This window comes from Acetobacter conturbans (assembly GCF_011516755.1).
GTDB lineage: Bacteria > Pseudomonadota > Alphaproteobacteria > Acetobacterales > Acetobacteraceae > Acetobacter > Acetobacter conturbans.
In genome coordinates this window covers 1-57,671 of record NZ_WOSY01000014.1, presented here as the reverse complement: position 1 = coordinate 57,671, position 57,671 = coordinate 1, and the positions used below count along the sequence as shown (strand labels likewise).

The window sequence follows — 57,671 nt, the reverse complement described above, 5'->3', positions numbered from 1 at the left end:
GAATCAGCGTATTCTTGCTGCCCATCTCTCCATCATGACGGGCAGGTCGAAAATAGCTCCCCGACCGTGCCGATGAAAACCGCCTGCGTTGAGTGCCACACCTATGGGCTGGTGGAACTGGCCGTTGTTTCCATCAGCCGGCGTGTCAGCAATCCGTCTGGAGCGCGGAGCGCATCAAGAATACGGAAATGATCCGCCTGCCTGACAGGGAGTAGTGTCGTCGGGCACTGGCGACTGGCCCGTAAGGCATGGAGGGCTGTAGCATCCTTGCCGAATACCGGCAGTTCGTGCGTGCCGAACGCAATGCAGAGTGATTTGGGCGAGGGGTCGTTCCGTAGTGGGGAAAAGCGTTCGATTTCCTGTTCGCTCAAATTCAGGGCAGCGTTCAGGTATGTCCTCTGCAAGGGGGCGAGGTCATAAATGCCTGAGATACACAGGCCAGCGGTAATCAAAGGATGATCGAGTAAAAGCGCTGCGAGTGTGCCGCCCGCCGACCAGCCGGACACTACATGAGGGCCGACCAAGCCATACGTGCCGCCATGCCGGGCCAGCCAGTCCAGCGCGCCTTCAAGTTCACCGACGATCCGGGTTAGGCTGGCCGTCGGGGCCAGCGTATGGGCGGGCATGGCAACCGACCAGCCATGTGCCAGCAGGCCTCCGGCCAAGCAGGCGAAGTCTTCAGGGCGGTTCCATTGCCAGTAACCCCCATGAATGAAAATCAGGCAGGGGGCACCTGTCTGGCCAGACGGATATAACGTCCAGCGATGGGCAGCACTGGAGCCCCATTGAATATCATAGCTTCTGTTCGCCAAGTTTACACGAAATGCTGCGGAATCCACACGCAGCCGGGCCATCCACTCCCGGCTGCCCGGCACGGCGGCGACATTGTCATAGGCCGCGTCCAGTGCTTTCTGGTCGGACCTGTTGCCGCCTGCTGGGGTCATGGACCGTATTCTCCTGCTTTACTGAACCCGGATGAGAGGGGGGACGAGCGGACTATCCGCCTCGAAAAGCTGTCCTGCCCGCAACGTAAAGGACGGAACCAGCATGGTATCGACGACCTCACGGCCACCGCTATTGTCCGTCATTTCAAAACGTCCGCTTTCAAGGCTGAGAACACTGATATCGGCTTCACGTCCGACCTGCAGAGAACCGATTGTGTCCGACATGCCGATCATTTTTGCCGGATTGGAGGTGACGGTGGCCATTACCTCATCAAGCGGCATGCCAAGGAAAAGCATTTTTGACATGGCGTTTGTCAGGCTGAAGGGCGCGCGCCCTGCGAAGGGATTGGCCTGACGGTCTTCGCTGTCCGTGATATCGGGCGCCGCGACGTTGTATCCGTGCAGGTCGGCCCCCAGCGTGTAGGGGCGGATTCCCGCGCGCATGACCTGTCTGGCCATCTCGAAGGAAAAATGCGAGCCGTGGCCGACATCAACCGTCACCCCCCGTTCAAGCGCGGCCCAGACAACGGGGTGGACTTCTCCTGTGTCCATGGAGATGAAACCGCCTGGATGGCGCGTGAAGGGGTGGGCCAGGATATCGCCTTCTTCCAGCAGGGGAACAAGTTCACGCACGACGTCGTCCGCGTTGATGTCCGGCGCGTCGTTGCGTGTCGGCCAAAGCTGGCCCAGATGGACATACAGCGGAATACCAGCCTGCCGGGCGATTTCCTTGCCGATCTTGACGACATCCAGGCCCCAGCGGGAAATGCCGCCGATTTCGGCATGACCCTTGATTCCGCGCACGATATCCGCGTTATCACGGGCAACGCGCACGCTATGTTCGATATTGGTTTGGCCCGGGCCGTAAAGTTCAGGGTAGAGATGCCCCTCAAGCCCCCCCACGAGATAGGCGGACAGAAAACACAGGACACGCGTGTTGGCTGGTTCGGCCACGAAATGACGGAACCCTCCCAGTGTCATGCAGCTTGGGCCGCCCTGATCGATAATAGTTGTGACGCCCGAGCGTACACCCACGAGATCGGGGTTGAGACCAAAACGCCCCGTGACATGCTGATAAATATGGCCGTGTGTATCGATAAGTCCCGGCGCAACGATCTGCCCGCGGACGTCTATTTCTTTTTGTGCTTTGATTTCCGGACCGAGGATCGGTGTCATATGCGAGATATGGCCGTTCACGACGGCGACATCCATCACTTCATTTCGTTTTGTAAGCGGATCAATAACTCGACCACCACGCAAGATCAGGTCAACATCCATTATGATGGTATCCTCTATGAAATTATTGATCAGCATACTGACTTATTGTTGCTGTGAGCAAGTGGAAAGGCATGTGCGAACACGGAAAAATCACACAACGCTCCGTGCGTTTGGCAGGGGGAACAAAGTTTGTTAATGTAACGGTATGAAAAACAAGTCGCCCCCTGATGTCGTCGCTGAGGATGCGGAACTGGACCCGATCTGGAGCAAGGCGATTCTGGAACGGCCAGGTTTTCTTATTCGCCGGTTGCACCAGATCCATGTTTCGCTTTTCATGGAAGAATGCAGCGGGTTTGACATTACTCCCGTGCAGTACAGCATTATGAGCATGGTCAGCCTGTACCCCGGCAAGGACCAGCATGAGCTTGGACAGGCCATCGGTGTTGACCGCGCGACCTTGGCCAACGTGGTGGCGCGTCTTGAAAAACGCGATGTCCTGCGGCGCGAGAACGCCACTCATGACCGACGTGTCAAACAGGTTTTTCTCACGCAGGTTGGACACGATATCCTGGAGCAGATGAGTGAACCGGCCCGCCGCGCACATGTCCGCACGATAGAGGCGCTCTCCGTGAAAAGCCGCGCAGAGTTTCTCTCCGCCATGAAAATTCTGACTGCTGCGGGCAATGTTCATAGCCGCGCGCCCGTAAAGTCCTGACGAAATCAGGATTTTACGGGCCATTGTGCTGCAGCTCGGCCCAGAAATCCTTCTTTTTCCAATGTGATGGCCAGTGAAAGAAGGTGCTCTTCCTGACCGGGGGCGGCAATCAACTGAACGCCAAGCGGCATCCCCGCCGTGTCGTCGTTCCCACTGTCATCGGCGCAGGAAGACGGCAATGGCGCGCTGAGGACTGGCACCCCTGCAAGGCTGAGCGGCTGGGTGAAGAGGCCCAAATTGGCGCGCGCGGGCACTTGCTGATTATCTATTGTCAGTATGGGATTGGCCTGTAACGGAGCCGGGCCGGGCGTTGCCGGTGCAATGAGAATATCATATGTCTTGAAAATATCGTGTATTTTCTCACGGAACCACGCGCGGAACCGATGGGCCTGCAGGACAGCGCCTGAAGGCAGCAGCGCGCCGGCCAACAGGCGGTCGCGTGTGGCCGGGTCGTAGGCGTGTGAGTGCGTACGCAGGCGCGGCAGGTGGAGGTTGCCTCCTTCGGCCGCAGTAATAAGAAAGGCCGCCGCCCGGGCGCGCGCGACTTCAGGCAGGTCGACAACGTCTTGTGACCCCAGACGATCCATAAGACGGCGGATGCCGACTTCAAGGTGTAAATCAAGGTTTTTCGCAAACCATCCACCCAGGCGCGCGACCCGCGGCCTGTCGATTTCAGCGCCAGAATTGGCCCCTGGATCGGGTGGCTGTTGTGTAGCGTCCATGGCGGTGAAGACAAGGCGCAGGTCCACGGCGCTTCGGGTGAACGGCCCGATCGTGTCGAGACTGGTGGAGAAAGGATAAACCCCGTCGAGGGGAAGGCGTCCATAGGTGGGCCGTAGCCCCCATACGCCACAAAGCGAGGCGGGAACCCGGATAGAGCCGTTTGTGTCTGACCCCAGGGAGAAGGGAAGTAATCCGGCTGCGACACTCGCGGCGGACCCGCCTGAAGATCCACCCGCCAGCCTGTCGGGGGCATGAGGGTTGGCGGTTCGTCCGTAATGGGCGTTTTCGGTCACAAAACCGTAGGCGAATTCGTCCATGTTCAGGGTTGCGACGGGTATAGCGCCAGCCTGGATCAGTCGGGTGACAATAGCCGCATCCTGCATGGCAGGTGCCGTATCCACCAGCGCCATAGACCCCGCGGTGGTGACCAGCCCTTCGAGATCGAAAAGATCCTTGACCCCGAACGGCACACCCGCGAGTAGCCCCGGTGTGCAGCCCTCATCAAGACGCGCGTCCTCGGCGGCAGCGGCGTCCAGGGCGCGTGTTTCAAGAACGCGCGTGACGGCGTTCAGTCCCTGGTCGCGCTGTGTGAGATCGTCCACGGTTGCACGTATGATGTCGTCTGCCCGAGCGCGCCCGGAAGCAACACTTTCGGCCAGTGCCTGCACGCCCAGCCTCATGGCACGTATCCGAACGCCGGAACGCAATGATCCGAAAGAGGAAAGGCATAAACGAGGTCGGAATACTGCTTTAGAATCCGCATATTTTCTATAATTCCAGGCAGGTGCTCCGGCGCGACGTCAAGATTGAGCTGACGGGCGAGACCCTGCACGTCCTCATGGGTTGGAAAGGGCTGGGGCGCGGTCATGAATCATGCTTCCAGATTGTGGCGGAGGTGGGAGTATTTACTGCGGTCTGCCGGGCTGATGTTGCTACGGATTTAGGCTGGCTGCGCCCTCGATTTTCTACAGGTCAAGCACCAACGTGTCCGAGGAGCGCACGCGGCTGACGCACAGCATGATGGTGCGGCGTTTGTTATGTTCGAGGGGTGTACGTACGCTGTCGCGGTGCAAAGGATCACCTTCGATTACGCGTGCTTCGCATGCGCCGCACAGACCTTCCTCGCATGAATATTCGAGGTTAATTCCTGCCTGTATCAGCGCTTCAAGTATCGACTGGTTTTTGCTTACGGCAATGGTCGTGCCTGTGCGTGCGAGCTTGACTGTAAAACCGTGGTCTGTTTGGGGGAACGCCCCAGTGCTGTCCGCTTCAAACCGTTCGATGTGTACTCTTTGCGGATCCCTGTCCCGGGTGAGGATTGCGAATTCTGTCAGCATGCGCTCGGGGCCGCAGCAGTAAAGATCTGCTGCGGGACCATGTCCGGCCATAACTGCGGCCATGGAGGTTGCGCGTCCGCCGCAGGAATGGATATGAATCCCTTCCTTGCCTGACAGTTCCGCATGCAGGAACGTTTCTTCCTGTGAGCGTGCCCAGTAATGCAGGCTGACGGTGCGCCCGATGGCCGAGAGCGTGTCGTACATGCACAGAAGGGCCGTAACCCCTATGCCCCCTGCCAGCAATACGGTGTCGGTGGCGCCTTCGCGTAAGCTGAAATTGTTCCTGGGTGCGCTGATTCGCACCAGATCGTCTACCGCAAGGTTGTCATACAACCACTGCGATGCCCCGCGGCCGTCCCGTAAGGCTTTAATCGCAATCCTGTAAGGGGCTGATGACAGCAGGGAATATTGCCTGCTTCGTCCGTCGGGCAGATGAACATCGATATGGGCGCCGGGCGTTGCTGGCGGTAGCGGCGCACCGTCTTCTGCCTGCAATGTCAACAGGCAGATATTCAGCCCGGCGTCCTGCCGGGCGGTGACGACGGCTAGCCGGGAGGAGACCGCAGATCCTTCAGAAGACACCGTACGTAATTCCCATGGTCTGGAGCCACTTACGGTATTTTTGACCCAGAAGGTCGCTGCGATGATGAAGTTCCTGGCGTAGATCTACGGGAATACGCTCGGGTCGTTGAGTGTCGACTATGCCCGCGTCCTGTTCATAGACGATGTCCTGCCTGCGCCGTACGTCCTCCACCGTGGGCTGCGGGTTGAAGTTCATGGCGCAGCAGATACGGACGATACTGGTCTGCTGATCGACCATCTGCGTAGTCAGGAACGTGCAGAATCTGTCATCTTCATTACCCTTGTGCTGATCCTCAGGGTTCTGGATGACAAGTCGTTTCTTGAAATAGGCCACAAGGGGGCGCAAGCATTTATAGGCGTAATAGGCAATGACAGGAATCTCGCGCGGATCGCCGTAAGGTTGCGTGACGCGAACCTCACTGGTTACCAGCCCTTCCTCGGTCAGTTCGACATCGTAAGGGGCGATGGGATCGGGATTATCGTAAATGCCGTTCACACCGGCATGAACGAATGGAAAATGGCTGGGGTCCATGAAGTTTTCGACCGCACGATAGCCGGAACGGAACGTGTAAGGGCCGCAATGGACCTTCTGGTAGCTAGTGTCCTCCCACTCCGGGAAAACGGGGATATCCTTTTCCGGAGTGCCAGTACTGACCCAGACAAAACCATATCGTTCCCGCACCGGATGAGTGATGGTGCGGGCCTTTTTCATCGGCTGCTCGTTGGGGGCCGCCGGAATGAGTACACAGTTGCCTTGATCATTGTAGCGCCAGCCATGATAAGGACAGACTACGGTATCGCGGTCGATGCAACCTTTGGAAAGGCGCGCTCCGCGATGGATACACAGGTCGTCCCAAGCGTGTACTTCCCCGGAGTCCGAGCGCCAGAGCACAAGGTCGCGTTCCATAAGAGTAACAGGGAGCAACCTGCCCTGTTCGAGCTCTGTTGAATAGGCAACCACGTGCCAGTCATTCAGCAGGGCGGAATCCGTGCATCCTTCCAATTCGTGCAGGATGGTTTTGACAGACATGAGATGTCTCCATGGCAGAGAGAGCAGCGGCGCACCGTTTCTATGTCAGTATACTGATTAGTTTTGTCTCGCAAGGCCATTCTGATACCGGAATGGATGGAGCGGAATTTTTCTCATGTCTTGTTCACAAAGGCTTTAAGACGCTGTTTCAAAAGCTCGCTGCTGGCGATCTGACGCGCGTTTTACGCACTCGGATGCTCACCATCCGCCTAGCCGCTTCGCTTCAGTGCTGAAAAACATACGCCAGTCGTGCGCACCCACATGGGTGGTCACACTCAGAAGAGAGCTTTTGAAACCGTTTCTTATCGATATCCAGCACGCCCTTGTCGCACCCACAGAGATGCTTACCTCAGGCCATTGGCGAGAATAAGGATGGCAAGAGATTGTTCATAAGACATGATATCTCTCATCCGGCCATCTCGCGTGTAAACCAGCCCAGTCGTTCAAGAGTGATGGCGTCGTCAGTGGATATCCAGCCGAGGTTGTGCATATCCGACACCATCCAGTCGAGTGCGTCATTCTTCTGTCTGCCTGTTCTAAAGACCATCGCATCGGGGGATGACGCGCCGGGCATGACGGCACGTGTGGCATCGAAGGACAGAGCAAGGCCACCTTCTGCCACAGGTGCGGCAAGCTGGTGGGCGATGTCATCGGCATTGGATGGGTCCATGCACATGGCTTGAGCCTCGCTGAGGGCTGCTCTGACAGCGTCGGAATCTATCGGCATTCCATTGTGTGTCCTGTCGTTCATAACCAGAATTTTTTCGACATGCTCAGGGCATATCGAAGACGAGCCCGCTACGATGAAGCCCAGTCCTTTGAGGAAAGCCTCTTCACCCCACGGAGGCCCAGCGCAGAAACCATCGATACTGCCGGCGGAGAGTGCATCAATGATACGGTCGGGTGGCATGATGGTCAGTTCGATATCATCTCGGACAGAAACCCCGATGGATGACAGATAGCGTGTGAGAATCAGGAGATGTGTGGAGTAGGCATGAACGACCGCCAGTCGGGGAGCACGACCGATCCGGGTGCGCCAGGTTCTGAAGGATTGCTGACCTGCCGGTCCGGCGCTCCAGTCATTGCCGAGTAAAGGGGCCCCACGCAGAACAATCATATTGCCGCCAAAGCTGACAGTCTGGACGGGTTTCAGGCCATTGCCTTTTCCTCGGCGTCCCAGGGCCGTCATCATGGCTAGGGGTGGAAAGATCAGTGCTGCATCAAGACCGTTCCACACAAGGCCATCCGCGACATTGGCCCATGAGGGGGAGGCGATGATTTCCACAGAGACGCCATGTCGTTCAAACAAACCGGCATTTCGTGCCACAACAACCGGGGCACTGTCGGCCAGTCTGAGAAGGCCGACACGAAGGAGGTGGCTCATCGGGAAGTACCCTTGCTGTGTGTGCGAATATATTCTGCGGCAATGTCCGGAATTCTGCGGGCGGTTTTCATGGCGCGTTTCCGAAGCCAGCGATAAGCTTCGCCTTCGCCGCAGCCTTCATTCTGCATGAATAGTCTTTTCGCCTGATTGATCGCCTGCTGTTCCGAGATCGTTCTTTGGGCGGCCCGGAGTTCGCTCTGCGTCTTCTGGAAACGCGCGTAGAGCGAGATTGCCGAGCGGAGAAGAGGTTTTACATCCCGGGGCGGTGTATCGACGACGTTGTAGGAGCAGATCCCGGCTTCGAAGGCTGCCTCCATGAGATGTTCGTCATCCTCATCGACGAATAAGGCCACGGGGTGTTCGAGGCCTGCGCCGGAAAGGGCGCGGACGCTGTCGAGGGCATCGCGGTCGGCGCGGGACATGTCGACGAGCACGATGTCGGGCATGTGCAGGCGGACAGCATCGATGAGAGGCAGGTCCGGGCCAGTGGTGATGACGATGAGGGATGCATCTGCGCGCAGCGTGGCTGACAGCGCCCCGGCCCGGTGAGGATTTTCATCGGCCAGAAGAACCCTGATCAGACCTTTTCGCTGCATAGGGGCGGGAGGCGCCGTTGTCATTGTCAGTAGACGTCACGCAGATAACGACCGGATCGCACCAGACTGGTCACGTATTCATCTGCATCTGTGATGGCCATATTGCCGTGGCGGCCCACGATGCGGCGCAAGGCAGCGTCAACATCACGGGCCATGCGCTGAGCATCTCCGCAGACATACAGGGCCGCTCCATCCTGAAGCCAGTTCCATAATTCCGCACCGGCTTCCTCCATTCTGTCCTGCACATAAATACGCTCAGGCTGGTCCCGTGAGAATGCTGTGTCGAGGCGCGTGAGGCAACCGGAAGCGCGAAGAGCTTCAAGTTCCTCACGATAATAATAGCCTTCCCGTTCATGCCGCTCTCCAAAAAATAGCCAGTTGAGACCAGCGGCTTTACTGGTCGCACGCTCCTGCAGAAAGGCTCGGAAAGGTGCAATCCCCGTGCCGGGCCCGATCATGATGACCGGAGTGGCGTTATTTTCAGGCAGATGGAAATGGGATGTCGGCTGGAGAAAGAGAGGAACCGCGCTTCCGGTTTCCAAACCGGCCAGCCAGCCGGAACAGACACCGGGCCATGGCTCTCGATTGACGCCCACTGTCAATTCCACCACGTCGGGACAGTGGCGGGGTGACGAAGCGATGGAGTAGAGCCGGGGCTGCATGCGACGGAAGAGGCCGGGGATTTCATCTGGCGAAACGTCAAGGCGGACATTCTTCAGGAGTTCGGGCAGAAAGCCACTTTCCTGTCGCCCAAGACGGGTCAGCATGGCGGGGAGGGGACGTGAGAGATCGAGATGACGCCTGAGTGCGTCTGCCAGCGACACCACGCCGTGTCCGCGTAGCGATACGGAAACGTCCGGCCCATGTTGCAAGGCCGTCAGCACCATCGCGACCACGGCTTCGTCGTTGCAAGGCCAGATCCCCAGCGCATCTCCAGGTCGCCATGTCAGGCCGGTTCCCGAAAGATCTAAGCCAATCTGTCGGGTATCCTTATCCGCCCCCATCGCAGAGAGCGATCTGTTAAGGCACAACCTCGCTATGGCGGGCGTGTCACGGGTGATGCCTGTTGTTTCTGGTGTGGCTACTTCGGCGGGTTGTGAGGCGGATGTGTCCTGACTGCCAAGAACCGTAAGCAGCCGGTGGCGCCAGACTTCGACGGTGTCTTCGTAATCAGGCTCGCATTCTGTCCGTTCAAGGAGTGCCGTCGCGCCCAGCTCTGCCAGACGGCTATCCAGAGCGCGCCCGAAACCACAGAAACTGGCATAGGAGGAGTCGCCCAGAGCGAGAACGACATACGAGCAGCCGGTGAGAAGCGAAGTGCGGGTGCGCAGAGCATCCCAGAAAGGCACGGCGCAATCCGGAGCATCACCATCGCCGAAAGTGGAGACTACAAAAATGGTCGGGCCGGTCCAGTGCTCGTCGCCTTTACACTGATCCAGACAAGCGCCTTCCACATCATGACCGGCTTCCCGGAGTTGCTTGGTAATGTCTCCGGCGAGTTCTTCGGCGCGACCCGTCTGGGAAGCCCAGAACAGTTTCAGTGGTGGCGCGGTTGCAGCATCGGTCCGAGCAGACTCTGGGTCGTGGTCTGAGGTCCGATTACGGGAGTAAAGACCAGCAAGAAGACCGTTGACGCGAGCCCTGACAAGGTCAGGTAAAGGAGCAGCGGCCGGGATGACCGGAACTTCGTGATTCGGCGGAGACAGGCGTAGCCCTTCCAGAAAACCGCTTAGCCACGAATGGGTTTCTTCCGAAAGAGGCTGTGGCTCCGGCTCGGCGAGACCCAGACAGGCGGCAATATGTGATGGCTTCATATCGTGGATATCCTCTCCTGTTGCCGGATCTCTTTCGACGGTTTGCGGCCCATCAACGCGTTCCATGGAGATGGCACAGAGCTTGAAACCTGGCTGAAGCGATATCGGATCGATTTCGTCGGAGGTGAGGGCGTTGACGGCGAGAAGTTCGCCGAAGCGGTCATTCCAGTGGAAGGGCGCGAAGCAGGTTCCCGGTAATATTCTGTTGGACAGGGTAGCCGGAAGAATGGCTTCTCCTCGACGCGACGTGAGCCGGACCCGGTCACCTGCGGCGATCCCCAGACGCGCGGCGTCGTCGGGGGCGATTTCGACGAACGGGCCGGGATTGAGGCGATTAAGACCCGGAACACGTCCTGTTTTGGTGAGGGTATGCCACTGGTGTTGCAGGCGACCACTGTTCAGGACGAACGGGAATTTATCGTCCGGCCACTCACGCGGACGCATCCACGGTCTGGGGAAGAAGATGCCGCGTCCGGTTTTTGTTGGAAAGATGGGTAGCCCACCCCGCTCCGGAAGATAGCGTATGGGATGACGCGCTGCGGTATCGCCCGGCGCACAGGGCCATTGCACCGGACCCTCGCGCAGGCGGGCGTGGCTGATCCCAGAAATATCGTAGCCTGTCACGGGGTTGGTAAATAGACTGATTTCTTCAAAGACTTCCGCAGCGGAGGAAAAAGAGAAGCCGCTCTCAAATCCCATGGCCCGGGCGACACGCGCAATGATCTCCCAGTCGGCCAGAGCCTCTCCGGGCGGAGGCACGGCCTGACGGGCCAGTGTCATGGTCCGGTCTGAGTTGACCTGCACTCCATCCGCTTCGGCCCAGAGTGCCCCCGGTAACAGGATGTCGGCTTTCGTCGCGGTTTCAGTGTCAGCATACGCATCCTGAACGATGACCAGTTCAGCAGTATTCAGTCCGGAAACGGCATTGGATCGATTGGCGATTGTTGCAACCGGATTGGAGCAGATGATCCAGCAGGCCCGGATTTCCTTCCGTGTCATTGCTTCGAACATCGCGATGGCTCCCGCGCCACCAGCCTCGCGAAGCGTTCCCGGAGGCAGGTTCCATTGCGTTTCGACGAAGGCACGGTCAGTTGCAACCATGGCGCTACGCTGTCCGGGGAGACCGGGGCCCATATAGCCCATCTCCCGACCGCCCATGGCATTGGGCTGGCCTGTCAGCGAGAACGGACCGCTTCCCGGACGACAGATCGCACCTGTGGCAAGATGAAGATTGCACAGGGTGTTCGTATTCCATGTGCCGGCGACACTTTGATTCAGGCCCATCGTCCACAGGCTCATCCAGTCGCCAGCCTCTGCGATCCAGAGCGCCGTTGTGAGAATGTCTTCCTCGCGCAGGGCGGTGATTTCAGCAACGCGGGCTGGCGTATAGTCCGCGAGGAAGGTTTCCATTTCCTTCCAGCCCGAAGTGGCCTGCTCGATAAAGCTTCTATCAATAGCGCCGTTCCGAACAAGCAGATGCAAAAGTCCGTTGAGCAGAGCGATATCCGTGCCGGGACGAATCTGTAGAAAAAGATCAGCTTTGTCGGCTGTGGCCGTCCGCCTCGGGTCGACGACGATAAGTCGTGCTCCTGTCTTTTTCCTGTCGAGTAAACGGAGAAAAAGAATCGGATGGCAGTCGGCCATATTGGCGCCGATAACGAAAAACAGATTTGTGCAGTCAAGATCTTCGTAACTTCCGGGTGGCGCATCCGCCCCAAGAGACAGTTTGTAGCCGGTGCCCGCTGCCGCCATGCAGAGGCGGGAATTGGACTCAATGTGCTGGGTGCGAATAAATCCCTTTGCCAGCTTGTTGGCGAGATACTGGGCCTCCAGCGACATCTGACCGGATACATAAAAAGAAATCGAATCCGGCCCGTGTGTGTCGAGGAGTGTGCGCAGGTGATTGGCGGTTTCCTGTATGGCCTGCTCAATGGTCGTCGGCATCGGCGCAACGTCACGCTTGGGTCGCAGGAAAGCACGACTCAGCCTTTCCGGGGCGGTGATCGGCTTGTCGCAGGAACTGCCTTTTGTGCACAGGCGTCCGGCATTCACCGGATGCGTAGTATCGCCGCGGACACGGGTAATGTGTCCGTTCGTGACCTCCATCACGATGCCGCATCCGACACCGCAATAAGGACAGACCGAACGGATTTCCTCACCTGCCATTGTCGAGGTTTACGCGGGGGTGAGAACCGGCACCGTTTCGCGGGCCCGGATCTCGACCTTGCCGTCTTTCAGGCGAGCATCCCACGTTCGCAGGCATTTGCCGTCATCCTCCAGGCAGACCCCGTCTGTCAGGCGAAAATGCTGTTTATAGAGAGGGGAGGCGACCACCAGTTGGCCTTTCAGATCACCCATCATGCCGCGCCCGATGACATTGGCGTTGGAAAAAGGATCATGATTATCAATGGCGAAAACCTGATCTGGCATGTTGGAATGGGCCGGGAGATAGAACAGGGCAATCTGGGCTCCATCGTGCCAGGCTACGACACCTGATTTTTCAACGAGGTCTCCGTGACTGCAAAGCGTCGTCCAGTCTTTTGGGCCAGCAGAAAGGGGGACTTCCGGCATGTTATCGGCCGGGCGGACCTGATCGCGTTCGGCGATGCTGCGGACGTTCGGATCAGGCCGGCTGTCGTTGACGAAAGTGCGGAAACGCTTGAGTTTATCGTGGTCGGAAAGGGCATCACGCCATTCGCAGTGATAAACATCGACGACATCCTGCATCTGGCGCTCCAGTTCCGCGCAGAGGCCCAGACTGTCATTGATGATGACGTCCTTCAGATAATCGAGGCCCCCATCAAGATTTTCCCGCCAGACGGATGTGCGCTGCAGGCGGTCAGCCGTGCGGATATAAAACATCAGGAAACGATCGATGTATTTTATGAGCGTTTCGGAATCGATATCGGTCGCGAAGAGTTCCGCGTGGCGGGGGCGCATACCACCATTCCCACAGACATACAGGTTCCAGCCGTTTTCCGTGGCGATGACGCCTACATCCTTACTCTGGGCCTCGGCGCATTCTCGTGTGCAGCCTGAGACAGCGAATTTCAGCTTGTGGGGAGAGCGTAGTCCCTTGTAGCGGTTCTCGAGATCGAGCGCCTTACGAACGCTGTCCTGAACGCCATAACGACACCACGTGCTGCCAACACAGGATTTCACGGTGCGGGTCGATTTTCCATAGGCGTGGCCGGTTTCGAACCCGGCGTCGAGCAGTTCGGTCCAGATACCGGGAAGCTGGTGGAGTTGCGCGCCGAACAGATCAATGCGCTGGCCACCGGTGATTTTTGTGTATAGATCGTATTTCTTTGCTACCTGACCAAGGACAATCAGTTTCTCCGGAGTGATTTCACCGCCTGCGATTCTGGGTACGACCGAATAGGTGCCGTTCTTCTGCATATTGGCCATGAACGTATCGTTCGTGTCCTGAAGCGGAATGTAGGCGGGGTCGGTAATGGGCTTGTTCCATGCCGAGGCCAGAATGGAGCCGACGGCGGGTTTGCAGATATCGCATCCGAGGCCGCTATTACCATAGCTGTCCATCAGCTTCTCAAAGGTCTTGATCCCGTGGACGCGCACGAGAGAGTAAAGTTCCTGTCTGGTATAGGAAAAATGCTCACAGAGACTGCGATCGACAGTAATGCCGCGGGCTTCAAGCTCGCTTTCAAAGACACTTTTCAGCAGGGCGGAGCACCCCCCGCAGCCGGTACTGGCTTTGGTGAGTGATTTAAGCGCACCAAGATCGCCGCAGCCGTCATCGATGGCGCAGCAGATCGCTCCTTTGGTCACGTTATGGCAGGAGCAGACTGTCGCGGTGTCTGGGAGTGAGTCCGCTCCGAGCAGTTCTGTGCCTTCACCACGTGGCAAGATGAGTGCTGCCGGGTCGGCAGGGGGGCGGATGGCATTCTGTACGTATTGCAGGATAGTGTCGTAGTAGGAATTGTCGCCGACCAGAACAGCACCTGTCACGCGCGTGCCATCGGCGGAGAGGACGAGGCGTCTGTAGGAGCCTTCAGCTTCGCCAATGAAACGGTAGCTCGTGGAGCCGGGAGCGGCACCGTGGGCATCGCCGATCGAGCCGACATCGACGCCGAGCAGTTTGAGCCGGGTGGACATGTCCGCGCCCGTAAAAGCAGCGTCCTCTCCTGCGAGAACGGCGGCGATCGTGCGTGCCATGGTATAGCCGGGTGCGACGAGACCGAACACGCGGTCGCACCACGCTGCACATTCACCGATGGCGAAGATATCCGGATCGGACGTGCGGCACTGATCGTCAATCGCGATACCGCCACGTGCACCGAGAGCGAGGCCGCAATCGCGCGCCAGACGATCATGCGGACGGATGCCAGCCGAGAAAACGACAAGGTCGGTTTCAAGCGAGGTGCCGTCAGCGAAGTTCAGGCGATGGCGGTGTGTCTCGCCCGGCACGATTTCCTGTGTCGCGTGGGAGGTCAGCACAGTAATGCCCAGATCCTCGATGCGTCGGCGCAAAGCGTTTCCGCCTTCATCATCAAGTTGCACGGGCATGAGGCGCGGGGCGAATTCAACCACGCTGACATTCAGACCGAGAACGCGGAGAGCATTGGCAGCTTCTAGTCCGAGCAGGCCGCCACCGATCACCACCCCATCGGACACTCCTTCCGCTGCACTACGGATCATGTCGAGATCATCAAGCGTGCGGTAGACAAGACCTGCGCTGCCGGTATTGCCCGGGACGGGAGGAACGAATGGCGTCGATCCGGTTGCGATAATCAGTGATTCATACGGAAACTCTCCGGCTTCACTATTGATCATTCGGTTTTCACGGTCGATTTTCGTGATGCGGTCGCCCAGATGCAGGGTCATGCCGTGAGCGGTATGGAAATCTTCTTCATGCAGACGCAGAGCCAGCGCGTCCTGCCCGGTCATGTATTCTGTAAGATGGACGCGGTCGTAGGCGTGATGCAGTTCATCGCCAAATACATGGATACGGTGCGTCTCATGCAGCCCCTGCGTCACCAGTTGCTCGGCGCAGTAATGGCCAACCATGCCATTCCCGACGATGATGATGTTTTTTTCGGTGGTCATGGTGTGCATCTCCGTTTCCGAGCCGGTCTCAGAACTTAAATTCCATAGTCTGCATGTAGAAAACACCGCCACGGGCACCTGCACGGCGCATTCCCTGTGATGCCGCGAAACCGGCGATATCATGGGTCCATGTCCAGTGCGGTGCAAAGTTCCACGCTATCTGGGTTTGCGGAATGGTTCCGATATAACCACCGGAAAGGCCGTTTCGCCATGAGTAAATCTTGCCGGTTCCGTAAACGGCATCCTGAGTGCTCTGGCGCCAGAAGAACGGAACATGCAGTTTCATGTGCAAGTTTGCCAGAGGCGATGCTTCGATCACCGGTCCGATGCCCACCAGATTTTGCGACGTCAGCTGGAGCGTAACATCATTATAGTATGGCAGTGGGAAATATGGTGTGGCGAATGTCCCGACTGCGCCGTCCTTGCTCTTGTAGGAGCCGCCAGAGAACATATCAGCCTGAATGCCGATGGACGGCTTTCCCGGCATATTGGCAGGATTCCAGGAGGCGACGCCGTTGACGGCATAGGCTCTTACGGCGCGTGTGGGACCGGCATTTTTCGCGGGACGGAATTCACCGCCCTGAAAGACGCCTGTCAGGCTCATATTGAATGGACCGGCGTTTCCCCAGATCCGGGAGCCGATATTGTCCCGGCGGGTCGATCCGGCTTCCGTGCCCCCGGTTTTTGTTGTGGGGATAGCTGCGGGAGAGCCGTTGAAAAGATAACCGATGAAGAAAAGGTCAGCAAAAATCTGACTTTTCTTGCCCATGAATGTAAAGGCCGGAAGTGCTGTTGAACTGTAGGCGCCATACATGCGGGCGTTATAATTCGTGCCGTCGGAAAAAACGTCTGTTGGCAGCTTGTTGGTCTGCATGAAGTCGAACAGGTCGAGGCGAAACGATTTCCAGACGGCGTATCCGCGAAAACCGTCCCATGTCTGCTGAACATTTGGTATATCACGGGCGGACTGCATGGAAACGGGGGCGTCGAGAAAGACCTGCCGACCGCCTATAACGCCCATTTTTGCGCCAAGGAGATGTCCTTTGACTTCGAGGATACCCTGCTGGAGATCAAGACGCTCACGCTGCACGCCCGTCTGGTAGCCGTAATAATTACTGCCGCCGGCATTGCCATAGAGAAATTCGGCATAGGCGCGGACATGCTGCCCAATATGCAGGTCTGCACCATACTGATTACGCAGGAGCACGCGATTGGCGTTGGTCTTGCCCGCCGTGCCCATCATCGGTTTGTTTTCGAAGATATAGCGCAGGCGTTCTTCACCGCTGATCGAAAGCCAGATATCGCCTTTGTCGGTCAGACGAATATATTTGAGCCGATTGAACCAGTCATTCCGGCGCATTTCCGGCGGTGTATTGACGATGTCGCTCCAGTCTTCAGCCCATCGGGCCTGACCAAAGCCGCCGACCGTGCCGAATCCGGCGGCCGCACCTTTGCCTGCATTGAAGACACCCCAGTCCGTGGCGTGCGGCGGTGTGCTTTTAATGGGGCCGTGAATAACTGCCACATGTTTGATCGTCGCCCGTTCCGGTGGTGTCACCGCCTGTTGGGGATAAGTCTGGGCAGCACAGGCAAACCTTGGGAGCAGAACACTGGCAACCACACCACTGGCAATGGCGGTTGTGCGGGGTAACCGACGTGCCGGGTGGCGTGGGAGAGAGCGTGAGCGGAGAGCGGTCATCGGGCATGGCTTTCGGAAAAACGACAGCAGGATCGAACGGGTTTGCATCGGGGGATACGGTTCAGATGATTGCTGAGGTTTGGCCCGTAAGGTGAGGTGGGCGTTCGGCATGTGTCCAGCGGCGACGGCAGAGCAGCACACAGCCGAGGGCGGCGAAGGAAATCAGGGAGAAGGCGAGAAATCCCGGGCCATAGGAGCCGGTGGTCTGTCTGGCGGCACCGAGGGACGAGGCGAGATAGAAGCCGCCGACACCCCCGCTCATGCCGACAAGTCCGGTCAGGATACCAACTTGTTCAGGAAATCGGGTCGGTACGAGCTGGAACACGGCTCCGTTGCCCAGTCCGAGGACAAGCATCCCGAAAAAGAAAGCGGGAAAAGCGAGCCATATTGTGGGAAGTCCGAGACCGATCAGGGCGAAAAGGAGTCCTGCCAGTGCGTAGAGCACTGTGAGGGCGCGAGCGCCTCCAATCCGGTCGGCGAGTGCGCCGCCGAGGGGCCGAACGAAGGAGCCGACAAAGACCACGAAGGCGGTGCAGGTTCCGGCAATGGCGGGAGCGAGGCCGTACTGGTCGTTGAAATAGATGGTCAGGAACGAGGCGAGGCCAACAAATCCTCCAAAGGTGACGCCGTAGAAGAACATCAGCGCCCAGCAATCGGTGGAGCGAAGTAACGGCAGCCAGGAGGCGAGACCTGCGCTGGCAGGACGGTTTGCGGGTTCGCGCGCCAGAAACAGAAAGGCGATCAGCACGCAGGTGAGCGGAATGGTTGCGAGACCAAGGACGTTGAGCCAGCCGAACAGCACGGCGAGGCCGGGCGCGAAGAGGGCTGCGAGGGCCGTTCCGGAGTTGCCCGCCCCCGCAATACCCAGAGCCGTGCCCTGATATTGTGGCGGATACCAGGCCGATGCGAGAGGGAGGGCTATGGCAAAGGAAGCGCCTGCAACGCCTAGAACAAGCGCGACGCCAAACATGGCTGCGTAAGTATGCGGGGCGAGGAGCCAGGTCAGGGCCAGTCCGGCGATAACCAGAATCTGGGCGCCGATCGCGACACGGCGGGGACCAAACCGGTCGACCAGCGCCCCCGCGACGACGCGGAAGGCTGCGCCGGCAAGGACCGGTGTTGCGACGAGCAGCCCTTTCTGGCCAGCATTCAGATGCAGGGCATGCGAAATGGAGATGCCGAGCGGTCCCAGCAATACCCAGACCATGAATGAGACATCAAAATACAGGAATGCGGCGAGAAGTGTCGGCGCGTGTCCAGCCTTGAGAAAACCCTTGTCCACAGTACGATCCCTAATGACGCAGGCTGTGACCGTGCATCATTGCCCTCCAAGGGCTGGCGGATCACCGTTGATCCACCCAGTGTCATGCTGCCTTTTTCCAGGCGTCTTAATGTTCCGTCAGCGCTGGCGGATACATCTTTTCATATCGGATATTCTTTACACTCAGGAATGGTCCGGTGTCAAAACGAAAATCGAGAGATGCTTCTCCTGGCCTGTAACAGGTTCCCTTGCGCTCAGATGCTTATGTGATTGCAAAGCTTCACGGAGAATTCAGGATTTCAGCCTGATCGAGAACTGTCTACATATTCCTCTCGGAGCGCGCGATCCGGGATCGGCTGGACGATTCAGGCGAGAGCGGTCAACGACATTCGACGTAGTTAATGTCCGCAGACCGTGATGTTTTTCCCCAAACAATTTTATACCATCGAGTTGGTATTCGTTTTATCGGTTTCGTCACAAACACAGTGGCACGGAAGTCTCTATCTTCAGTCATTATCGAACTGGGCGCCCCATTTGGTGTAAAGTACGACCAGCTTGTTCAGGCCGTCATCCGCACCTGTGACAGCAGCCTTCACCGCCGTATTGAACACCGCGATCCTGCCCCGGTCAGCCACGCAGTCAATCGCGGACATGGCACCGAAAGTATTCAGAAAAGCACGGTGGTTCAGAGGTCGCAGATCACTGTTGGTGGCAGCAGTGATGTCTCGCGGGACGTGCTGTTCAAGTCTGGCATATCATCGCGTATTGGCGCTTTGTGCCGGATGAGTGGCTGGGTCGGGCGCAATTGTAAGATCAATAATGGTGTGGACCTTCTCGTTGCTTCGGATGGATCTGTGAGAAACGGTCCATGCGGCATGAGGAACGAGACAGTAGCGCACGTCAGGATGTGGGGTTGTGCCATCCTCCTCCGAGAGCCCGCACGAGGTCGATCGCGGCCACGAGGCGGCGTGTGTTCACTGTGATCATATCCTCGCGTGCCTGTAGTTCAGCTGTCTGGGCGATGACTACCTGAAGGTAGTCAACCGCTCCTTCGCGATACTGGATGGTGGCCAGATGATCGGTTCGTTCAGCGGCCGATACCGCTTCTTCCTGCCGGGAGGAGGCATCCGCCAGATGGTTCAGCAGCGAGAGCTGATCTTCGACTTCACGAAATGCGTTGAGCGCGGTCTGCTGGTAATTCGCGGCAGATTCGGCATACTGGCCATGCATGACTGCCAGATCGGCAAATCTCCGCCCACCGTCAAAAACGGCCAGTGTGGCCAAAGCCGGTCCCAGGGCCCAGACACCTGTGCCTGCCGATAACAGGGCACCGGTTGTGGTTGCGGATCCTCCCGTCGCGCTGAGCGTGATATTCGGGAAAAAAGCTGCTCTTGCCACACCGATGCGTGCATTTGCCGCCATCATATGCCGTTCGGCCGCCGCAACATCCGGCCGACGCTCCAGAAGATGGGAGGGCGTCATGATGGGAATGACCGGGGCCGATGGAAAATCCCCTGATGGTTCGATGGAGAATACAGAGGGTTGCTCACCAATCAGCACCGCGATAGCGTTTTCGAGCAGGGCCCGGTTCGCCACCTGCTGCTCCAGCCGGGACTGCGTTGAGGCGAGTTGCGTCTTCGCGCGCCCTACATCCAGTTCGTTTGCCGCACCGCCAGTGAAGCGTTTCGTCGTCAGATCAAGAGCCGCGGCATAAGCCTCGACAGTCTTTCTCAGGAGGCTGATGCTGGCATCCAGCCCTCGCAACTGGAAATAATCCTCCCCGAGTTCAGCCTCGAGGCTGAGACGGACCGCGCCGAGATCGGCTGCGCTCGCCTGCGCATCGGCTCGTGCTGCCGCCACGAGATTACGAATGCGTCCCCATAGATCGGGTTCCCATGAAACGATACCGCCTGCCGCATAATCCCGATAATTGTAGTAGGTTCCAGCTGTTGTAAATAAAGTCCGTTCCCGCTGCACACTCGCGGTGGTGTCGATTTCAGGGAAAAACTCGGCGCGCGCACGCCGGACGAGCGCCCGGGCCTGATCGTATCGTGCGACAGCAGCGGCCAGTTGCGGGCTGCCATGCTCGATCCGTTCTTCCAGACGGTCCAGCCCGGCATCAGCCATGACCGACCACCAGGCGCCGCGCCCGGTGGCGTCATCAGGTTTCACCGGTGTCCAGGGACCGGCTTCTTTGAACGTAGCCGGTAAGGGAGGCAACGTCGGTTTCCGATAGTCGGGGGCCAGATTACATCCGCACAGTAAAAATAAGGAAAATATAGAAATATACACTATGGAAACAGATGATTTTAGAAACGTGACTAATGGTGGGCCGACACCTGTTTTCCATGCCTGAATGTTTGAAAACCCGCGCCGCCCCCCATCTTGCGGGGCGGGTTCGCCAACGGGGAGGCGGCTAGGAAGCATGCCCGTTCTCCCGGGGCTTGACCTCGTCCCCGTCACGGATGTCATCCATAGGATTGTTGATGACCAGACTTTGCGGTGTCAGGCCGGTTACTTCCAGTTCCGTGCCGAAATCGGTCAGGATCGAAACATGCTGGATTCTGACATGATTGCTGCCGTCCACCATCGCCACGGTTGTTCCATCCTGCCGAAACAGGAGGCTGCTGGCCGGAATACGTACGGATGGCGCAGCCATCTCTCCATGACCATGAAATGTAAACGAGATCTGTGCGTAAGCTCCGGGTTTGAGAAGATTGTCCGTATTGTCATAGATCAGTTGCACCAGCATGGAGCCCGACTGTGAATCGACAGCATCCGAAGAGTGAAACAGGCGGGCTTCAAACGTCCGCCCCTGATAGTCGGGGACCGTGAAATGAGTGACCAGTCCGTCACGCATTCGTGCTGCGTAAGCCTGAGGTATCCTGACATACAGACGAAGCCGCGTTACATCCGATACGGTGAAAAGCGGCTGGGTGGTCGACGTGCCAGCGACGATCAGCGCGCCAATATCAGTGGCACGGCTGGTCACGACCCCCGAAAACGGTGCCACGATGTGTTTGAAGCCGGAGAGTGTCTCCAGCCGCCCGACCTCCGCCGCCGCTTCATGGCGTGTCGCCTCGCCAGCGGCCAGATTTCCGCGCCGCTCGTCCGTCTCCTGCTGTGATACAGCGTTCTGCGCATTAAGACGGTCCCATCGTCTGGATGTAATGCGCGCCAGATCGCGCTGGGCCGTCCGCGTCCCAAGCGCTGCTCTTGCGGCAGCCAGTTGCAGGTCGACATCGGGTGTATCGATTTCCGCCAGAAGCTGACCTTCCTGCACCTTTTCCCCAATATCGACGTACCAGCGTTTCAGGTAACCACTGGTCCGCGCATAGACGGGCGCGCTGTACCACGCCTGGAGCATGCCCGGCAGAATCAGGGTATCAACCGCACTGCCTCCCGGATGCACAACAGTGACCGTGGGAACCGAAGCGGCGACGTTGCCGGAATGAAGCTGATGACGGCTGTGAATGCGGGAGATCGTTCCCGCCACGAGAATCGTCCCAAAAACGATGATCGCGGCAATGATGATCCACCCGGATCCGGGTCTGTGTCCGGCATGCGATGGATGGGGATCAGGCATGGACATGAGCTTCCCCCGCTGCACGACGACCCCGCCGGTCGTAGATGACGGCGAACAGGGTGGGTACGAAGAACAGGGAGGCGCAGGTTGCGAACATCAGCCCACCGATGACGGCGCGTCCGAGCGGTGCGTTCTGTTCCCCGCCCTCCCCAAGACCGAGCGCCATCGGCAGCATGCCGATAATCATTGCCAGAGCCGTCATCAGGACGGGCCGCAGTCGGGTGCTGCCCGCGACCAGAGCCGCCCGGGTCGCGTCGCCATGCTCCGCGAGCTGTTCCCGGCAGAAACTGATGACAAGAATGGAATTCGCTGTTGCGACCCCCATGCACATGATCGCACCCGTCAGGGCCGGAACGGAGAGCGGGGTCTCCGTTGCAAACAGCATCCAGCATATTCCTGCCAGCGCCGCTGGCAGAGCAAGGATGATGATGCACGGATCTGTCCAGCTCTGGAAATTGATGACGATTAGCAGATAGATCAGCACGATTGCCCCCAGCAGGCCAAAACCCAGACCTGAAAAGGCGGTCGTCATGGCCTCATACTGACCACGGAGAGCGACGGTGACCGTCTCCGGGCGTTCGTGCTCCAGCCGTCGTAGGGCGGTCTGCACATCTGCCGCAATCGCTCCGAGATCGCGCCCGTCTCCTGCTGCGAAGATGTCGATCAGCGGACGGATATTGTATTGCGTTTCGACAGGCGAGGTCGTGCCCCGCGTAATCGTGCCAAGCGCGCCCAGCACCTGAAGCTGCGTGGTCGACAGGCCCGTCACTGGCAGGCCGGTGATATCCTGGAGAGAACTGATCCGGTATTCCGGCATCTGCACTGCAATCGGATACGTGACCATGCTCTGCGGATCCAGCCAGTAGAGCGGAGCGGTCTGCGAGGTGCCCGCGATTGCGGTCGCAATGCTGGCCGTAACGTCATTCTCCAGCAGTCCGAGCTGATTAATCCGGGTTCGGTCCGCGTCGAAGCGGAATTCGGGATAGTGAGCCGGCTGCTGGATGCGGGCATCGACGAGACCGTCGATCCTGCGTATCTCGCGTAATATCCGTTCCGCAAACTGCCGCGTTTCACCCGGACGTGATCCACTGACCTGAATGTCGATAGGGGCGGGTGCCCCAAAGTTGAGAATCTGGCTGGTGATGTCCGAGGGAAGGAAGGCAAAGGCCGCTTCCGGGAACAGTCTCGGCAACGTGGTCCGGAGGGCGTGAATGTAGCGCTCCGTCGGATGATGATTTTCCCTGAGTGCGACGATGATGTCGCCGTCCTGCGGCCCGATCGTGCCGGACGCGTTGTAGGCCGTGTTGATCGCGCTTGTCGGCAGGCCGATATTATCGGCGACCGATTCAAGCTCTTCCGGCGGAATCCGCAGGCGGATCTGCTTTTCAATCCGCTGGAATAACGCCGAGGTTTCCTCAATCCGCATGCCGATCGGGCCGCGCACATGGAGCGTCATCGCGCCCGCATCCACCTGTGGGAAGAAATTCTGGCCAAGAAAGGGAAGAAGTCCAAGGCTTAGGAAAGCGAAGCCCGTAAAGCAGCAGACGAACAGGATGCGATGTTGCAGCACGGCTTCCAGCAAGGTGCCATAGCGGGTCCGCATGGCCTCAAAGTGTCGTTCGAAATTCTGCTGGAAAATTATAAAGATATTCCTCTTGCGTTCGTCTTCCTGATCGGAATTCTTCCGTAGGAGGAACATAGCCATGGTCGGGACAAGCGTGCGCGACAGGACGAAGGACATGACCATCGCAAAAATCACGGACAGCGCCATGGGCACAAAGAGGAAGCCCGATACGCCGGGCAGATAGAACATCGGGATGAACACGACGCAGATACACACCAGCGAGAGAAAAGCCGGAACGATGATCTCGCCTGAGCCGTCTATGATCGCGGCATCGACGTTCTTGCCCAGTTCCAGATGACGTTCGATATTCTCGATTGTGACCGTCGCCTCGTCCACCAGGATACCGACGGCCAGTGCAAGACCGCCCAGCGTCATGACGTTCAGCGTTTCGCCGAGCGTTGAAAGGGCGGCGATCGCACCTAGAACCGACAGCGGGATGGAGGTCGCCACGATAAGGGTGGAGCGCCAGGAGCCTAGAAACAGTAGGATCATCAGACTGGTCAGGGCGGCCGCGATCGCGCCTTCCCGCAACACGCCGTTCACGGCGGCTTTCACGAAAAGCGACTGATCGTTCACCGGTTTGATCTGGAGTTGTTTCGGCAATCCTCGTGTTGCGTCGGGCAGCATTGCCTTGATCCCCGCGACAATGGAGATGGTGGACGTTGCGCCGGATTTGAGGACGGTCAGAAGGGCTGACCGCTGGCCATCGACATGAACGACATTCTGCTGTGGCGCCGAACCATCCCGCACATGAGCGACATCACGAACGCGGACCACCGCGCCGTTCACCGTGCGAACGGGCAGCATGTTCAGTTGTTCGACCGAAACGGGAGCATTGTTCAGCCTGAAATCATACTGGTATTCACCGATTTTCACGAAACCGGCTGGCGTGATCTGTGTCTGGCTGGTCAGGGCATTCCCGACGTCGAGCGCCGATACGCCGCGTGACTGAAGCTGTCGCGGGTCAAGATCCAGCTGGATTTGTCGCACGCGACCACCATAAGGATACGGGATCGCGGCTCCGGGGACCGTCACCAGCCGATTACGGATGAAATTGAAGCCATAATCGTAAAGCTGCTGTTCGGTCAGTCCGTTTCCCGACAGAGCGAGCTGAATGATGGGTACGGTCGAAGCACTGTAATTCAGGATAAGCGGTGGTGTCGTGCCGATCGGAAGCTGGCGAAGGATTGTCTGGGCGATGGCCGTGACCTGCGCATTGGCAATGCGGACATCGGTGCCGGGCTGGAAGAAAATTTTCGTGACCCCAATTCCTGTCAGCGATTGCCCTTCGATATGCTCGATATCGTTCACTGTTGTTGTCAGCACCCGCTGGAACGGAAGTTCGATGCGTCCCGACATGTCTTGCGGTGACAGGTTGGTATAGGTCCAGGCCACGGCAATCACGGGAATGCCGATATTCGGAAAAATATCCTTCGGCGTCCGGATCGCTGACAGCACTCCGGCAATGGCGATCAGGATCGCCATCACGACGAATGTATAGGGACGCGCAAGCGCCAGACGGACAATCGCGTTCATGTCGGCCGACTACGACACGGAATATCGGAGATGAGGGTGATCGCGTGGACCAGCCCATCTTGCGCCGGTATCTTTTCAATGGCTGACGCCATGAAGCCACGAGAGCCCCCGATGACAAGCCCTACCGTCATGCTCACATTCTCTCACCCCGCTTCTGGTCGACCCGGTATCGTCGTCAGCGTTTGATGCTCAACGCACCATGGGGCCAATTGGTCAGTGTCTTTTTGCTCAAACAGATTGTTGAGCAGGTAACTCCGTTGGCTAGGCTGAGTTGATTTCCGAATAAAACCGGATTCACTGTGGTGGGTCAGGATCAGGTAATTCATTGAGTTGAAACGAAATCGGTGATTCACAGCCCTTTGTCTGGAGAAGAGTCTGGCTCAGGCATGGGCTTTTTCCCGTCATATGATCGGAGAACTAAAAAGCGGACTGAACTCGAAGCTCCACGCTCTTTGCGATGATCGGGGACGGTCTGCCCGCTTTCATCTGACGGTTGGACAGATCATTGATTTCAAGGGAAGTTCTGTCCGGCTGACCGACCTTTGAGCCGAAACACGCGAAATCCTTCGGTGTCGGGGTTATGGCGGCGAGAGGATCAGGGAACTCCTTTCCCAACGGCACATCACAGCCTTTTTACAGCAGGCATCTGTATCAAAAGTGCCCTCACGTCGAAAACAGGTTTGCAGAACTGAAATACTGGGGACGTGGCGTAACCCGTTACGACTTAAGCGCTCACACGTTCATGTTTGTGATCCAGCTCATAGTAAACGGCCTTTATCTATCGTAAGGGATGGCTGCCTTTCGCAGGCATAGGCTGTCATTGAGCAGGAACGGGCAGGCCCTGCATCTGGCGGACACGATCAGCGGGGAAGTGGAGAGCCACGAAGGCGATCTGGGTAAGAGAAACCGTGACAGCGAGATTCTGATCCTTGGTTCTGTTCTCGCGGTCTATCTGACTCTGGGCGGGCTCTATGAAAGCGTTTTCCATCTGCTGAGTATTTCCTTTGCGGGGATTGGTGCTGTGAGGGCACTCGATCTGTCCGGACTGCCGTTCTCGGACATGGCTGTGAGCGCCATGTTGCGGCTGACCGGGTCTCGCTGAAGAACGCCATCCTGCTGGTGGATTTTGCCATCCATGCCGAGCGGGAGCGGGGACTGTCCTCGAAGGATGCCATCTGCGAAGCCTGTCTGCTGCGGCTGCGACCTATCGTCATAACCACCTTTGCTGCCGCCATCGGTGTGCTGCCGCTCGTGCTGATGGGCGGTTACGGCATGGAACTGCATCAGCCGCTCGGCATAGCCCTGATTGGAGGGCTGTCAGTCAGTCAGGGCCAGACCATGTTCACAACACCCGCACTTTATCTGCTCGTGGCGTCAATGGCAGGACGGTTGCGTAAGCTACGCAGAACTGCGCAACGGGAAGCACAAAAAACAGATCCCGATATATCTTGACATACGATATATCGGGACTTATATCGGCAATCATGAAACACAGAAACAGACACGAAGGCGGTCACGACCGTCAGGTTTTCTCTCCCGAAGGTCTCTCAGGCTTCTCTGGGTCCGACCATCACCATGGTCGGGGCGGCGGACGACGCGGGGGCCGCAACAGGCTCTTCGACTATGGCGAGATGCGCCTCCTGGTCCTCAGCCTGATTTCCGAAAAGCCAACCTATGGCTATGAACTGATCAAGACCATCGAGGAAAAATTTGGTGGCAGTTACACGCCAAGCCCCGGCGTGATCTATCCGACGCTCACCTGGCTGGATGAGGCGGGTTATATCCGACCGGCTGAGGAAGAAGGCCGCAAGAGCTATCACATGACGCCCGAAGGCGAGGTATTCCTGACCACGAACCGTGCTGGGCTGGATGAGATCCTCTCCCGTGCCGCGACGTCTCAACCCGAAGGACGGGGCGGACGTCGGAATATCCCGGTGCCTGTGATGCGCGCGATGGAAAATCTCAAGACCTCGCTGCGCCTCCGCCTGCGCAATGGCGGTCTTGACGCACAGGCCGAAGAGAAGATTGCAGCCCTGCTGGACGAGGCGGCCCGCGCGGTCGGGCAGGTCTGAATCCGGCAACCGAACAGGTGCCTGCAAGCATAGTTCCGTGCTGGATGACAAAATCTCGGCTGCTCCCGACCTTCAGGAGGAATTCCGCATGAAAACTCTCAGTTCTTTCTTTGGTCGCAGTGACGCGCCCGAAATCCGTCGTGTCCGCCACGAACTGCACCGACGCAGTCTGGATGTAGCGGCGGTGGAGCGCCTGACGCCACATATGATCCGCGTGACCCTTACGGGCGCGGAACTGTCCGGTTTTGTCAGCGCCTCCCCTGATGATCACATCAAGATTTTCATTCCCGGTCTGGACGGCTCACTGGTGCGCCGGGACTACACGCCTCGTCGCTATGATCCGAAGACGGGAACGCTGGTTCTGGATTTCGTGAACCACCATGGCGGTCCTGCTGCTGCATGGGCGCGGGCTGCCAAAGTGGGCGACCGGCTGGATATAGGCGGCCCCAAGGGCTCCCAGATCATCTCCGGTGAGGTGGCTCACTGGCTATTGATCGGTGACGAAACTGCCCTGCCAGCCATCGGACGCCGTGTGGAAGAACTTCCCGCACAGGCGCTCGTCACAACCGTGGTGGCCGTGCCGGGTGCAGGGGACGAACAGGTGTTCGCGACGTCCGCGAAGCATGACGCGCACTGGGTCCATCGTTCCATGAATGAGGCCGATCAGGCGCAGGGCATTATTGGCACGCTCGCCGGTCTGGAGATACCGGAGCATACGTTCGTCTGGGTGGGCGCCGAGGCCCGCGTGGCGAAGGCGGTGCGTCAATATCTGCTTGATGAACGCAGCGTTCCAGCCCCGTGGATCAAGGCGTCCGGTTACTGGGTCAAGGGGCAGGCGGACGCGTCCGTCAAGGACGTCGACGCGCAGCATTGACCGGAGGCGTGAGCAGCGGGGATACCGTCTGTTCTTCCTTCTCGTCAGTGATGACGTGACCCGTTTCTGACAGTGTAGGACACCCCTAGTGCAGCCTTCCTCCACGGCAGAGATCGTTTCTGCCTATTCTCCGACGACCCGCCTTCTCGTTTTCATCGGCCTCATCCTGACCATGATCATGGGGGCGCTCGATCAGAGCATTGTCTCGACCGCGCTGCCTACCATCGTGAGCGATCTTGGCGGTCTGGCGCACATGTCTTGGGTGGTCACAGCATTCATGCTGACCTCGACCATCGCCACCCCCCTGTATGGCAAGCTGTCCGATATGTTCGGCAGGAGGCCGCTGCTTGCATTCAGCATCGGTGCTTTCCTGTTCGCCTCGCTCCTGTGCGGGATGGCCCAGAGCATGTGGGAACTGATCCTCTTTCGGGGGCTTCAGGGTATCGGGGCAGGCGGGCTGATGACGCTGTCGCAGACAGTGATCGGCGATATGGTGACACCGCAGCAGCGGGGGCGTTATCAGGGCCTTTTCACGGGTGCTTTTGCGGTCAGCAGCGTGACGGGACCGTTCCTGGGCGGTGTGCTGACAAGTGCCCTGTCATGGCGGTGGGTGTTTCTCGTCAATCTGCCGGTCGGGCTTTTTGCCCTTGCGTTGATCATGCTGAGTCTGCCAGCAGGCGGGGCCGAGGCGAAACCCCGGATCGACTACTGGGGCGCAGCGCTTCTCAGCGTGGCGACGGCCGGTTTCCTGCTTCTGTTCAATTCGGTCGGCACATCCCTGGCCTGGACATCCCCGCTGACGTTCCTTCTGCTTGGCGCCAGTATGGCCGTTTTCCTGCTGTTCATCCGGCAGGAGCGGCACGCGCCGGAGCCTCTGATCAGTCTTGGCCTTTTGCGGATTGCGGATTTTTCCGTGTGCGTTGCAGCAACGGGCATCATGTCGTTTGCCATGATGGGGTCGATGATTTTCCTGCCTCTGTATTACCAGCTTGTTCTTGAAGAGACCCCGGCGACTTCTGGTCTGATGATGCTGCCGCAGGTTGGCACGATGATGATCAGCTCGGTGCTGGGCGGGTATATCTCGTCAAAAACGCAGCGTTATGAGCTTCTGCTGGTCATAGGCGTGGGCATCGAGTTTTCGGCGCTGACAATGATCGCGCTCTGCGCGCATCACGGCGCACCCGCCTTGTACTTTCTTGTCAGTCTGGGGTGCCTCGGGATGGGAATGGGTATCGCCATGCCCAACGCCACAGTGATCATCCAGAACTCTGTGCCGGCGCACATGCTGGGCATCGCCACGGCGATGATGTCCTTCATCCGCTCGCTGGGCGGGTCGCTCGGGGTGGCGCTCTCCGGGGGCGTGATGGCGCTGACATTGCAGAACGGCCTGCGTGCGCTGCCGGAGAAGATCGACGTGTCCACGTTGCTGGAACAGGGAATGATTGCCGTGCAGAGACTTTCGCCTACCATGCACGGAGAGGTCACCGAGGCTTACAAGGGCGCGATCAGCGCCAGCCTGAGTGTGAGCAGTAGTTTCATGTTCCTCGCCTTCCTGATGATCGTGGGCCTGATGATACGAAAGTCACGCTCAGGAAAGGCAGGGTGAAGGGTCTTCGCCGGGGAAAGTTTGAATACTCATTATTCAGAATTTCTCTGGAGTATTCTCCTATGCACATCAAACGTGTTGCATGACTTCTCTCTGTGAATACGGGAGGGTCCCATTGCGACCTGCATGCTGGTGATTCACTGGTATGGCATGGGATTTTTGCCAAGGGCATATCAAGTTTTAATGGGTTTTTCTGCCTTACCGCAGGTTTGAGGCCACCGTATAGTATTTGTTGGTCGGATTGGACGTGCTGAACTGTGCTCAAAGTTCTTTCCAAACCAATTATATAAGCACTCGGAAGCAGATGAGGGAGCATACGATCACAGGGTAAATGCGAGATGGATGTCATCTCTACGTTCGTAGCGGACGGTGAGACGCCGGAAACGTGAGATCCATGCGAAGGTGCATTCGACGACCCAGCGATGCTTTCCGAGATGAGTGCTGCTTTCGATGCCTTTTCAGGCGATCCTGTGCCTGATCCCGCGACTGGAAGCATGCCAGCCAGCAGCGTCGATAGTCATGGCCCTTGTCGGCGTGGAGCTTTCCGGGAACGGTGGCGCGGTCGTCCTTTCTTCTCCCGGATGGAAGGCCGCGCATCCAGGAGGGGCTCAAACATCCGGCTGTCATGGACATTGGCACCGGACAGAAGGGCAGTCAGCGGAATACCCTGTCGCTCCGTGACGCTTCGTGCCCGGTCTTCCACGATATGTGGGGTTTGGGTCTATCGTTCACTCCCCTTTTGGCCTGAGTGGACGCGCTGTCCATGCAGGCCCGGCTTCAGTCCAGTCAACCGCCCTTGATGCAGGCGGGGCAGTCACTCACGATGCAAACCGTCCAACACTCCGGTCCTCTGGCAGTCCCGCAGACGCCGCCAGTAATCCACGCCCGAGCCGCATCCCTTTTCGCGCGGCAGCATCTCCCTTGGAATGCCCGTCAGAAGAACGAATAGTATCCCCGTCAACGTCGAGCGGTCGGAAACACGCGGGCGCCTGCCTTTCAGGCGCACAGGAATCGCAAGCAGGTGCGGTTCAATAACCGCCCATAATTCAGCGGAAATAAGAGGTGAGGCCATGAAGCCTCATCCTTCCTTCAAGACCAGAGTCCAACGGAGGGCAAAGGCGTTTTAAACCGCCAGAGCTGTTCTCTAGAACCGCAACCATCCCTGATGGCCCGGGAGGAGGGTGTGAGTGCCGGCAGGTCGCAGCTCTGTTGAGCCCGCGCCTTCCTCCGAAGTGCAACGCGCAACAGACTGCAACCAGAGGTTACTCAATAACTCAGCGTTTTCCTTGACAAAAGGAGCCCGTCAGGCAACAGCAAGGCCTCCCATGCCTGCTTGGCAGTCCTTACTCTGTATCCCCCCGGCAGGGATGGCCGCCACTCGAAATACCCGGTGATCAGAAAGCCTGTATGTCCGGCAACCGCTCCGTCTTTCGCTCCATATTCCATAATGTCGGTGTACTGACGCTCGGACGTATCCTCAGCGCGCTGTGCAGCTTCGTGCATGTGGCTTTTGCCGTGCGGGCTCTGGGGCTGGCGGATTTCGGCCTGCTTATCCTCATCCATTCTCTCGCCATGACAGGCTCGACCCTGTCCCGGTTGCAGACCTGGCAGACACTGATCCGTTTCGGCAGTGACGCCTTCTTCAGCCGGAACGTAACGCAACTGAGGAACGTCGCATCCTTTTGCATCCGGCTGGATGCTCTGTCGGCGGTGGCGGCGTTGGTGTTCAGTCTTGTCGCGGTGCAGATCTACGCAGCCAGCACGCACTGGTCAGCGCATGAACGCATGCTGGCCGATCTTTATGCGTGTATTGCCCCGTTCATGTACACGGGCTGGTGCCACGGTATTCTCCGCATGGCCGGACGGTTTCATCTCGTGCCCATCACGGACGGTTTCACCGCGCTCGCCAAGATGATCGGCGTCCTGATCGCCTATGCCCTCCACCTTTCCCTCGGCTGGTTCCTGATCATCTGGGCCATCGCCATCCTGTTCGATTACGCGCTCTATACCGGCTTTGCCCTCTCCATTCTCAAAAGCCGTTGTGATTTCAGTTACTTCCGCGCTTTCCGCGACTGGCGATGGTTTGAAGCAGGGATGTGGTCCTTCACCAGAGACGTCAGCGCCAACCAGACACTGGCTGGCGTCTCGACCCATCTGGCGACTCTTCTTGTGGGGAAAGGGCTGGGGTCTGCCGAAGCCGCAGTGTTCCGCGTCTGTCGCCAGATTGCGTCGGGGATTGTGACACCCGCGCAGCTGATTTCACCGGTCCTTTATCCCGAACTGGTGAAGATGCGGGATCGTCAGGACTGGGCTGGCTTGAAAAAAGTCACACTGCGCATCTTCGCGATTCTTATCGCCATATCCTCCGTGCTTCTTCTTCTGACCGGCACGGTCGGCTCCAGAATTTTCCGTTATCTGCTGGACGTGCATGTTCCCCACACGTCGTTCTACATCACGGTCATGCTGCTGGCGGCGATCTTCAGCCTCCTTATCGTGCCGCTGGAGCCATTGCTGATCGTGGTTGGTCACCTCCGGCTTCTGGTGAAGGCGCGGATCCTTGTGACACTTCTTTATTTTCCGGCGCTCTATCTGCTCACGCTGCACTTTCACCTGACGGGCGCGTGCATCGCTACGGCAGGGGCCAGTGTGTCAATCTTTCTCGCCTGCCTTGTCGGTACGCTCCTCTTCGCCCGCAATATCCGTGCTCAGAAGGGCGTGGATCCTTCAGGACAGACCGGCGCGGATGGCGCGGCTGATCAGTCGTAACCGGCGGACAAAAGCAGGCGCTGAGTGGAGGCGGAGCAACATGGCCAGCAGGTTCGGCAGAATAACCTTCACCAGAAAATAAAGCACCATGTTGGTTCCATAGAGGAGCCGGGACCGTGATAGGGGCTTTTCCAGCCAGATCCTGTTGCGGATTGAACAGAAAACCCGGCGTTCCTCTGTGGCGGGGTCAAGCCAGGGATGAATGACGTCCTTGTTCGATCGCCAGGAGAGGTCGATATCATGAAGCTGACTCTTCGGAGAAAGCCAGATATGGCCACCAGAAGCTGGAATCTGCGCCGAAAAGGCATAATCATCGAAATACAGGTGATAATGACGGGGGGGCAGCGCAATGCGGTCGAGCCATGACCGTGCGAACCACAGGCCGCCATAGGCTGCCACCCCCAGTTGAATGCAGCCCTGTTCAACCCGGGCACGTCGTTTTCCGCCGTTCCAGAGATGAGCCAGATTGAAATCGAAGAAGGCATTGGGTTCGACCCAGTGCAGGGTCTTTCGTGCCAGCACCTTGCGATACTGGTTTTTATCCACGCGCATGCTCATCATGGCGTTGCTTTCGTCCGCGCCAAGTTGACGCCATTTGTCGAGCAGAATTGTGAGAGCGCTGGCTTCGGGAACCGTGTCGTCATCCAGAACCCAGAGAAAGCGCATATCGCGAAGCCCGGCGGCGTAGGCTAGGCCGGCATGAAATCCGCCTGCGGAGCCTTCGTTGTCCGCAAGGGTCACAATGTGCAGAACATCCGCGCCCAGTTCACGCCGGAGGGCCGCCAGCGCCGTCTTCGATGTGGCTGGTGTGCCATTATCAACAACGACTGCCCGGCACGCACCACAACGAAGGGCTGCTTTCACCACTTCGGCAAGCAGATAGACACGTTCCCCATAGGTGACGGTTACGACGCAGGTGGGATTTTCCAGCATGAAGGACATCAGGTGCTCTCGTGACCTCAATCAATGAACCGGCCAATATGATTCGCGTCAGTGTGCGGTTATTTTTGCACGAAACGTGTGGTGCAACTTAGGGGGCAAAGATCCATGCCTTTCAGGTTCGCCCTTCGCGCCTCGCAAAAACGGCCATCGTCCTGTCACGGCAGTCCAGAAGTTCCTTGTCTCGTGCATCATGCCGCATGTGCCAGTGAGGGTTCTGCAATCCCTGTTCTGTAAGAGGCCTTATGAGACCTTTCTGCGCAAGCATTCTGTACCATCGCAGGAAGTCCGTCCCGCCTGCCAGCCATCCCCGACGGATCAGTGTGTGGCGGATTTCTGGTGACAGCCGGTCTGCCATTATTTTCAGGCGCTGAATGGGTGGATATTTGGGAGGCAGTGGATAGATCCATGTGGGGTTTCCACTCCGCCACGCATCCGCGACAAGAGAGGCGCTGTCGGCTGTCACGACAAGCCGTCCTTTCTTTTGCAGGATCTTGTGCAACGGGTCACGATTAATGACCTGTGGTGAAAAAATATAGCGTTTTTCAAGAAGGTCCACGAGGGTATCAGGCGTTCGGGGGCCGGGAACCACATGCAGGCTTTGCCCGGTGCCGCCCGCAAGTCGTTCCGCCCGGTTCAGCAAATCCGTGAGGTCATGCGGGGTGAAACTGAAATGTCGGGTGGGGCCCCCAAGAAGAACCGAGACCGTACCGTGTTCCGCTCCCGAAAGAGGCTTCACGACAGTATGCGCTGCATCAGCCCCGTTAAGGGGCATCTGAAGCTGCATGACGTTCGGTTCGGAGGGAAAATCATCCTGCGGCATCAGAATGATCAGATCCAGTTGCGAAGGCGGCACGAGCCGCGGGCGGCCAAGCTGCACGAGGGCAGGGCGGTCACCAAAGATTTTCTTCAGTTGAATGGCCTGTGCCAGCCCGCGACCAAAGGAAAGGATCAGGGCCGGTTCGACCTCCGGCAGCGTATCCCCAATCGTCAGGTTCCAGTGAAGACCGCATGCCTGCGCCAGTGCTTCACACTGACGCATTTCTCCCTTGCGACCCGTATCGACGATAAGGATACCAGAAGGGTGTGTTCTCTCTTTCCACTCTTCCTGAACGGCAAGATTCACGAACAGATGCGCCTCGTTCTGTCATCTTTGCCGAAAGAATCAGGGATCGGCGCACGGCCTGTCTCTGGACTATAGATAGACAATATTTTTCACCGCCGGGACATGGTGCCATATGAGCGAACTATAGAGCTGCTGATAGGCATTTTCCATCACATGATCTGGGCAGATCTCGGCCTCGCGCTGGCGGGTGCGCGGGCAGGACTGCCAGTGGATGACGCGGGCCGAGGGCGGAATCATGGCGGGAATCCGGCTCGCGGAGGCATGGCTGAACAGACGTCCTGCCGATCCCGAGGAAAATGTGCACATCATTTCAGGAGGTTCCACGACGACTTCCGGGTCGGTGCACGCATCCAGAAGTCTGCGCAGGAGGGTATCGGCATCACTGACGGTGCCAGCGCGCTCCGAGATCAGGGAGCGCAGCCACAAGGCCAGAAAAGGGGCTTTAGGCACTGCGCCGAAAACGGAACTGATGGCTGCGAATGGAGGCACCGGTCTCTTGCCATGCGCGACGCGCTGGTGGCGCAGACGCCGGGTCAGTCCGGTCAGGACTCTTTCGGGAAAGGCGAATGCGTTGCGGCGTGGGAATATGAAACGCGATCCGAAAAAGACCTGCCGGGTCATCCCCTCAGGCAGTGGCCCGACCATCAGGGTTTCCGGCGCAAGATAGATTCCCCCAAGCTGGTAGATGAGGGCTGCGTGAACGATGCATTCCCGGACAGTCCGGTCTGCGGAAAGCCGGTAGAGGTGGGGGAGGGAGGCAATGTCGAGTTCAGCCCCCACCTGCCTCAGATATTTTTCTACATCCAGCGCCCGGAGTGTCACCGACGCCAGAGAGCGCAGGAACGCAATCTGGGGTGTTTCGGGAAGCGGACTGGCATGATGAAGGAAGACGTTTGTCATGCCCACCCGCGTGGCGGAGGCAATCGCAAACGCATGCGACCATGAAATTGTCTGGCCCAGTGTGATGAAATGGGCGACAGGCGGAATGGACAGGGGCTCAGGCATTGGTCACGGCTTCCATTCTGGAGTTGCCGGCACGCAGTCCGAGGCGCAACCCGTCATGACGGGGGAGCCGGGCCGGAATGTTGTCAGGGACGACGGGTTTCGGGCGTAGCCAGCAGATACAGCCGGCATCCTGAAATGTACCTTCGGCGGTGATGCGTCGGCGGGTGAGTTCGATCCGCCAGTAATCTCTTTCATTTGCAATCGTGAAAGCATTCCACCCGGCCTCGGATTCTTCCTTTTCCGAGCGCAGGGAGGCGGAAGGAGAACCGATGAGCGGAATGGTCGTCCCCGGAACGGTATGTGTCGCTGCGCAATGGGCGTGCCCGTGCAGCACCAGTTCAGCACCGGCGCTTTGCAGCACCTCGGCGACACGTCGCCAGCCCAGAAGGGATTTTCTCCAGGCCACCATGCCCGGAATGACGGGATGATGGATCAGCACGATGCGGCACGAATCCCGTGTGGCTTCGAGTACGCGCTGCAATCTCTCAAGCTGTCCGGTCCCCACCCTGCCGCACGCCATGAAAGGGGGGCTGGCGATCGCGCTGCATACACCGATGATGGCGAGATGCCCCACCTGTCTGACAAACGGAAAATCATTGATATGCGGCGCTGACCATCGGGACCACGCGGCGAGCGCCTGCGACCGCGCGCCCCAACTCATCGCATCGTGATTGCCCGGCACCACAACAGTGGGGGCTGGCATCTTTTGCAACCAGGCGGCACCGTTTGCGAATTCCTTTGGAAGACCGAAATTTGTCAGGTCTCCGGTGTCGGCAATGATGTCCGGTGCGAAACCGGCGAGATCGGTCACAACCGCGTCAGCGGTTTCCCGGCGGTAGAAACGGGCGCGGCGGCGACGCCATGACATGACGCTCAGCCCCCGCTTTCCCAACATTGCATGCGGAGGGATGTGAAACTCAGGAGGCAGGTGTACATCTGAAAGATGAGCAAAGCGCTGGCTATGCAAGAGAGAGTTCGTCATCAGCGTCACATCTCCTGACCAGTTTCCATCTGGCGAAGCCAACCAGCAGCTCCGGAAACAACGCATCGCGCTGTATGGATTCCAATGTGGACCGCGCTTCGTGAAGGGAGCATGGCTGTAGCTCTTACAGAGACGCGACCGGGTCTATTAAGTTTCTTCCAGCCGTTTGGTTGCGGCCTGCGTGGCTGTCGAATTCGCTCAACCATGAGCCATCTGCGCATGCATAGCGATATCGAAATCATAAGCCTATGGAGGGCAAACATATGTAAGGAAAACTTCACATCCACTACATGTTACGCCACGCTGGCATCTGGAAAATTCAAAAAACTGACATAAAAATAAAGTTGCTTTGAAAATTTATTACGGCACAATGTTGTGCTTCATACGGCAACCACTGGAATCAGTATTATATGCTGAAGGTCACGTTTCCGTTCATCGCTCAGGCCCATCAGACTCTTCATTCGCTTCCCATAGCCCTTGAAATGGCAACCCGTAATCGGGATGTCGATGTGCATCTGGCCTGCATGACGGAAAAACATCTCGATTATGTCCGTTCTCTCGCCAGCTTCTATCCGGCCGCCTCCGTTACCTACGAACTGTTGCAGATGCCCGCATTCCTGCGGCGGAGGATCGAAACCAGCGGTCCGGGACCGCTGGAGAAAATTGCAGCGCTTTTCCTGAATCGTTCGTATTTTTCGAACTTTCAGAGCATCGTCGTGCCTGAACGCACATCCCTGTATCTGAAGCGTATGGGCGTCAGAACGCCGCGCTTTATATGGACCCGCCACGGAGCAGGCGACCGGGCAGTCGGTTTTGCCAAAGATACGCGTCTGTTCGACTTTATTACCCTGTCAGGGAGAAAGGTCGAGGAACGTCTGCTCCGTCAGGGTGCAATTACACCGGGACATTATCACCTGGGCACTTATGCGAAGTTCGATATCGTCAGGCGCATGCACCGCAGCGCGCGTCCACTCTTTGCCGACTCACGCCCGGTTGTCCTCTACAATCCACATTTCTCTTCACGATTGTCATCATGGCCCGCTTTCGGGGAACGTATTCTTGAGTATTTTGCTCGGCAGGATCGCTATAATCTGATTTTCGCGCCGCACCTCCGTCTCTTTGATCGTCACAAGGGCACGGGCGAGGCGCTGGTCAGGCGTTTTTTTGGGCATCCTCACATCATCATTGATCCGGGCAGTTCTCGCAGTGTCGATATGACTTACACGATGGCTGCCGATCTCTATCTGGGGGACGTCAGCAGTCAGGTGGCTGAATTCCTGATCCGTCCCCGTCCGTGCGTATTTCTCAATGCCCATGACGCCCAGTGGGAAAACGACTGCAATTACGGCTTCTGGCACCTTGGGGACGTCATTGATGATCCCGCCCGGCTTGCCGATGCTTTGGAGCAGGCCTTCGAACGGCATGAGAGCTTCGTGCCGCGGCAGAAAGCCTATTTCACGGAGACGTTTGAACTCTCGGACGATGAGCCCACGGCCCCGGCTGCCGCAGACGCAATGGTGAATTTTCTCAGGCGCAGTGCCTGAATTCCTCCGTCAGGAGCGGCGGTGGCGCTCGACGATCTGCTCTACCCGCGCAACAATAGCCCCGCCGGTTTCGTCAAACTGCGCGGCACCGAAACGGTCCAGAACCCGCCGCCGCGCCTGCCGCCCCATGAACACAAGACGTTCCGGGGCTGCAAGCAGGTCCGCAAGTGCGGCAGCAAGTGCCTGCGGATCGCGGGGAGGCACGATCCATCCTGTGTCGGGAGTGATGGTAAACGGCAGTTCCCCCGCCTCTGAGGCAATGACGGGCAGCCCGGCGAGCATGGCTTCATGCGCGGCAAGGCACAGTCCTTCCCATAGAGAGGGCTGCACATAAGCGTTGAGGCTGGTGAGGAACGTGCGGGTATCGCTGACATAGCCCACGAGGCGTACCGGCAGGTTGTCGCGTGCTATGAGGGTTTCCAGTCTGGCCTGCTCCTCACCGGCCCCCGCGATCAGCAACTCGAAAGGGGGAAAGCCGGGAGACTGGCACAGCAGAGCAAGAGCCGCACACAGAATGTCGTACCCTTTGACCGGGTGCAGGCGTCCCAGTGTGCCGATCCGTATGGGCTGTTCCACTTCCCACGGCTTTGCCATGGGGAAATCGGGGGAGGCGCGGAAAATTGGCCAGCGGGTGAGCTGTTCCGGCGGGATGCCCAGCGTTTCCCGTGTCTGTTCTTCGACGCAGCATGAATCAGCGATCCACAGGCTGGTGCGATGGCGCATAAGGCGCATGAGGCGGGCGTTCATCGGTTTCAGTCGTGCCGAGTGCTGCCAGCTAATCACGGGACAGTGTCGGCGCAGGCCGATGATCTGCCCCATTAGCGTTGCACGGGTGAGCGAGGTCCATATGACATCGGGAGCGAAGGCGCGCGTGGCGCCATCGAGCCAGCGCAAGGCGGTCAGATGATCGTGCTTTCCCCCTTCACGCACATGCACCCGCAATCCAGCCTGTTCCATCGGGGCAATGGCGCGGCCATCCCTGCGGGAAAGAGCGAAGATCTCCACATGGTGGCCCCGGTCGCGCATCACCTGTGTCACGGCGGGAACCGGCAGTGCGGCTCCTCCTCCTTCGACCGAGTTGATGACATATGCGATCTTCATCGTGTGCTCTCCGGCCTCATTCGTGCCGTAACCCGGCGTGACAGGCCGCTGTGGCCATCGCGATGACCGTTCGTCTTATATTGCAGTCAGGCGCAGGAAATAGTTCATCCGCTTATGACCGCGAAAACCGGTGCCGTAAATCCACGGCAAGCCGCGCGGGAGCATTGCGAAGGATGCGCTTGGTGTCGATCAGCGTGACGTGTCCGGCGGCGGAGAGCGTATGCAGTCCTTGTGTAAAGGGGGCTGCCGAGGTGGGGGGCGTCAGGCGTGGTCCAGTCTGGAAGACGGGCTCGCTGGTCAGGGGAAGGGTGGTGGTCAACAACTGTAGCGCCCCTCCATAGGTCTCCGTGCAATCCTGCATGGGCAGCGTGACGATGCCGTCTTCCATAAGTGGTGTGCCCCCCATGCGGCTGCCCTCTCGCCCACGTCGGATGGGTAAAGCGCCGACATCCTGCCATTCTCCCGTCAGGGTGTCGGCGCGTGCGAGGCGAAGCGCAGCTATCCGGTCGGCTTGCGGCTCGGAAGGGGAATAGAACATCCACCATGCCCCGTCCGTGAAAACGGGCGTGGCGTCGATTGCCGCATGAGGGAAGTGGAAAGCAGGGACGGGTTCCCATTCCCATGGAAAGCTCTTCGCCCGATAAAGCGTCAGGCGTCCGGAGCGATAGGCTTCCGGGAGCATCCATGTTTCACCCTCCGCTTCGAATACAAAAGGGTAGGAAAGATGCCAGGGCTCAGAAAGAACCGTTCGTTGGTCGTGGAGTTCAAAAGCCTCATTCAGAATGAGCACGTCGATGACGCCTTTTCGCGTCCGGTAGTCATAGGTTTCCACAAAGACATGCAGCCGCCCGTCTCGCCACAGGCCGAAAGGATCGGCCATGAAACAGAAAGACGTCGGGTTGGGCAGCCAGCGAATGGAGAATGGCTCCAGCGATCCCGTATCCCGTATCTGGCTCATGGACGCGTTCACGATGCCTGTCCGCCAGATATCAGTCTTGAAAATGCTCATCGTCTGCTCTGCTCGCCACTGGTCGGTCCGGCCGGGAAAGCATGACTATAAAGTGCCTTCAAGGTCATGTCGCGAGTGGGCATGAAACCTGACGGAGATGAGGCTGGCGAATGGGGTTCAGGAAGGATCAGGCACTATTTCACGCTCAGTGATTGAGGGCAGGCTCCTGTGGACGGCAGAGGACCACGAAATGTGCGCCTGCTTTCCTTCTTGTTCTGGCAAGGGCGTCTTCAGCGGAATGTGTCCGGGGATTCAATCATGATGAACATCCCGGGCCGTGCGGCAGGCGGCCAGATCCCATGCGGCACATCCGACGGATTTAAAGAACACCGGCTTTTCACGGGAAGGAGCTGTGCACACGGCTGCGGCGAGCGGCTGGACATGCTCCCAGTTCACATGTGCCTGTATGAAATCCCCGGCTTCGGCTGGTGCGCCGACCACGTCATCGACATAGAGTTCACTGCCATCGACAAGAGTGGGGCCGAACTCGATCATATCGGGTCGGAATGCCCCGACGGCAATAACAGTGCAGTCTGAAGGCGGCAGGGTATTGTAAAGAATCTCGGTGCTGGAGGTGACGCCAAGGATGACGTCGCACGCATGGGTTTCTTCAGTCTGGGGGCGTAGGTCGAGTGAAAATTCGTTGTGTTTCTTGCAGAACTCCCGCGATTTCTCTTCAGTGCGGCCGACGACCATGACCGTGGTGCCGGGGTATAACGCACTGAGCGCTTCGCAGTGCGCCACCGCCTGAATTCCGGTTCCGAACATGAGCACTTTTTGGGGTGATCGGCGATGAAGCAGTGTCAGTCCGAGCATGCTGATTGCCGCCGTGCGTCGTTTGGTGACCGTGGGGCCATCAAGAGAAAACAGCAGACGTCCAGTGATCGCATCGGCGCACATGACACATCCCTGAATCACAGGGAGTGAGTTGCGTCCATTGTCCGGGCAAATGGTCAGCATTTTTGTGACCATGACATCGGAACTAGCCGCAGGCATGGTCATCAGAAGGGAATTCTGGTCGGGCGATGTTACGATCGTTCGTTCCGGGCAGATAATCTTTCCCGCCGCATAATCGAGCAGCGCTGTGCGAAGCGATGCGACAAGTTCCGGAAATGGAAGCATTCGGGCGGTTTCGGCTGGATCATAGCTTCTCATGTCGCTCTCCTGTCATTCTGCGCGTCCACTGGAATATTTCCCCTCTAAGGTAGCAGAAAGTTTTCGAGCAGATAGGCTATTGTGACAATCGCTGCGCCTGCCGCAAGTCCGCACAGAGTAAAGTATCGATTGATGGAAAAGGCCATTTTTGTAGCGGAAACATTCAAATATTTTGAGCCAATAATCGAAATTGCAGAAACAGGGGAAGCAGATACAGCAAATGCCCAAGCATAACACAAGGCGAATGCCAGAGAGAAAGGATGAGCCGAACCTAAGGGGGAATTCCCCAGCACTGAAGCAATGGTGATCATGACAATGGAATGGGGGATCAACAGTGCTCCGGCAACGGGGATCAGCAGCAGGCTTCCCAGTATAACGACAAGATCTGGAATGGACGTGTTCAGGAAAGCGCTGGTTATGCTGGCTGCCTGAAGGAAAAAGGAAGCAGCATTCCCAATGATGTTTGCGGAAAGAAAGATCGTGGTTTCAGAGGCCATTGTTGCGGAGGCGGTAGCCAGTGCATCCAGAGTGCCGGTTTTCGTGGTGTTCAGGTTGTTCGGTTCCGCCAATGCCCAGAGAACTGCGGACATGGGAAGAATAAGGCAGCCAGCGACAAGAAAACTGACATGAAACAGTTGATGCACCATAGCGGTTACGAATATCAACGCGATGATGCCGGTGAGTGTAAGGGTAACAGCTTTTCTGTTTTCGGGAGAGGTAGTTTTTGTTATTGTTCCTTTACTGAGTTCTGCTGGCTCTGACAAAACGAGGGCAGCCGAAAGCAGCATGGCGACAATGAACGTCAGTATAAGAAATGTTGTGGCATTCAGTGCAGGCAAAGAAGTCGTGATAATGGCAAAGCCCAGCCCCATCGGGTTCCATGCTGTGCACAGGACAGTTCCCTGGATGGCGGCAAGAACGATTTTATTTTCGTCAATTGCCGTTTTTCCATGCTGTCGAGAACTATGGCCGACTGCCATATCGGAAAAAATCCCGATTGTTCCTATATTAAAAAGAACGGAAAGAAATTCGGAACCAAAGACAATGCCTGCGATCCGCAGGCGGTGAGGGAGATTAAAAAGTTCTGTAGTTGCTTTTGCGATGACGGGTGAATGTCTCACCTGTCGGCGGATCAGCCCAAGGGAGACGAGGAAGGCTGAAAACTCCGTGCCCTGAACGGTCGATTTCCACAAAATGGATCGGGAATGATCTGAAAGAAGCAGTAAAATAGTGGATATAAAAATTGCACCAAAGAAGAAAATACGGGCAATTCTGTTTATTGAGGGAAGTCTTATAGCCGCGATAGATATCGCGGATATTACCGATATGCCAAGTGCAATCTGAGATAAGATTTTTTCATGTTCAACAAAATTTCCAATGATTATCGTCGTAATCATGGAGGCAGACAGTAATCCAGCCACAAGTGGCAGGAGAGAAATGCTGTATCGACTGCCCGTAGTGAATAATTTATCGGGTGAGAAGTCAGAAATTCTTTTCAACGTGTCAGACCTGTGCCTCTACAGGCTTTCCAATAAAAGCTACCCTCCACTCTTCTTGGAGTGGAGGGTAATCGTATCCGGAAGATATCAGAAGTCTGCCTTGATGGATCCGAATGCTGTGCGCGGCATGCCGAGAAGCATCGACTGATAGCTGTAACCACTTGCTGCGTTCAACGGGTTGCCGTTTTCACCCATTGTAGCGATGTAGGTCTGATTGGTGATGTTGTTGAGGTTGAAAGCGACTGTCAGCCCCTTCACGAAGCCACCGAGGCGGCCTCCTTTGTCAGACGGACGCTTGACGTGCCACTGCAAGCCAAGATTGGCCAGCCAGTAACCTGGTGCATGGATCTGACCGGAGTAATCGTAATTTCTGTGACCGACGAAATTGCCTTCAATGTAGAAGCTCAGGCTGCGCCAGTCGTAAGCAAGATTAGCCTTATACATGAAGCGCGGGTAGTTAACGACCTGCTGCCCTTTCGTGTGGTACACCGTTCCCTGCTGAGTAATATTATCGTCATAAACAGCGTGGTTATAGCTAACGCTATTAGAAATTGACAGATTGTGGATGGGGCGGATCACATACTGGGCGTCCACACCGTTCATGGTCACGCTGCCGACATTTTCAACGGAAGAAACCGGGTTGATAACGGAGCCGGAGGTGATCTGCTGAAGACGATTGTAGAAATTGGTGCGGTAAGCATAAACGGATGCGTCCATCAGACGATCGGAATAACGATATCCGATTGCATAGGTCCAGTCTTTTTCAGGGCGAATGGATCCACGGCTGGCATTGTAGGCAGCTTGAGTGACCGCGAAAGGAGATGCTGACAGCTTGAAGCCTGATTCCATGTAGTTACGAGCATTTTCAGAAATATCGATGAAAATCTCATGGTTTTTCAGGAAGTGGTAGTCGGCGCCAATATGCGGCAGAAATGCCTTGGCGGTCGTCAGCCCTTCACCCGAAGCGATGTCTCCAATCGTGTTGCCGTAATAGGCCGTGCTGAGATAGCCATTTCCGACATGCTGCGTTGACAGCAGTGATTTGAAGCCGAAATGCAGGGCAAGATTCTGAATGGGGCGATAGGTATCGTTGACGAAGGCAGTAAATGTATTCGAGTTGTAGTTCTGGTTGAAAATTTCGGCGAACGGATTGGACTGATGGTGCAGCGCGTTAACAAGATTGCCTACAACCTGACCGTTAGCAACATTAGGCTCTTCATAAGCATACATTGATGACTGATAAGAGTTGTTTTCGTACCAGACGCCGAGCCCAATATGATTGCGGGCAATGTCATATGTCAGTTTTGACAGGATGCCGAACCGGCGGAAGGACGGCTGCTTCATGATCTCACTGAGAGGAGACCCGTTGGGTGAAGCAAAGTAAGGGGACGTCCAGCCGGTTTGCTGCATGTCAGCATGACCATAGGCAGTCGTGGTCCACTTCAGTCGATCGGTCAGAGTAAGATCTGACTTCAGATAACCGAGGAAACCGTGCTCGTTGGTCGGGCCATCATAATACGATGCATCTTCGGGATCAGACAGCTTGGAATAGCCTGCGGGGTAGATGCCTTTGGCCGCATTGACTGCGGTAAGATAGCCGCTGGCTTTCCCGTTATAGTAGTTGTCTACCTTGTTTCCCAGTTTCTGGAGAATTTCGGGCGACATATCCTGATATTCATAAGAATGCATATCATAATAGTTGAAATAGGCAGAGAGGCTGCTCTTTTCAGCAATCGGCTGGATGAGCTTGGCTGTCGCCTGCTGCGAAAACTGCTCTCCGTAACCTTTCCACTTCTGCTGGTCGTTCCGAACATAGGAAACGTAGAAGCGCGTTCCCGACGAATTCAGGTCTCCGCTGTCGATCCGGACATAGGTGTGATAGTTCGAGTAGCTGCCAAAACCCTGCTGAATGGATGCGCCGAGCTTGTGGGCCGGATCAATCGTCCGGTAGGCGAGGGAGCCACCCAGATTATTACTGGCAGCCACTTCTTCCGCACCCGCTGACTGGGAAACGTCAATGCCCGCCACGTTTTCCGGAGCCGTAGCGATGGTGGGGTTCACACCATTGTAGTTACGGTAAGTGATCTCACCAAGCGGCATGTCATCGAGCGTCACACCCAGATCTGACTGGGAGAAGCCGTGCATGAAAATCTGGGTTGACCAGGTCGAGGTGCCCTGTGAGTCGGCGGACTGAAAGTTTATGCCCGGAGACTGGTTGAGTGCAGCCAGCGGGTTCATGCCGGGCGCCAGTCGTTCAATCGCGGCACGCGAGACGAGGATATGCGCGGGCGGACTGCGGCGCCGCACTGACACGGAGAGAGCCTCTTCGCCTTTAGCCTGCATGGGACCAGCTGCACGCTTGCGATGAGCGACGGGTGCGCTGCTTTTGGTCTGTGTTGACGGTGTTACTGCCGAGCCTTTTCCTGCGGTTCTGGCGGCAGCCTCCGACGAGGCGCCGGTTTCATAGGAAAGTATCGTCGTAACAAGAAGAGAAAACGTAAAGGCAACTTTCTTTTTCATTGCGCGATTAGCCTTTCCGATGACGCAAGCGGAACGCAGTTAAACCTGATTCGATCCGTGTAATGCCGTATAGCTATCATTCTCATTATGGCATCGCAACAAACAAAGCGAAAAATACGGGCGTGTTTGCGAGGCTGTTTTTAAAGAGAAGAATAGGAAGAGTTATTGAAACAGAAATAACTTATGGGAATATGAAATGACAGAAGATGTCGTTCTGATTCCGCTATGATGTTACGTGTGTTGCTTCTGTGTCACACTTTGTTAGCTGGCAATGAGCACGCGGTGATGCTCGACCTTACGCGCTTCGAGAAGCCGTCGTCTGGAGATCTTCCATTTCGTCCACAAGGTCTCTCTGTGTTTGAAAGATATGGGTATGGACGAACTGCCGAAGGGTTTCGACGTCACGCTTCAGCCACAGATTGAAAAGCGTGCGATGTTCCTTCGCAGCGCGTTTGTGATGAGACGGCGGCTCCAGATGGAGGAGAACATACCGTTCGGCGATTACATGCAGTCGTTCCAGTATGCTGTAGGACAGCGTGCCGGTGCCCGGTCTCATGAGCGCCAGATGAAAGGCGCGGTTGCAATCTCCCCAATTCTCAGAGGGAGATTTCCATGCTTCTTCAAGATTCTGCAGGGCTTTCCGGGCAGAATCCTGATCCGCGTGATTCGCCCTGATGCTTCCATCCACGGTCGCTTCCGGTTCGAGGCGAAGGCGCAGAGTAAACACTTCGGCCGCTTCTTCACGGGTCAGCGACGTGACCATGAAGCCGCGATTGACCTGCGAACTGACCAGACCATCCTGTTCAAGGCGCGCAAGGGCTTCTCTCAATGGGATCTTGCTGATTCCAAGGCGCCCGGCGAGGACGTCCTGACGAATGGTCTCATGACCCTGAAACTCACCTCTGATGATGCGCTCGCGCAGGAGGTGATACAGGCGATCTGCAATCGTCCGGACCTGCAATCGTCCATCTCTGCCGGTGCCTGCGGTTACATCCCACCGGAAGTCGGGCAGTTCAGGCAACCTGGAATCCCTTCCAGAATACATCTTCCTGGTCGATCCAGATGGTGTTGAAACCCGTGGCGATTGCGGAGCCGGTGATGAGGGGAATGATTGCTGGAATATCTCCCACCGTGGTTTCCTCCTCCGTGCGGGCTGTGAACGTGCTGCCGATATAGCTGCGGTGTATAAACGGCTGGCCTTTTTTCACAATATCCCGACTTCGGAGGTGGGCTAGTCGAGCGGAGGTGCCCGTTCCACAGGGGCTTCGGTCAATCGCCGAATCGCCGTAGAAAACAGCGTTTTTCCCTTCTTTTGACGGGTCCGAGCCCGGTTCCGCCCAGAGAACATGACTGACACCGGCAATGGTGGGATCATTTGGATGCACGGGCGTATAGATTTTTCTGACAGCTTCTCTCACGAGCAGGCTGAGTTCCAGAATGCGTTTCGCCCCCAGTTCCGCCAGCGAGCGATAAGATCCCTGTGGTTCCACGATCGCATAAAAATTGCCGCCATAAGCCACGTCGACCGTGAGGGGGCCAAAGCCGGGAATGTCAATCGCAATGCCTGTGCGGGCCACCCATGCCGGGACATTGCGGATCGTCACGGAGGTGACGCGCGATCCTTCGGTTTCATAGGTGATGTCGATGAGGCCAGCAGGCACTTCCAGCTTGAGTTGTCCCGGCACACGCGGCTGGAGCAGTCCGTTTTCCAGCCCGAATGTGACAAGGCCGATCGTCCCGTGTCCGCACATGGGAAGGCAGCCGCTGGTCTCGATGAACAGAATGCCGGCATCCGTATCATCGCGTGTCGGAGGGTAGAAAAAGCCGCCGCTCATCATGCTGTGGCCTCGCGGTTCGAAGCACAGCCCCGTTCTGATCCAGTCGAAGCGCCGCAGGAAATCCTGACGGCGTTCGCTCATCGTGCTGCCCTGAAGGAGGGGCGCGCCGCCCGCTACAAGACGAACCGGATTGCCGGCGGTATGCCCGTCAATGCAGAAAAAAGTGTTGCGCATAACGGGCTCCTCCGTGGGGGATTCAGAAGGTGGTGAGGTGTAGTTTCAGTTGGCTGAAGGCCGTGTCTGCGCTGCCTTTTCCACCATCTCCGTGATTTCCTTGCGGCGCGCGCCTTCGAGTGGCATCCGCGGCATCCGGACACGCTCGCAACCACGTCCCATGATCTGTTCCGCCAGTTTGATCGACTGGACGAGATCATGTTCCGCATCGAGATGCAGAAGCGGCATGAACCAGCGATAGATTGTCAGCGCGCGTTCCAGATCTCCACGGGCGAGTGCCTCCACGAGTTCGACGGATTCCTGCGGGAAGGCGCTTGTCAGTCCGGAAATCCAGCCTTTCGCACCAAGAGTCAGTCCCTCGAACGCCACGTCATCAAGTCCGGCCATGATGACGTACCGATCGCCGAAGCGGTTATGGACATCGGTGTAGCGGCGGGTGTCGGAGGAGCTTTCCTTGATCGCGGTAATATTTTCCACCGGGGCAAGGCTTTCCAGCACGTCCATGCCGATATTCACCCGATACGCTGTCGGGTTGTTGTACAGCATGATCGGAAGATCCGTGACGGCGGCAACCGCTTTCAGATGCGCGACAAGTTCGTTCTTCTTGGGCACATAGACCATGGCCGGGAGCAGCATCAGGGCATCGGCACCGATGCGTGTCGCTTCCTTCGCAAAACGAACGGCGCGTGGCGTGGTCAGTTCGGACACACCCACCATGACCGGCACACGGCCTCGTGCCGTTTCACAGGCGGCTTCGAGAACCTTAATTTTTTCATCGGGTTCCAGGGAATTGTTCTCGCCACAGGTGCCGAGCATGGTCAGACCGTGCACGCCGTCCTTGATGAGATTGTCTATTACTGTCTGAGTGGCATTCAGATCAACAGACAGATCTTCTGCAAACTGCGTGGTAACTGCGGGAAAGACTCCATCCCAACGCATGATGACCTCCTGACATTTGATTTTGATATCGTTTCGTATACGATACACGAAACGATATTCCAAGGACATGGCTCTGTGAAGAGTGAGGCAGAAAAAGGAATGTCAGTGCTGGTGATCGGCGGCGGTATCGTCGGGTTGTGCTGTGCGTGGGATCTCCTGCGCCGGGGCGCCAGCGTCACCCTTGTCGATGATGGCACGCCTGTGCATTCCGCTTCATGGGGTAACGCCGGGCATATCGCGGTGGAGCAGGTCACTCCGCTTGCTTCGCGTTCCGTTCTTCTTTCTGCCCCTGCACGTCTTTTTCCCATTACAGGCGGTCCGCTTGATCTGGTCTGGAAGCAGCCGGGTTCATGGCTGCCGTGGTTTGTGTCCTATCTTTCTTTCTGCACCAGCCGATCGGAAAAAGCGGGGCAGGCTGCTCTGCAGGGGCTGCTTGCCGACGCTCTTGACGCATGGCGGCATCTGCTCGCCGGTCTGAATGCGAATGACCTTCTGAGGGTCGATGGCCATTACATGGTCTGGGGGCAGCCGTCGGATGCAACGCGGCGCAAAATGCACAAGGCTCTCGCGGTGCCGACAGGCACAGCGACCCGACGTCCGATGACGCTTGCGGAGTGTGAGGAAGTGCAGACGACGTATGGATACCTGCCCGCGCTGGGCATCAAATTTTCAGGCCCCGGACGTCTTTCTCCGCCCGGAAAAGTTCTTGATGTCCTTCGAGATGCCTTGCGGGCACATGGCCAGATCGTGACTGGTCGCGTGCTGCGTGTCTCCTCCGCAGATGGGCGTGCAGGCGTACATCTTGATGACGGTCGCGTCCTCGAAGCGGATCGTGTGCTCGTGGCTGCAGGTGCCCGGTCCAGTGAAATCCTGCCTGAATATACGCGTTACCTGATCGCAGAGCGCGGCTATCATATTGAGTGGGACCATGGTGGCGTTCCATCGGCTCCGCCGGTTGTGTTCAGCGACCATTCCACCATTGTGTCCTGTATGGGCGACAGGATGCGCGCCTCGACATTCGTTGAGTTCGGAAAATGGGATACGCCACCAGACATCTCAAAATGGGAACATCTGGAAACCTTCGTCCGGTCAGCCGGTTTTCCCATCAGATCCGGATTTTCCCGCTGGATGGGTGCGCGGCCGACGACGCCTGATTACCTTCCAATGCTAGGACCAGTTCCGCATCGCCCCGGTGTCTTCGCAGCGTTTGGCCACCAGCATCTGGGGCTGACGCTGGCGGCGGTAACGGCTTCTGCGATGGCCTCCCTGATCATGGGCCAGGCTATCGGGCGCGATCTCCGTCCTTTCGAGCCGGCACGCTTCCGGACTCGACAATCGCATGCCTGACAAAAGATTTTCTCCAAGAAGGATAGCCTGATGACCCATGTGCACATGACAGGAGACTGCCTGATCGGATGGCAGGACATTCATCATGAGGGCGGCTTCAGGGCTTTCGACCCGACCCGGTGCGCAGAACTTGAACCGAGCTTTTCCAGCGCGACAATGGAAGACGTGGACAGGGCCTGCCATCTCGCTGCGGAGGCGTTCGTGTCCTGCCGCCTTGTGCCTCGCGAGCAGCGGGCGGTCTTTCTGGAAATGATCGCGACCGCTCTGGAAGATGCGACAGAAACCATCGTGCAGCGCGCCATGCAGGAGACGGCTCTCCCACAGGGGCGCCTGACGGGCGAAATGGGGCGGACCACAGGGCAACTCCGCATGTTCGCCGCAATTGTCCGCTCGGGCGAGGCTACCGATCCCAAGTGGGATAAGGCGCTCCCGGATCGCAAACCCATGCCGAGACCGGAATTACGGCAGCATAAGGTCGGCGTGGGGCCTGTGGCAGTGTTCTGTGCCAGCAATTTTCCACTCGCCTTCTCGGTTGCAGGCGGTGACACGGCTTCGGCTCTGGCTGCTGGCTGCCCGGTCGTCTGTCGCGCCCATCCTGCGCATCCGGGAACGGCGGAACTGGTTGGTCGCTGCATCCGTAAGGCTGCTCTGCAATGCGGGATGCCGGAAGGTATTTTCTCGCTGGTGGGCGGCGAAGCGCATGAAGTCGGTGCGTGGCTTGCGGAACATTCTGCCATTCAGTCCGTAGCGTTTACGGGGTCCTGTCAGGGTGGAACGGCGCTGGCAGCCATTGGTGCGCAGCGTCCGGACCCGATTCCGGTTTTTGCTGAGATGGGAAGCATCAATCCGGTTTTCCTGATGCCGGAAGCCATGAAAAAAGGAGCGGCTCAACTCGGTGAGGCATTCGTCACCTCCCTTACGGCGGGTGTCGGTCAGTTCTGCACCAATCCGGGCCTGCTTGTCGGGCTGGACGGTGTGGACATGGACATCTTCGCCAAGGCCGCCGCCTCGGCTCTTGCGGCGCAGAATGAGGGAGTCATGCTGACGCGCGGCATGGCCGACAGCTACCGCGGGAAAGTGAAGCGGCTGATGGCGACCGATGGTGTCGACTTGGTCGCCCTCAGTAGCGGTAATGGAGAAACCACGCGGGCCAGAGGCGCTTTTTTCCGAACCACCCTGTCCGTGTTCCTGCAGAACCGGCATCTGCAGGACGAGGTGTTCGGTCCGTGCTCCCTGCTGGTGACCTGTTCCTCTGCCGAGGACATTCTGTCCCTCTCCCGCCATCTGGAAGGACAGTTGACTGTCACATTTCATATGGAAGCAGAGGACATGGCACTGGCGCAGAGGTTGCTACCGACCATTGAACGCAAGGCTGGCCGTATTCTGGTCAATGGCTGGCCAACAGGTGTCGAGGTCTGCGCGGCCATGGTGCATGGCGGTCCGTTCCCGGCCACGACGGACGGGCGGTTTACCTCCGTGGGTGGGGATGCAATCGACCGGTTCCTGCGTCCCGTCTGCTACCAGAACTTCCCCGCTGAATTGCTGCCCGACGACATCAGGGACTGAACCGGGGAACGGAACTTCCCTGCACCCGCCTTCTTTTTCGGAGATCCGACACGATGGCTGAAACGGGCTCTTTCAAACGCTCATTGTCTCTTCTGGATCTGACGCTGCTGGGATTTGGCGCCATCTTCGGGTCGGGCTGGCTGTTCGCCGCATCGCATGTCGCGGCGATGGCTGGTCCGGCGGGTATACTGGCGTGGCTCGGCGGGGGGATCGCCGTCTTCTTTCTCGGTCTGGTCTATTGCGAACTGGCGGCGGCGCTGCCGGAGGCGGGAGGGATCGTCCGGTATCCGGCGCGTACGCATGGTCCGCTGCTCGGTGCGTTGCTGGGGTTTGTAACGCTGCTGGCCTATTCGAGCCTCACCTCGCTCGAAATCATCGCGGCTCGCCAGTATCTCGGTTCATGGGTTCCGGGGCTGACACGGAATGGTGCCGGTGATCCGACCCTCATGGGCTGGCTGCTTCAGTTCGTTGTGCTGACGCTGATGATGAAACTGAACATGTCGAAGATAACTGTTTTCGCTTTGTTCAATAATATCATTACAATTTTCAAGTTTCTTGTGCCTGCGCTCGTGATCGTCTTCCTGCTGGCCTATGTTCATCCAGCCAATTATACGAGCCACGGGTTTGCGCCTTTTGGAATGGGGCGGCTTGAAACAGCCATTTCCACAGGCGGCGTGATTTTCGCCTATCTCGGTCTTACCCCGATCATTGCCGTCGCCGGAGAAGCAAAGTCTCCTCAGCGGACCATTCCGCTGGCGCTGATCTTTTCCGTGCTGATGGCAGCAGCCGTCTATGTGCTGTTGCAGGGCGCTTTTATCGGTGCGGTTCCTCCTGCCATGCTGGAGGAAGGCTGGGCGCAGGTTGGACGGACGCTTTCCCTTCCATTCCATGATCTGGCCGTGGTGCTGGGGCTGGGATGGCTTGCTAAGGCGGTCATTGTCGATGCTGTGGTGTCGCCTTCAGGGACCGGTAATATCTACATGGGCGCTTCGGCCCGTATTCTGTACGCGTGGGCGCGGACGGGCACGCTCAGTCGCTGGTTTCTCAAGCTGGATCCGGAATCCGGCACGCCGCGTAGGGCGGTTTTCGTGACCTTCCTCATGACGATCTTCTGGACATTGCCGTTCCCGTCATGGGATGCGCTGATCGGGGTCGTGTCTTCCGCTCTTGTCATGAGTTATGCGTTTGCGCCTGTGGCCGCCGGTGCGCTGCGAAACTGTGCTCCGGACATCAGTCGCCCGTTTCGCGTGCCGTTCTTCTCTTTCGCCTCCCCATTCGCGTTCATGCTGGCAACACTGATCATCTACTGGACTGGAAAGGCGATTCTGACGGGTCTCCTGTCCGTGCAACTGATCTTTCTTTTTCTCGCTGCCGGGGCTTATGCCTTTTCTCAGGGCACCAGCATCTGGAAAGAATTGCGTCATTGCTGGTGGGTGATCGGTTATTTTGTCGGGTTGCTGGTTCTCGCTTGGTGCGGCTCGTTCGGAGGCGCCAGTCTGCTTCCTGCTCCCTATGATGATATCGCCACAGCACTGTTTTCGCTGGTGATTTATTTCTGGGGTGTGAGGCAGTTCTGCGAGATGGAGGATCTCACACAGGAGGAGCACATCATTCTGGAGGCTCAGGCTGGAGCGATTTCGGGCACTGTAGGTCTGACCTGACAGTAAGGTCATTCAGAAAAGGAATGACCTTATGGAATAAAAACGATTTGCAATCGGAACGAGTGAGGAAACAATCCGATCCCGGATCATGGTAAAAAAGCCTGAGACGGGAGCGTGTTTGTAATGACAAATGTTACCCAGGATCGTCTGAGTCATGGGCTGTGGGCGCAGACGGCCATCCCTTCTCCTGCCATGCAGTCCCTGGAAAATGACTCGCGTGTGGATGTCGCGGTTATCGGAGCCGGATATACCGGGCTGTCAGCGGCGCTCTATCTTGCCTCCACCGGTCGCGATGTTGCTGTACTGGAGGCGAATGAACCCGGTTTTGGCGGCTCGGGCCGGAATGTCGGTCTGGTCAATGCCGGGTTGTGGATGAAGCCGAAGGACGTTATTGGCGCGCTTGGCAATATTCATGGGCAGCGTATTCTTACGATGCTGGGGGAAGGGCCTCAGCTTGTCTTCGATCTGGTGCGTCATTACGGACTGGACTGCGAGGCGACACCCACTGGCACCCTGCACTGCGCGCCTGACAAAGCCGGCCTGAAGGAACTTCAGGATCGTGAAAAGCAGTGGCAGGCTCTTGGGGCTCCGGTTCGCCTTCTGAATGCGGAAGAGACGCGGAGGCAGACAGGAAGCAAGCTCTATCGAGGAGCGCTGCTTGACGAACGTGCGGGCATTATCCAGCCACTGTCCTATGCCCGTGGACTGGCGTCCATCGCTCAACTGGCCGGAGCGACTCTCTATGGTGATGCCGCCGTGACGAATGCGGTGCGGGAGAATGGTTTCTGGCGGTTGCAAACGAGCAAAGCCACGGTGACTGCAAAATGGCTTCTGGTGGCGACCAATGCCTATACCGTTTCGCCCTGGTCCGCGATTCGTGAGGAACTCATCCATCTCCCCTATTTCAATATCGCCACCCGCCCTCTTTCGGATGCGGAAGTAGCGGAAATCATGCCGGATCGTCAGGGGTGCTGGGATACGAAGGAAGTTCTGACATCGTTCCGGCTTGATAAGGGCAATCGCCTGATTATTGGGAGTGTCGGTGCGCTGGGACAGCCTTGCGAGCGACAGGTGCATGAAGCATGGGCACGCCGTTCCCTCACCAGCATTTACCCGCAGCTTCAGAATATCCGTTTTGAATCGGCATGGTATGGCATGATCGGTATGACATCTGATTCCGTTCCGCGATTGCATCGGCTGGGTGATCAGGCCATTGCTGTCAGCGGTTATAATGGGCGTGGCATTTCTCCGGGGACGGTGTTCGGGCGCTGTCTTGCCCGCTATATTTGTGGCGAAATATCTGACGGCGACATGCCCCTTCCGTTCACGGCTCTGGAAACGCCTCTTTTTCGTCGTGAGCGGGAACTGATGTATTCACTGGGCTCCACGCTTGTACATGCCGTCGGGGCACGCATCTCTCACAATTATCACTGATTTTTCAGGAAGGATCACAATCCATGTCCAGCATCAGGGACGAAGTCACTTCAATCATGGAAACGCTGGGCGTGTCGGCGGAGTTGTATCAGGGCGGAACACTGTCTGTCAGAACGCCGGTCACGGGAGAGATCGTCGCCAGTGTCCGCGTGACGAGTGCTGAGGAAGCCTCAGCCGCTATCGGTCGTGCCGCGACGGCCTTCAGGACATGGCGGCTGGTTCCGGGACCGCGTCGCGGTGAACTCGTGCGTCTCCTTGGTAATGTGCTCCGGGAAAATAAGGATCTTCTTGGTCGTCTGGTCTCTCTTGAAGTCGGAAAAATTCCGTCCGAAGGACTGGGCGAAGTTCAGGAAATGATCGATATCTGCGACTTCGCGGTCGGGCTGTCGCGGCAGCTCTGTGGGCAGGTCATACAGTCCGAGCGGCCTGAGCATCGGCTCATGGAGCAGTGGCATCCGCTTGGCGTCGTGGGGATTATTTCGGCGTTCAATTTTCCTGTTGCCGTCTGGTCGTGGAATGCAGCGCTCGCCCTCATCTGTGGCGACAGCATCGTGTGGAAGCCTTCGGAAAAGACGCCGCTGACAGCTCTTGCGACGATAGCACTTTTCAAAAAGGCTATTGCAGAATTTGGTGAGGTGCCGGAAGGATTAAGCGAACTGATCATCGGTGAAGCGGAAATCGGAAAACTTCTTTCAGAAGACGAAAGAGTTCCTGTGGTATCGGCGACCGGTTCTACGCGGATGGGGCGTGCCGTTGCTGAAGTCGTCGCGCGTCGTTTTGGGCGGTCCATTCTGGAACTGGGTGGCAACAACGCCTCCATTGTCGCGCCGTCCGCTGACCTTGAGATGACGCTCAGGGCGGTTGCATTCGGCGCCATGGGAACAGCTGGTCAGCGATGCACGACGCTTCGTCGTCTCATTGTGCATAGTTCCGTCTATGATCAGCTCATTCCCAGACTCCGTCAGGTGTATGCTGCCATTCAGATTGGCAACCCTCTGGAAGAGGGGTCGCTTGTCGGGCCGCTGGTCGATGGCGCGGCGTTCACTGCCATGCAAAGCAGTCTTGAAGCCGCAAGAAAGGCTGGCGGCACCGTGCATGGAGGAGAGCGCGTTCTGGTGAACGGCGAAGAGTCTTTCTATGTCCGCCCGGCGCTGGTGGAGATGCCATCGCAGATGGGTCCTGTTCTTGAGGAAACGTTTGCTCCTATACTGTATGTTCTGAAGTATGAGACGCCTGCGGAAGCGATTGCGCTGCAGAATAACGTTGCACAGGGGCTTTCCTCGTCTCTCTTCAGCAACGATCTGAGAGAGGTTGAGGTCTATCTGTCGGCTGCCGGGTCAGATTGCGGTATTGCGAATGTGAATATCGGGACGTCTGGTGCAGAAATCGGCGGTGCATTCGGCGGCGAGAAAGAAACGGGCGGAGGCCGTGAATCCGGTTCCGATGCCTGGAAAGGGTACATGCGCCGTCAGACCAACACGATCAATTACGGTCTTTCCCTGCCGCTCGCACAGGGCGTCAAGTTCGACGTCGGTTCCTGAAAGAGGGGAGGGGAGTGTTTGAAACGCTCTCCTCCCACTCTGTCAGCCATGCCCGAAAATGGGCAAGCGGGCCGTAATGAGTCCGATGGCATGGCCAGACAAGATAATAAGCCTCATCGTCCTGCGTATCGAGGGCATCGCCGATCTGGACAAGGCTACCGGATTCAAGGGCGTCATGGACCATGATTTCCGGCAGAAGACCAATTCCGGTTCCGGTAAGTGCAATCTGGAAGATTATGAAATACTGGTCGCACAGCATTCCATGGACATTCAGGGCATCTACCCCCTGACCGTTGAACCATCGTTCCCATGCGTTAGGGCGCGAGACGAGATGTAGAAGGGGGGCATTGAGAAGATCCGATGCTTCGCTGAAGTCATAGGAACTGGCGAGCGATGGAGCACAGACGGGTATTGTCCGCTCGCGGGCGATCAGTTGTCTCTCCGTTCCCGGCCAGTCGGGGATGCCGAAACACACGGCCGCATCGAAGATTTCCGTACTAAAATCGAAAGAAGAGGTTCGGGTGAAGAGATTGACCGTGATCTCTGGATACTTCTTTATAAAATCTCCAAGACGTGAACCCAGCCACATTCCTCCAAACGTTGGGGGAGCGGCGAGATTTAAGGTGCCTCCACCGGGCGCCGCGCGCAGGCCCAGAGTAGCGGTCGCAATCTTGCGGAGAGCCTCCCTGATCTCGCGGGCATAGGCTTCGCCTGCCACGGTCAGTCGGACGGTCTGTTTTTCTCTTACGAAAAGTGGAGCGCCCAGCTGTTCTTCCAGCAGGCGGATCTGTCGGCTTATGACACTTTGAGTTAGATGCAACTCCAGAGCGGCTGCTGTGAAATTCTGGTGTCGCGCTGCGGCTTCGAAAGCGCAAAGGAGGGACACCGAGGGCAGAAACCGCCTTGCATAAGCCATAAAAGTCCAGTGCCCTGATTATTTCTCTCGTGCGGATTTAAAAGGAAGTGATGCGGACAGGAAAGGTAGATCACGGATCTGCACAGTTTTATTTCTTATTTTTCAAGTAGAAACATGTGTGAAAGCAGCTTTGGGTGTAAGGTGCTTGTGCGTTAGTTCTTGAAAATAAATAATTTTTTTAGAGCCTTTATCGGGTGTGCTGCTACGGTCATCTCTGTTCCAGAGGAACGGAGTGGGGCAGGTGCCATAATTGCACAATAATACACGTCCACCCGCGGAGTTTTTTTGAGCGGCGTGTTGATTGTTACGATTCCGTATGGTTTAGTTGAAAGGCAGTGATGCGAAGAGATTCGTAACGGGAAATGTGAGTGGAAGCTGTTGGCATGAAGCTTTGGTTGGCGTCGGAATGCGGTGCGTATGTGACGTGCTTATCCTCATCCGAAAGGATGTGGGGACGCCAGTGATCACTTTCTGCCGTAAAGTTTAAGTGAGGATGCATGAAATTCTCACTATGCGGGTGCCGGAAAGTAGATGTAAGCTTTCCCTCTGTGTTTTGCACGAACAAATCAGGTTTTTTCGAGAGGCGGGTTGCCTCTGGTGTACTTCGTAAACGATATGGATTTGATCATGGTCGGTGAAGAGGCAGCCTGTTTGAGAACTGAGAAAAGCGCGCGGTTCGGCCGTGGGTGTGCAATATCGTCTGTTGATTCCTCGCCTGCGGTTGGATGTCGCACTGTAGCAAGTGCTGTTTTGTGAAATTGTCTCTGTCCAATGCATTATTGCTTAAAGGCAATGGTTGCGTCCTGCAGAATAGCACGAAGGGGCTGTCTTAATGCTTGACTATGCGCAGCAGCGCCGGAGGCCGGCGCAGCAGGCGGTTGGCATAGGTGGTGTAGCGGCCATAGCGGTGGCGCTTGGTGTGATTTACGTGACGTGGGTGG

43 protein-coding genes and 1 pseudogene are annotated in these 57,671 nt (G+C 57.4%); 14 read left to right on the top strand and 30 right to left on the bottom strand.

Annotated elements, in window-relative coordinates; genetic code table 11:
- Nucleotides 1–101: 101 nt before the first annotated feature.
- Together GOB81_RS13415 and GOB81_RS13410 are read right to left on the bottom strand one after the other, a co-directional pair.
- Nucleotides 102–944: an alpha/beta hydrolase gene (locus GOB81_RS13415; protein WP_173570936.1), complete on the bottom strand. Its 843-nt coding sequence runs from the start codon at nucleotides 942–944 to the stop codon at nucleotides 102–104.
- An 18-nt stretch (nucleotides 945–962) separates the two neighbouring features.
- Nucleotides 963–2,222 carry an amidohydrolase/deacetylase family metallohydrolase gene (locus tag GOB81_RS13410; RefSeq protein ID WP_173570935.1) on the bottom strand — a complete coding sequence of 420 codons (1,260 nt, stop codon included), beginning with the start codon at nucleotides 2,220–2,222 and terminating at the stop codon, nucleotides 963–965.
- A gap of 145 nt (nucleotides 2,223–2,367) precedes the next feature.
- On the opposite strand from GOB81_RS13410, the gene GOB81_RS13405 reads away from it, so the two are divergent.
- Nucleotides 2,368–2,877, top strand: a complete 510-nt coding sequence (locus GOB81_RS13405; RefSeq protein WP_173570934.1) for a MarR family winged helix-turn-helix transcriptional regulator — start codon at nucleotides 2,368–2,370, stop codon at nucleotides 2,875–2,877.
- A 5-nt stretch (nucleotides 2,878–2,882) separates the two neighbouring features.
- Here the strand turns inward: GOB81_RS13405 and GOB81_RS13400 are convergent, their stop codons facing one another.
- From GOB81_RS13400 to GOB81_RS13385, 4 genes are all read right to left on the bottom strand, one after another.
- Complete coding sequence (locus GOB81_RS13400) at nucleotides 2,883–4,280, bottom strand: AtzE family amidohydrolase (protein ID WP_173570933.1); 1,398 nt, start codon at nucleotides 4,278–4,280, stop codon at nucleotides 2,883–2,885.
- A complete protein-coding gene (locus GOB81_RS13395) occupies nucleotides 4,277–4,468 on the bottom strand; it encodes a DUF4089 domain-containing protein (RefSeq protein ID WP_173570932.1) in 192 nt (63 codons plus the stop codon). Before GOB81_RS13395 ends, GOB81_RS13400 begins: the two co-directional genes overlap by 4 nt.
- 97 nt (nucleotides 4,469–4,565) lie before the next feature.
- Nucleotides 4,566–5,519, bottom strand: a complete 954-nt coding sequence (locus GOB81_RS17975) for a 2Fe-2S iron-sulfur cluster-binding protein (RefSeq protein ID WP_173570931.1) — start codon at nucleotides 5,517–5,519, stop codon at nucleotides 4,566–4,568.
- Entirely contained in the window at nucleotides 5,509–6,549 is a 1,041-nt protein-coding gene (locus GOB81_RS13385) for an aromatic ring-hydroxylating oxygenase subunit alpha (RefSeq protein WP_173570930.1), read from the bottom strand. The genes GOB81_RS17975 and GOB81_RS13385 overlap by 11 nt, the downstream gene beginning before the upstream one ends.
- An 11-nt stretch (nucleotides 6,550–6,560) precedes the next feature.
- On the opposite strand from GOB81_RS13385, the gene GOB81_RS13380 reads away from it, so the two are divergent.
- A complete protein-coding gene (locus tag GOB81_RS13380; RefSeq protein ID WP_173570929.1) occupies nucleotides 6,561–6,782 on the top strand; it encodes a hypothetical protein in 222 nt (73 codons plus the stop codon).
- A gap of 173 nt (nucleotides 6,783–6,955) precedes the next feature.
- Here the strand turns inward: GOB81_RS13380 and GOB81_RS13375 are convergent, their stop codons facing one another.
- The 10 genes from GOB81_RS13375 to GOB81_RS13330 form a co-directional block, all read right to left on the bottom strand.
- Nucleotides 6,956–7,933: an ABC transporter substrate-binding protein gene (locus GOB81_RS13375; RefSeq protein WP_173570928.1), complete on the bottom strand. Its 978-nt coding sequence runs from the start codon at nucleotides 7,931–7,933 to the stop codon at nucleotides 6,956–6,958.
- Nucleotides 7,930–8,529, bottom strand: coding sequence for an ANTAR domain-containing response regulator (locus tag GOB81_RS13370; RefSeq protein ID WP_173570927.1), 600 nt, complete (start codon nucleotides 8,527–8,529; stop codon nucleotides 7,930–7,932). The genes GOB81_RS13375 and GOB81_RS13370 overlap by 4 nt, the downstream gene beginning before the upstream one ends.
- Nucleotides 8,530–8,555: 26 nt before the next feature.
- A complete protein-coding gene (locus tag GOB81_RS13365) occupies nucleotides 8,556–12,509 on the bottom strand; it encodes a bifunctional nitrate reductase/sulfite reductase flavoprotein subunit alpha (RefSeq protein WP_173570926.1) in 3,954 nt (1,317 codons plus the stop codon).
- A gap of 9 nt (nucleotides 12,510–12,518) precedes the next feature.
- Nucleotides 12,519–15,410: a nitrite reductase large subunit NirB gene (nirB, locus tag GOB81_RS13360; RefSeq protein ID WP_173570925.1), complete on the bottom strand. Its 2,892-nt coding sequence runs from the start codon at nucleotides 15,408–15,410 to the stop codon at nucleotides 12,519–12,521.
- Nucleotides 15,411–15,438: 28 nt separating this feature from the next.
- Nucleotides 15,439–17,109 carry an alginate export family protein gene (locus GOB81_RS13355; protein ID WP_242010275.1) on the bottom strand — a complete coding sequence of 557 codons (1,671 nt, stop codon included), beginning with the start codon at nucleotides 17,107–17,109 and terminating at the stop codon, nucleotides 15,439–15,441.
- A 61-nt stretch (nucleotides 17,110–17,170) separates the two neighbouring features.
- Nucleotides 17,171–18,391, bottom strand: coding sequence for an MFS transporter (locus GOB81_RS13350; RefSeq protein WP_173570924.1), 1,221 nt, complete (start codon nucleotides 18,389–18,391; stop codon nucleotides 17,171–17,173).
- Nucleotides 18,392–18,876: 485 nt separating this feature from the next.
- Nucleotides 18,877–19,023, bottom strand: a complete 147-nt coding sequence (locus GOB81_RS13345; RefSeq protein ID WP_173570923.1) for a hypothetical protein — start codon at nucleotides 19,021–19,023, stop codon at nucleotides 18,877–18,879.
- A gap of 247 nt (nucleotides 19,024–19,270) precedes the next feature.
- Nucleotides 19,271–20,662 carry an efflux transporter outer membrane subunit gene (locus tag GOB81_RS13340; RefSeq protein ID WP_338421369.1) on the bottom strand — a complete coding sequence of 464 codons (1,392 nt, stop codon included), beginning with the start codon at nucleotides 20,660–20,662 and terminating at the stop codon, nucleotides 19,271–19,273.
- A gap of 124 nt (nucleotides 20,663–20,786) precedes the next feature.
- The gene (locus GOB81_RS13335; protein ID WP_173570921.1) at nucleotides 20,787–21,956 is read right to left on the bottom strand and encodes an efflux RND transporter periplasmic adaptor subunit; all 1,170 of its coding nucleotides are present in this window, start codon (nucleotides 21,954–21,956) and stop codon (nucleotides 20,787–20,789) included.
- Nucleotides 21,949–25,116, bottom strand: a complete 3,168-nt coding sequence (locus GOB81_RS13330) for an efflux RND transporter permease subunit (RefSeq protein WP_173570920.1) — start codon at nucleotides 25,114–25,116, stop codon at nucleotides 21,949–21,951. Before GOB81_RS13330 ends, GOB81_RS13335 begins: the two co-directional genes overlap by 8 nt.
- 820 nt (nucleotides 25,117–25,936) lie before the next feature.
- On the opposite strand from GOB81_RS13330, the gene GOB81_RS17515 reads away from it, so the two are divergent.
- The 5 genes from GOB81_RS17515 to GOB81_RS13310 all read left to right on the top strand — a co-directional run bounded on the left by GOB81_RS17515 (nucleotide 25,937) and on the right by GOB81_RS13310 (nucleotide 29,668).
- A complete protein-coding gene (locus GOB81_RS17515) occupies nucleotides 25,937–26,218 on the top strand; it encodes a hypothetical protein (protein ID WP_198912121.1) in 282 nt (93 codons plus the stop codon).
- Between the two features lie 17 nt (nucleotides 26,219–26,235).
- On the top strand, nucleotides 26,236–26,568 hold the full coding sequence (locus GOB81_RS17510) for an efflux RND transporter permease subunit (RefSeq protein WP_338421367.1): 333 nt from the start codon (nucleotides 26,236–26,238) through the stop codon (nucleotides 26,566–26,568).
- 32 nt (nucleotides 26,569–26,600) lie between these two features.
- Nucleotides 26,601–27,188, top strand: coding sequence for a PadR family transcriptional regulator (locus GOB81_RS13320; RefSeq protein WP_173570919.1), 588 nt, complete (start codon nucleotides 26,601–26,603; stop codon nucleotides 27,186–27,188).
- Between the two features lie 88 nt (nucleotides 27,189–27,276).
- Nucleotides 27,277–28,062 (top strand): siderophore-interacting protein, encoded by a 786-nt coding sequence (locus GOB81_RS13315; protein WP_173570918.1) that lies wholly within the window; start codon nucleotides 27,277–27,279, stop codon nucleotides 28,060–28,062.
- Nucleotides 28,063–28,150: 88 nt separating this feature from the next.
- Nucleotides 28,151–29,668, top strand: coding sequence for a DHA2 family efflux MFS transporter permease subunit (locus GOB81_RS13310; RefSeq protein WP_173570917.1), 1,518 nt, complete (start codon nucleotides 28,151–28,153; stop codon nucleotides 29,666–29,668).
- 282 nt (nucleotides 29,669–29,950) lie between these two features.
- On the opposite strand, the pseudogene GOB81_RS13305 reads toward GOB81_RS13310, so the two are convergent.
- Nucleotides 29,951–30,740: pseudogene (locus GOB81_RS13305) on the bottom strand (IS5 family transposase).
- 335 nt (nucleotides 30,741–31,075) lie between these two features.
- On the opposite strand from GOB81_RS13305, the gene GOB81_RS13300 reads away from it, so the two are divergent.
- Nucleotides 31,076–32,434, top strand: a complete 1,359-nt coding sequence (locus GOB81_RS13300) for a lipopolysaccharide biosynthesis protein (RefSeq protein ID WP_173570916.1) — start codon at nucleotides 31,076–31,078, stop codon at nucleotides 32,432–32,434.
- Here GOB81_RS13300 and GOB81_RS13295 read toward each other — a convergent pair.
- From GOB81_RS13295 to GOB81_RS13280, 4 genes are all read right to left on the bottom strand, one after another.
- Nucleotides 32,393–33,376, bottom strand: a complete 984-nt coding sequence (locus GOB81_RS13295; protein WP_173570915.1) for a glycosyltransferase — start codon at nucleotides 33,374–33,376, stop codon at nucleotides 32,393–32,395. The genes GOB81_RS13300 and GOB81_RS13295 overlap by 42 nt on opposite strands.
- Nucleotides 33,377–33,488: 112 nt before the next feature.
- Nucleotides 33,489–34,499, bottom strand: a complete 1,011-nt coding sequence (locus GOB81_RS13290; RefSeq protein ID WP_338421366.1) for an ELM1/GtrOC1 family putative glycosyltransferase — start codon at nucleotides 34,497–34,499, stop codon at nucleotides 33,489–33,491.
- Nucleotides 34,500–34,568: 69 nt separating this feature from the next.
- Nucleotides 34,569–35,504 carry a hypothetical protein gene (locus GOB81_RS13285; RefSeq protein ID WP_173570914.1) on the bottom strand — a complete coding sequence of 312 codons (936 nt, stop codon included), beginning with the start codon at nucleotides 35,502–35,504 and terminating at the stop codon, nucleotides 34,569–34,571.
- On the bottom strand, nucleotides 35,497–36,486 hold the full coding sequence (locus GOB81_RS13280; protein WP_173570913.1) for a metallophosphoesterase family protein: 990 nt from the start codon (nucleotides 36,484–36,486) through the stop codon (nucleotides 35,497–35,499). The genes GOB81_RS13285 and GOB81_RS13280 overlap by 8 nt, the downstream gene beginning before the upstream one ends.
- Nucleotides 36,487–36,899: 413 nt before the next feature.
- On the opposite strand from GOB81_RS13280, the gene GOB81_RS13275 reads away from it, so the two are divergent.
- Nucleotides 36,900–38,030: a sensor domain-containing protein gene (locus GOB81_RS13275; RefSeq protein ID WP_173570939.1), complete on the top strand. Its 1,131-nt coding sequence runs from the start codon at nucleotides 36,900–36,902 to the stop codon at nucleotides 38,028–38,030.
- A 9-nt stretch (nucleotides 38,031–38,039) separates the two neighbouring features.
- On the opposite strand, the gene GOB81_RS13270 is transcribed toward GOB81_RS13275, so the two are convergent.
- The 8 genes from GOB81_RS13270 to GOB81_RS13235 form a co-directional block, all read right to left on the bottom strand.
- The gene (locus GOB81_RS13270) at nucleotides 38,040–39,131 is read right to left on the bottom strand and encodes a glycosyltransferase (protein WP_173570912.1); all 1,092 of its coding nucleotides are present in this window, start codon (nucleotides 39,129–39,131) and stop codon (nucleotides 38,040–38,042) included.
- 112 nt (nucleotides 39,132–39,243) lie between these two features.
- Complete coding sequence (locus tag GOB81_RS13265) at nucleotides 39,244–40,140, bottom strand: glucosamine inositolphosphorylceramide transferase family protein (RefSeq protein WP_173570911.1); 897 nt, start codon at nucleotides 40,138–40,140, stop codon at nucleotides 39,244–39,246.
- 252 nt (nucleotides 40,141–40,392) lie between these two features.
- The gene (locus tag GOB81_RS13260) at nucleotides 40,393–41,295 is read right to left on the bottom strand and encodes a delta(1)-pyrroline-2-carboxylate reductase family protein (protein ID WP_173570910.1); all 903 of its coding nucleotides are present in this window, start codon (nucleotides 41,293–41,295) and stop codon (nucleotides 40,393–40,395) included.
- Between the two features lie 44 nt (nucleotides 41,296–41,339).
- On the bottom strand, nucleotides 41,340–42,692 hold the full coding sequence (locus tag GOB81_RS13255; RefSeq protein WP_173570909.1) for a hypothetical protein: 1,353 nt from the start codon (nucleotides 42,690–42,692) through the stop codon (nucleotides 41,340–41,342).
- A 189-nt stretch (nucleotides 42,693–42,881) separates the two neighbouring features.
- A complete protein-coding gene (locus tag GOB81_RS13250) occupies nucleotides 42,882–45,314 on the bottom strand; it encodes a TonB-dependent receptor (RefSeq protein WP_173570908.1) in 2,433 nt (810 codons plus the stop codon).
- Between the two features lie 295 nt (nucleotides 45,315–45,609).
- A complete protein-coding gene (locus GOB81_RS13245; protein ID WP_173570907.1) occupies nucleotides 45,610–46,335 on the bottom strand; it encodes a GntR family transcriptional regulator in 726 nt (241 codons plus the stop codon).
- Nucleotides 46,328–47,326: a 4-hydroxyproline epimerase gene (locus GOB81_RS13240; protein WP_173570906.1), complete on the bottom strand. Its 999-nt coding sequence runs from the start codon at nucleotides 47,324–47,326 to the stop codon at nucleotides 46,328–46,330. The genes GOB81_RS13245 and GOB81_RS13240 overlap by 8 nt, the downstream gene beginning before the upstream one ends.
- A gap of 45 nt (nucleotides 47,327–47,371) precedes the next feature.
- Nucleotides 47,372–48,265 carry a dihydrodipicolinate synthase family protein gene (locus tag GOB81_RS13235; RefSeq protein ID WP_173570905.1) on the bottom strand — a complete coding sequence of 298 codons (894 nt, stop codon included), beginning with the start codon at nucleotides 48,263–48,265 and terminating at the stop codon, nucleotides 47,372–47,374.
- A gap of 75 nt (nucleotides 48,266–48,340) precedes the next feature.
- Between GOB81_RS13235 and GOB81_RS13230 the strand changes: the two genes are divergently transcribed.
- From GOB81_RS13230 to amaB, 5 genes are all read left to right on the top strand, one after another.
- Nucleotides 48,341–49,612, top strand: coding sequence for an FAD-dependent oxidoreductase (locus tag GOB81_RS13230; RefSeq protein ID WP_173570904.1), 1,272 nt, complete (start codon nucleotides 48,341–48,343; stop codon nucleotides 49,610–49,612).
- Between the two features lie 30 nt (nucleotides 49,613–49,642).
- A complete protein-coding gene (locus GOB81_RS13225; RefSeq protein WP_194299911.1) occupies nucleotides 49,643–51,178 on the top strand; it encodes an aldehyde dehydrogenase (NADP(+)) in 1,536 nt (511 codons plus the stop codon).
- Nucleotides 51,179–51,231: 53 nt separating this feature from the next.
- Nucleotides 51,232–52,839, top strand: coding sequence for an APC family permease (locus GOB81_RS13220; RefSeq protein WP_173570903.1), 1,608 nt, complete (start codon nucleotides 51,232–51,234; stop codon nucleotides 52,837–52,839).
- Nucleotides 52,840–52,962: 123 nt separating this feature from the next.
- Nucleotides 52,963–54,273: an NAD(P)/FAD-dependent oxidoreductase gene (locus GOB81_RS13215; RefSeq protein WP_173570902.1), complete on the top strand. Its 1,311-nt coding sequence runs from the start codon at nucleotides 52,963–52,965 to the stop codon at nucleotides 54,271–54,273.
- A 23-nt stretch (nucleotides 54,274–54,296) separates the two neighbouring features.
- Nucleotides 54,297–55,814, top strand: coding sequence for an L-piperidine-6-carboxylate dehydrogenase (gene amaB / locus GOB81_RS13210; RefSeq protein ID WP_173570901.1), 1,518 nt, complete (start codon nucleotides 54,297–54,299; stop codon nucleotides 55,812–55,814).
- Here the strand turns inward: amaB and GOB81_RS13205 are convergent.
- The gene (locus GOB81_RS13205; protein WP_338421365.1) at nucleotides 55,792–56,700 is read right to left on the bottom strand and encodes a LysR substrate-binding domain-containing protein; all 909 of its coding nucleotides are present in this window, start codon (nucleotides 56,698–56,700) and stop codon (nucleotides 55,792–55,794) included. The two genes, amaB and GOB81_RS13205, sit on opposite strands and share 23 nt — an antisense overlap.
- Nucleotides 56,701–57,671 lie beyond the last annotated feature (971 nt).

Excerpts from the sequence above, each read along its gene's own strand:
- GOB81_RS13265 (WP_173570911.1), bottom strand. The coding sequence starts at position 40,140 with ATGAGCATTTTCAAGACTGATATCTGGCGGACAGGCATCGTGAACGCG.
- GOB81_RS13355 (WP_242010275.1), bottom strand. The coding sequence starts at position 17,109 with ATGACCGCTCTCCGCTCACGCTCTCTCCCACGCCACCCGGCACGTCGG.
- GOB81_RS13395 (WP_173570932.1), bottom strand. The coding sequence starts at position 4,468 with ATGACCGCGCCCCAGCCCTTTCCAACCCATGAGGACGTGCAGGGTCTC.
- GOB81_RS13285 (WP_173570914.1), bottom strand. The coding sequence starts at position 35,504 with ATGCCTGAGCCCCTGTCCATTCCGCCTGTCGCCCATTTCATCACACTG.
- GOB81_RS13260 (WP_173570910.1), bottom strand. The coding sequence starts at position 41,295 with ATGAGAAGCTATGATCCAGCCGAAACCGCCCGAATGCTTCCATTTCCG.
- GOB81_RS13380 (WP_173570929.1), top strand. The coding sequence starts at position 6,561 with ATGGCAGAGAGAGCAGCGGCGCACCGTTTCTATGTCAGTATACTGATT.
- GOB81_RS13220 (WP_173570903.1), top strand. The coding sequence starts at position 51,232 with ATGGCTGAAACGGGCTCTTTCAAACGCTCATTGTCTCTTCTGGATCTG.
- GOB81_RS13235 (WP_173570905.1), bottom strand. The coding sequence starts at position 48,265 with ATGCGTTGGGATGGAGTCTTTCCCGCAGTTACCACGCAGTTTGCAGAA.
- amaB (WP_173570901.1), top strand. The coding sequence starts at position 54,297 with ATGTCCAGCATCAGGGACGAAGTCACTTCAATCATGGAAACGCTGGGC.
- GOB81_RS13315 (WP_173570918.1), top strand. The coding sequence starts at position 27,277 with ATGAAAACTCTCAGTTCTTTCTTTGGTCGCAGTGACGCGCCCGAAATC.
- GOB81_RS13405 (WP_173570934.1), top strand. The coding sequence starts at position 2,368 with ATGAAAAACAAGTCGCCCCCTGATGTCGTCGCTGAGGATGCGGAACTG.
- GOB81_RS13385 (WP_173570930.1), bottom strand. The coding sequence starts at position 6,549 with ATGTCTGTCAAAACCATCCTGCACGAATTGGAAGGATGCACGGATTCC.
- GOB81_RS13370 (WP_173570927.1), bottom strand. The coding sequence starts at position 8,529 with ATGCAGCGAAAAGGTCTGATCAGGGTTCTTCTGGCCGATGAAAATCCT.
- GOB81_RS13255 (WP_173570909.1), bottom strand. The coding sequence starts at position 42,692 with ATGATTACGACGATAATCATTGGAAATTTTGTTGAACATGAAAAAATC.
- GOB81_RS13335 (WP_173570921.1), bottom strand. The coding sequence starts at position 21,956 with ATGCCTGATCCCCATCCATCGCATGCCGGACACAGACCCGGATCCGGG.
- GOB81_RS13400 (WP_173570933.1), bottom strand. The coding sequence starts at position 4,280 with ATGAGGCTGGGCGTGCAGGCACTGGCCGAAAGTGTTGCTTCCGGGCGC.
- GOB81_RS13225 (WP_194299911.1), top strand. The coding sequence starts at position 49,643 with ATGACCCATGTGCACATGACAGGAGACTGCCTGATCGGATGGCAGGAC.
- GOB81_RS13300 (WP_173570916.1), top strand. The coding sequence starts at position 31,076 with ATGTCCGGCAACCGCTCCGTCTTTCGCTCCATATTCCATAATGTCGGT.
- GOB81_RS13215 (WP_173570902.1), top strand. The coding sequence starts at position 52,963 with ATGACAAATGTTACCCAGGATCGTCTGAGTCATGGGCTGTGGGCGCAG.
- GOB81_RS13410 (WP_173570935.1), bottom strand. The coding sequence starts at position 2,222 with ATGGATGTTGACCTGATCTTGCGTGGTGGTCGAGTTATTGATCCGCTT.
- GOB81_RS13320 (WP_173570919.1), top strand. The coding sequence starts at position 26,601 with ATGAAACACAGAAACAGACACGAAGGCGGTCACGACCGTCAGGTTTTC.
- GOB81_RS13295 (WP_173570915.1), bottom strand. The coding sequence starts at position 33,376 with ATGTCCTTCATGCTGGAAAATCCCACCTGCGTCGTAACCGTCACCTAT.
- GOB81_RS13345 (WP_173570923.1), bottom strand. The coding sequence starts at position 19,023 with ATGTCCGCGATTGACTGCGTGGCTGACCGGGGCAGGATCGCGGTGTTC.
- GOB81_RS13270 (WP_173570912.1), bottom strand. The coding sequence starts at position 39,131 with ATGAAGATCGCATATGTCATCAACTCGGTCGAAGGAGGAGGAGCCGCA.
- GOB81_RS13280 (WP_173570913.1), bottom strand. The coding sequence starts at position 36,486 with ATGACGAACTCTCTCTTGCATAGCCAGCGCTTTGCTCATCTTTCAGAT.
- GOB81_RS13375 (WP_173570928.1), bottom strand. The coding sequence starts at position 7,933 with ATGAGCCACCTCCTTCGTGTCGGCCTTCTCAGACTGGCCGACAGTGCC.
- GOB81_RS13415 (WP_173570936.1), bottom strand. The coding sequence starts at position 944 with ATGACCCCAGCAGGCGGCAACAGGTCCGACCAGAAAGCACTGGACGCG.
- GOB81_RS13240 (WP_173570906.1), bottom strand. The coding sequence starts at position 47,326 with ATGCGCAACACTTTTTTCTGCATTGACGGGCATACCGCCGGCAATCCG.
- GOB81_RS13330 (WP_173570920.1), bottom strand. The coding sequence starts at position 25,116 with ATGAACGCGATTGTCCGTCTGGCGCTTGCGCGTCCCTATACATTCGTC.
- GOB81_RS13250 (WP_173570908.1), bottom strand. The coding sequence starts at position 45,314 with ATGAAAAAGAAAGTTGCCTTTACGTTTTCTCTTCTTGTTACGACGATA.
- nirB (WP_173570925.1), bottom strand. The coding sequence starts at position 15,410 with ATGACCACCGAAAAAAACATCATCATCGTCGGGAATGGCATGGTTGGC.
- GOB81_RS13365 (WP_173570926.1), bottom strand. The coding sequence starts at position 12,509 with ATGGCAGGTGAGGAAATCCGTTCGGTCTGTCCTTATTGCGGTGTCGGA.